This is a genomic window from Pseudomonas sp. URMO17WK12:I12, assembly GCF_000514395.1.
GTDB classification, from domain to species: Bacteria; Pseudomonadota; Gammaproteobacteria; order Pseudomonadales; family Pseudomonadaceae; genus Aquipseudomonas; species Aquipseudomonas mucoides.
Window position 1 is genome coordinate 1 of record NZ_AZVV01000013.1, and the last position, 56389, is coordinate 56389.

Below are 56389 nucleotides of genomic sequence, written 5' to 3' on the forward strand. Positions count from 1 at the left end.
CCATAGGCAGGGCGATTTTTCGCAATCCATCACCAAACGAACATTCACGATCTGGAGGACTCTACGGTTTTTTCCCTCCGTCAGCTTTGGGTCGATTGTTGCCTATCGTGAAGGACCGCAATCGACCCCGATCTGACGTTGAAGCCCTCGTGAATGCCTTGAACCGTTTGTCAGGCGTACAAGTCATATCCTGCCGCGATGATCAGCGGTGAAACCAGCAACGTTGCCCAGAATCCCGACTTTGGAACAGCAATGACGCAAATGATCGAAATCATAAGCACATAGATGCCAACAATTTTAAGTAGCGCGAGATCGCCAACGGCTACGGCGTGAATCGCTGTCTGCCCTGCGAGCATAAAAAGCGGCCCCAACATGGTAAACCAGAGGGCAGTACGCCGATCTTCGTGCGCTTTGAATTGGTCAACGAAGCCAGAGTCTACAGCGGCGGCAAATGCTGTTTTGAACTTGATGATACCGAATGGAATATGGAGAACGCCCAAGGCGAACAGGGTCCATGCGACGATGTTTGACATGTCTTATATGCTCCGTAACGGTAAGGTTGGAAGGTGCGTAGCGTTTACACGGTCCCAGAGTGCGAGCGAGTGGTTTGCGTTTCTTGTCGCGATGGCGTGTCGTATAACATTCCTTGTCATCCCGTAAGTCCCTGTCTGGCTTAGAAGTGGTGACGGCAAGGACTGCTGCCTCCTAATGAAGCTATCTATTTGCCATCACCGTGTCCACCGTCCACTTTTGGCCGAAAGCACACGGTCAATGCAAAGACAACGATCCAGCCCTACCCCACCCCGCCATGCAGCAACACCCCGTACGATTGCAAAAACTCCACCGTGCCATGAAAGATCAGACCAACCCCCATGGCAGAGACGAAGAACCCGACAATGCGCGTGGCGGCATCGATGCCTTGCGGGCCAATCGTTTTGAGGATGACTTGAGCGTAAGCCAGTGACAAATAGGTGGTGAACATCGTGGCGCAGATGGCCAGCGCCACGACGGCGAAAGACAGCACCGCATGACTGGCGTCTTTGATGGTGCTGGTCAGGCCGATCACGGTGGCAATCGCACCGGGGCCAAACATGATGGGCATGGCCAGGGGGATGAAAGAGACGTCCTGGTCGGCGTCGTGACCAGTGGGAATCAGGCTGCTGTTGGGCGTGGGGGCGAACAGCTCGAAACCGATCCGCATCAGAATCACCCCACCGACCACCCGGATCATGCTCAGGGGAACGTCGAACAGTCGCAGGAGCAGGTTGCCGAAAATCAGGAAAAAGAACATCAGCAATAACGCAAAGAAACAGGCTCTGCGGGCTACCCGACGGAGCTCGGCAGTGTCCTTGCCTTGCAACATGCCAAGGAACACGGGAATCGCCTCTAGCGGGTTGATGATGGCCAGTAACGTGGTAAACATGCCGACAAACAGCGTTACATAGGTGTTCATGGCGCACCTTCGAGGAGAGACCGCGTTACATCACCTTAGCGGATGATGGGCGATGAGCCCGTTTAGAGCTCAATCTGGCGCTGCGGCACAGGTGGCGCTGGTCCAGGAAAGGTCAGTCGATGGCTCACAACAACCTCGGCTCTGGTCCTACACTTATCTCGGAATCCCTCACCTTGCCCGTCGTTCCGATGAAGCTTATAGTCCGCCCCGTCGCCCACAATGGCGATTCAGGTTTGGCGACCTGATCACAGAGAATGCGAGGGCTATCCGCTTTATTGCAGGGGTTCACGCACCCGCAAAGCCGCCTTTATGGCGGCTGTGCGCGGGAGACCTTCGGGTCTGCCGGTTTTCTCTGTGCCGGTTCGCCAACCTGCGCACAGCTGCCACCCAATCGTTTGGCGACGACTGAGTGACGGCATTGAGCCAATCAAACAGAGATCTTCAAATGAATAGATACATGCCCCTCACCGGAATCGACCTGATCCCGGCCTCCCTGCTCATCGACACCCAAGCCCCGCTCGACGTCCTGCAAGCCATGGCCGACTACCGCATCCGCACTGTCACTCAAGTGCTGGAAAACATCGCCTTCCGCGCCGAGCTCGGTTGCGACACGGTGGTGCTGTCGGACTTTTCCAAACTGCTGGCCATTCCGTTGCGCGATGGCTGTGACTTGATGGACGTGATCGGTCGACGTTTGCGAGCCCAGGTGGCGGAGTAAATAAAGACGGGCGCCCTATCAGGCGCCCGCTTTGTTTTACCGCATAACCTCTGTCACCCAGCAGCTAAACTTTATGAGGAAGCTGAACGAGCGAAACCCTGCCCCGTCAGGAGGCTGACCATGAGCAAACAACCTCAACCACGAAGCCGCTCCAACCCTCAACCCAGATCCCGCCCGGTCGTGCCTAACCTGCCGAGCAAAACGGGCAACAAGTCCGGGGGAATGCGCGGCAACTACCCGCCAAAACAGTCCTGAGGACTTCAGGGGTATCCAGCGACTGCTCATCGAACTCACTCGCTGGATTGAAGTTCGCTGCTTGCCATAAACATATGGATAAACGTATATTCGAATAACCATATGTATCGAGCCGTGTCCATGCTGACCCCTGCCGCCGTATTCAAATGCCTGTCCGACGAAACCCGTGCGCGGGCCACGTTGCTCATCACCCGCGAGGGTGAGCTGTGCGTGTGCGAACTGGTCTGCGCCCTGAACGACAGTCAACCGAAAATCTCCCGCCATCTGGCGCAGCTTCGCGCATGTGGCCTGTTGCTCGATCGACGTCAGGGTCAGTGGGTCTACTACCGGCTCAATCCTGATTTGCCGGGTTGGGTGCGCACCATTCTTGAGACCACGCTAGCAGCCAACACCGCCTGGCTTGAGGAAAACAGCGCTCGACTCGACGCGATGGGCGACCGCCCTCTCAACACCACCGCCTGCTGCTGACCCCATCGCCTGCCGAGTCTTTTATGTTCATTGCATTCGCTATTTTTCTGGTCACCATCGTATTGGTCATCTGGCAGCCCAAGGGACTGGGTGTCGGCTGGAGCGCCACTTTCGGGGCGGTTCTGGCATTAATCACGGGCGTCGTGACGCTGAACGATATTCCACTGGTATGGGGCATTGTCTGGAACGCTACCGCCACGTTTGTGGCGGTCATCATCATTAGCCTGCTGCTCGACGAAGCCGGCTTTTTTCAGTGGGCCGCACTGCACGTGGCGCGCTGGGCCAAGGGTGATGGCCGACGCCTGTTCGCCTTCACGGTTTTGTTGGGGGCCGCTGTATCCGCGCTGTTTGCCAATGACGGTGCGGCACTGATTTTGACCCCGATCGTGATTTCGATCTTGCTTGCCCTGCGCTTCTCCCCTGCGTCGACTCTGGCGTTTGTCATGGCGGCAGGCTTTATTGCCGACACTGCCAGCTTGCCGTTGGTGGTGTCGAACCTCGTCAACATCGTTTCAGCCGACTACTTCGGTCTGGGCTTCAGCGAGTACGCCTCCGTCATGGTGCCGGTCAACTTCGTTGCCGTAGGCACTACGCTCACCGTGCTGTACTGGTTTTTCCGCCGTGACATACCCGAGCGCTACTCACTGGATGACCTGCAAGACCCGCGGCATGCCGTGCGGGATCCGCTGACCTTTCGCGTCGGCTGGATGGTTTTGGGTTTGTTGCTGATCGGGTTGTTTGCGCTGGAACCGCTGGGCATTCCAATCAGTGTCATTGCAGCAGCCTGCGCCGCGATGCTGTTCGCCGTTGCGGCGCGTGGGCATGTGATTTCAACCCGGCGTGTGCTGCGCGAAGCACCCTGGCAGGTCGTGACGTTTTCGCTGGGCATGTACCTGGTGGTGTATGGGCTGAAGAACGCTGGCCTCACCGGCTATCTGACGACGGCCCTGAATCACCTGGCCGAATATGGTGTCTGGGGTGCCGCGCTGGGGACGGGCTTGCTCACCGCATTGCTGTCGTCCGCCATGAACAACATGCCGACGGTGTTGGTGGGCGCGCTGTCGATCCAGGCCAGCGAGGCCACCGGCGTCGTACGTGAAGCGATGATCTACGCCAATGTCATCGGCTCTGACCTGGGGCCCAAAATCACCCCCATCGGTAGCCTCGCAACCTTGCTCTGGCTGCACGTCCTGGAGCGCAAGGGCATTCGTATTACGTGGGGATACTACTTCAAGGTGGGCGTCATTCTGACGCTGCCGATTCTGTTCATTACCTTGTCTGCCCTGGCCTTACGCCTGAGCGTTTAGCACCTGTGCGTCTTCAAAGAGGAATCACCATGCGCGTCCTGTTTATGTGTACCGCCAATAGTTGCCGCAGCATCCTGTCCGAAGCGATGTTCAATCATCTGGCGCCGGACGGTTTCGAGGCTGTCAGCGCCGGCAGCTTCCCCAAAGGACAAGTGCTGCCGCGCAGCCTGACCACGTTGCAAGAGGCCGGAATATCGATCGACGGGTTGAGCAGCAAAGGCAACGACGCCTTCGAGGCCAACCCGCCGGACATTGTGATCACCGTCTGCGACAAGGCTGCCGGAGAGACGTGCCCGGTGTACTTCGGTCCGGCGTTGAAAGCCCATTGGGGGTTGGAGGATCCCTCCGAGGTGAAGGGCGATGAGGCGGCCGTCTCCGCAGCCTTCCACTCGACCCTGGCGCGTATCGAAACGCGCTGCCGGGCCTTCCTCTCCCTGCCCTTCGCCGAGCTTGATCGCGATGCATTGAAGCGCGAACTCGACCGCATCAGCACCCTGTAACCGGAGCCCCCATGAGCCACCCTCTGCCTAATCTCGATGCGTCTTTGATTGAGCCCATCGCCAACGATCACGACGGCCAGCACAAGCCACGAATCCTGTTGCTGTACGGGTCGACCCGCGCACGGTCGTTCAGTCGGCTGCTGGTCGAAGAAGCCGCCCGTCTGCTCGAACACTTCGGTGCAGAGACGCGCATCTTCAATCCCTCGGGACTGCCACTGCCGGACGATGCGCCGAACGATCACCCGAAAGTCCAGGAGCTGCTTGAGCTGATGCAGTGGTCTGAAGGACAGGTCTGGTGTTCACCCGAGCGCCACGGTTCCATGTCGGCCGTGTTCAAGGCACAGATTGACTGGGTGCCGCTGGCGTTGGGCGCCGTGCGCCCGACCCAGGGAAAAACGCTGGCGGTGATGCAGGTCTGCGGTGGCTCCCAATCGTTTAACGTGGTCAACCAGTTGCGCGTGCTGGGGCGTTGGATGCGCATGTTCACGATCCCCAACCAGTCTTCCGTGCCGAAAGCCTTTCTGGAATTTGACGAAGGGAATCGCATGAAACCCTCCGCGCTGTACGACCGGGTCGTCGACGTCATGGAAGAGCTGGTGAAGTTCACGTTGCTGCTACGGGATCGCCCGGATCTGGTTGACCGTTATTCGGAGCGCAAGGAGACGGCGCAGGAGTTGAGTCAGCGGGTGAATCAGCGGTCGATTTGAAAGCCTGAATCGTTCATCAATCCCTTGGTTTTTATCAAGATGCTGGTGACAAACACTGCACGACTCAAACAAGACGCGTATTTTGGCGCCCTCTTAATGGGGCGCACCCTGAATGGCTTGCGCCCACATAGTCTTCGGGGTTGAGTTGTTTATTGCCACATATTCTATGTGTTGTTGAAGTGCTTGTTAGCGCATGGTCTATGGTTGTTCCAGTCAGCGCGCAGGTCGCTGAAACCCATTCACAATCTTGTCACTCGCTAAGCCTTTGCCTAGCGTGCGGCCTAACTCATTTATTCAAGTGGTGCCTTCGCCTCGCTTGTATAAAGTGTTAGCACTCTGGCGCCACGAACTTTTAACAGAACCCAATCTGGAGATTTGTATGCCTGGAGATTTCCCTGACAAAAATGGATGCACTCTAATAGTGGTCGATAAAAAAGACTTCAATCGCATTGTACTGAGTGCAACCGCCGCGACCTTTCATTGGCGCAGCGTCCCGGAGTATCGAGCCCCGGCCCAGGTCCACCTCGCCGACCTGGTTGAAAAGCTTCAATTGACAGCGGTTGATGGCTCAAGTCCAAGCCACGGCACAATGCATCTTGACGAAGAAGACGCCTCAACACCTGAATTGCATATGCATGTTGTAGGAGACATCGACGATCAAATTTTTAAAGAAAAAATACTTTCCTTGATTGAAAGCCTGGCCGCCCAGGGTCATTTAACTGAAGACGAACTGGCCTACATCAAGCGCGGCATAAAGGCACACAACGAATGGTAGCTAATGCTTATATAGCCGCACAATAAAACCCTTCTCACATCACGAACAATCCAATCAAAAGGAGGTGATTAGCGCACGACAAACAGACACTTTACGGCCACTCGATATATCAACGAATCCGCATGAAAAAAACTTTTCTATGGAGATAACGTCATGGCTGCAATAACGAAAGCATTGTTGGGTCAGGATTTGTCAGAAGAAATGAAAAATGAGTGTTCAGCGCATCTTGATACGCTGATGGCGCTGGGTCTGGCGAAATCCCAGTACTACGCGCAACTGATCAATACAGCGCTGTTGGGTGCAGGTCAGGGAACGGATAAAACATTCCCCATCTCAACCATTCAATCCTTCACCTATCAGACAAAAGCCTACACATCAGATAATGCCAAAAACATCACCAATGTCGTCAACGACTCCGTGAAAGGCTTCGTTGCGGGAGACAACGTATCCGCCGTGGGTACGATCGTCTCGGGCTTTGTCGACATGCTGTTTGGCTCATCGCAAGGTTCGGAAAGCGAGGTCAGAAGGTATTGCGCGATTCTTGAGGGCGCGTCGATGATTCGCCTTGATTTTGCGGGTTGGTCGCGCTCGGTCACCTCCACATCGTTGAAAAGTAAATGCGACCAGGTCAGTGCATTTGTGCTCTATCGATCGATCGTGAATATGAAAGAGGTGTCGCTGAATGATTTCATCGCCGTGTATCAAATCACGGCGAAGATAGAGAACCCGACGCTGGACACCGCTGGCATCGTGAAAAAATGCCAGGAGCTGTACCTGTTGTTCAACCCGGAAAAGCGCAACGACGGTTTGCTCAGAGCCGCCCACACACCTCTCGAAGGGGTGAATTTTCAACCAACGACAGGCCACCAATCGTTGGACGTCTTCAATAAGCACCTCACAACGCTGTAACACTCACCGCTGACGGCAGGCACGTCACAGGATTCAAAAGCGCCGCTTTGTTGTGGTTTTGGCTCCTGCCGTTTGAGTGCCTGCCTGACCCGCTACGGTTAGAAGGGGATAAAGCCGAACGAACCGAAGTCGGCATCGCAAATCAACTAACCACTGGTCGACGCCCTATTGATCTGCAGATTCAATATATATAGTTTTGAGTCTGCGGATCAATTGAGGCTTAGCACATGGCAGTCCCCCTTCAGGAACCAGCATTCACCAAGAGCCAGTGCGTCACGGGCTTGCGGGCAGCCGTGGGCATTCTCGAAAAATGGTCTGCGTCCAGCGAGCAGGCCTGTCGCATCCTGCGCATTTCCCGCAGCACCTACACCCGCGCCCGGCAGCAAGACCCCGAATGGGCGGTGGCGCTGGACGCTGACCAGATGCAGCGCATCAGCTTTGTCCTCAACATCCACGCAACCTTGCGCCTGGTTTTCGACAACCCGGAAAACGTCTACGGCTTTGTATCGATGGCCAACGACAACGAGTTTTTCAACGGGCGTACCCCGCTCGAGATCATGGCCCAGGGCGATATGATTTCGCTGTATGAAACCTTTCGGCGCATTGACGTACTGCGGGGCGCGCAATGGTGAAGGTGAGCGAACTGGCAGAATGTGCCGGCGAGCGGTTAAAAGCCTACCGACTGGTCAATTCGAAGTACCCACCCATCGCGCTGTTTGATGACGTGGCGGACGCGGACGAATTTGACGTGCTGTATCAGATACAGGCACTGACCAATCCCCGGCTGCACAATGAAGTCGGTCGTCTTGAGTTGATTGCCCGGGATCAGATCCCGTTCGGCATTCCTGGCTGCTCTTACGCGATTGCGCCGTTTACCCACGTTAACCCGGCGGGTTCGCGGTTCAGCGATGGCAGCTTTGGGGTGTTGTACCTGGCGGATACCATGGAAACGGCGCTGGCTGAAGTCCGGCATCACCAGAGTCTGTATTGGTCGAATGTCCGCAACCTGAACTATGAGCGCTTTGTGTTCCGCGGGCTGTCCTGTTCTTTTATCGACGCGGCGATGAAAGATGCGACGTCCATTGCGCTGACGGACCCGATCTACGCGCCCGACGATTACACCCATTCCCGTCAACTGGGCAGCTTGATCAAAAAAGCGCGATGCCCCGGTATTCGTTACCACTCGGTGCGTCTGCCAGGCAGTGACTGCTGGGCGCTGATGACGCCGCGACCGGTCGCATCGATTGTTCAGACGGCTCATTACGAGATGGTCTGGAATGGGCAAATCACCAGTGTCAGCAAGATCAGTGAAGCGTGAAGGCCTCTAAAACGGGGGCAGATGCATCCATTACCGGCATCGATAGTCACCATTGACCCAATGAAGTTCTCTTAAAAAACCCTCGGCGTAACATCCGCTCCATACCAACCCATAAACACCCCGGAGCACACCATCATGAAACGCCAAACTATCCTCGCTATCGCTTTCTCGGTCTTTGCAGTTAACGCTTTTGCCGCAACCTCTGCTCAACCTGTGGTCGCTGAAGGCGGCTCGGATCGCCTGATTGAAAGCCGAGTGGCTGAAGGGGGTTCGGATCGTTTGATCGAGAATCGTGTGGCTGCTGATGGTTCGGACCATCTGATGGAAAACCGCGTAGCCGCTGATGGTTCGGATCGTCTGATGGAAAACCGCGTAGCCGCTGATGGTTCGGATCGTCTGATGGAAAACCGCGTAGCCGCTGATGGCTCCGACCATCTGATGGAAAACCGCGTAGCCGCTGATGGTTCCGACCATCTGATGGAAAACCGCGTAGCCGCTGATGGTTCCGATCGCCTGATGCAGAACCGCGTTGCCGAAGGTGGTTCCGACCGTCTGATCGAAAGCCGCGCTGCATAAATGCAGGGCTTTACCGCAGTACTCAATGAAAAGCCCGGCCTTATCAGCCGGGCTTTTTCGTGAGCTATTTTTAGTGCACTCGCTACGCGGGCGTTGTACATGTATCGCTGATAACCATTAGGTCAACTCGGCACGCCGCATGAACCACACTGAAACGCTCGCCAAAATCCTGCTCGGCCCCTTGCTGCTCATGCAGGGCATTTACACCCGGAAGGTAACGCCCAGGCTGCCGGAAGCCGAGGGCGCACGCCAAGGCATGGCCGGCAGCGGCGTAGCCCTGCGGTTGTTGATTGTGGGCGACAGCGCCGCCGCTGGCGTTGGGGTGTCGACTCAAGACGAAGCACTCAGCGGCCAATTGGTCAGCCAGTTGGCCAATGATTACCACGTGTCCTGGACACTCTGGGCCAGGTCCGGGCTTGATTCGCAAGCGCTGCTGGGGTTGCTCGAAGACAGCGTTCCAGAGGCCTTCGATGTGGCGCTGGTGTCTATCGGCGTCAACGATGTCACCAGCACATTGGCGGCTGACGAGTGGGTCGCCCGACAACATCGATTGATTGGCTTGCTGCGCGAGAGGTACGCGGTAAAGCAGATCGTGCTGTCCCCGCTGCCACCCATGCACCTGTTTCCCGCGCTGCCGCAACCGCTGCGTTGGTACCTGGGACTTAGGGCTAGCGCTTTCAACACGTGCCTTGCCGAACTGGCTGAGCGTATTGATCACTGCACGCTGCTGGCGACCCGGTTGGCCCCCATAAATGGCTCGATGGCACGGGATGGCTTCCATCCGGGTCCTGCGATATACAGTCAGTGGGCGGACGATGCAGCGGCGGTCATCGGCCAACGTTTTCGCCAAAACACGCGCCTCGACATTGCACAACCCACAATAAAAATACAGGAGTAGAAAATGTCTGAACTGAACCTGCACCCCAACGCCGCGGCCTCCTTGCAGCAATGGCACGAGATGATCCGCACGGCGGACTTGAGCGCCCTGCCCGGTTTGCTCGACCCGCACGCCGTGTTCCGCTCGCCGATGGCGCACACGCCTTATCCGGGCGCGGCCGTGGTGTCGATGATTCTCAACACTGTCGTCAAAGTCTTCGAGGACTTCGCCTACCACCGCGAACTGGCGACAGCAGACGGCTTGAACGTGGTTCTGGAATTCAGCGCCAATGTCGGTGGGAAACAGTTGAAGGGCATCGACATGATCCGCTTCAACGAAGCCGGGAAAATCGTCGAGTTTGAGGTGATGGTCCGTCCGTTGAGCGGCTTGCAAGCCTTGGGCGAGCAAATGGGACAACGCCTTGGGGCTTATCTGGCGGCCAGTAAAGCCTGATTCCAAACGCCTGAAACTCACCTCCCGCGCGGTGATATCACCGCGCGCGATCATCCATTGCCGACATCGATAGTCACCATCAACTCAATGAAGTTCTCATAAAAAATCCGCGGCGTAACATCAGCTCCATACCAACCCATAAGCACCCCGGAGCACACCATCATGAAACGCCAAACCCTTCTCGCTATCGCTTTCTCGGTTTTCGCAGTGAACGCTTTTGCCGCGACTTCGGCTCAACCTGTAGTCGCTGAAGGCGGCTCGGATCGCCTGATTGAAAGCCGTGTGGCTGAAGGGGGTTCGGATCGTCTGATCGAAAGACGCGTCGCTGAAGGTGGCTCTGATCGTCTGATCGAAAAACGCGTCGCTGAAGGTGGCTCGGATCGTCTGAACGAAAAACGCGTCGCCGAAGGTGGCTCTGATCGTCTGATCGAAAAACGCGTCGCTGAAGGTGGCTCGGATCGTCTGATCGAAAACCGTGTAGCCGCTGATGGCTCCGACCGCCTGATGCAGAACCGCGTCGCCGAAGGTGGCTCCGACCGCCTGATCAAGTATCGCGCTGCATGAATGAATAGCCTTCCCGCAGCATTCGACAAAAAGCCCGGCCTGACCCGCCGGGCTTTTTCATGCACAAAATAAATCAGCCCCCACTTAAAGCCGCTGCCGCACCTGTGGTACATAAGACCTGATTGTGAATTCTGCGCTCAATGAGGTTTGCCCATGTTCCGTTCGCCACGCCTGCCACAACTGCTGACCTGCGCCCTGTTCGGTGTATTCGCGTGCGGCGCCCAGGCCGGTACGCCCTCCCCGGCACCCGCCAGCTTGTTGCCGTTGCTGGTGACGATAAACGAGCGCTTGAGCATTGCTGATCTGGTGGCGTTGACCAAGTGGGACAGTGGCAAACCGATTCAGGATACGGCCCGGGAAACGCAGGTCATCGACAACGCCAGGAAGATGGCCGCGAGCCGGAAACTGGACCCGGAAGCGGTTGCCGAGCTGACGGCCGCACAGATCGAAGCCAACAAACTGGTGCAGTACGGCCTGCTCGCTCAATGGCGCGCAGCGTCCAAAGCGCCGGACACTCCACGGCCAGACCTCGTCAATCAAATCAGGCCACGCCTGGATGAGCTGCAAAATCGCTTGCTGCAGCAATACGCCGAATTCGCGCCCTATCGCAATGACCCCAATTGCCCGAACTGGCTGGGGACCGAGCGAGCCAACCTGATCAAGGATCAACTGCACGGCCAGGCCCTGATACGCGCTACCGGGGAGCTGTGTATCGCGGCGCAATGAGATTGAAGGCCGTGTGGCCGAAGGGGGGGCCGACCGTCTGATCGAAAGCCGCACTGCATCAATGCGCGGTTTTACCGCGCAACTCAATGAAAAGCCCGGCCTTATCCGCCGGGCTTTTTTACGCACGCCATTCAACGCGTCTTATGCAGTCAACCCGATCCAGCCATGAATGCCAACGTACAGGCCCACCGCGATAATCAACACCCCGGACAGATAAGGTGCCCGACGCGCCACTGCCCCCAGCCACGGCCAGCGGTTGCTGGCTTGCCGCGCGCCAATGGCTGCGGCCACACCGACCGATACCAGCGTCATCGCCAATCCAATACTGAAGCACAGGACGAGCATGCCGCCTAACGCCACTTCCTTGACCTGAAGGCAGAGCAGCAAAACGGTGATCGCCGCCGGACAAGGAATCAACCCTCCCGTCAAACCGAACACGATGATCTGGCCAGTGGTCACTTCACGGTTGGTGAAACGCTTGCGGATGTCATTGGCGTGGGCACGTTCATGCGCATCCTGATAACCGTCAATCGACAACTCCAGCCCCTGCAGTTCCGCGTGCGAATGCCCGTGGTCATGCTCCGAGTATTCCAGGTCGTAGTCATGCGAGTGCCCGGCATGCCCAAGACTCAGGCGAACGCTGAATTCGTGGGGTTCGGGAATGGCGGCCGTCGATTGCAGAAAACCGTCCTGCTCGACAAATGAGAACGCCTGGGTGCTGCCGTCTGCACGCGTGGTCAACACGCGGACATCCCCGGCACCCCAGGCATGCCCGCTCAACGCTTTCAGGCGCCAGTGCGGCGGCATGCCGGTTTCGAAAATCGACAGTTCGACGCGGCCATGACCGGTATCGATTCGCTGGGTTTCGTCGTGGTGAGCGTGATCCTGTTCGCCGTGGTGATGGTCTTCACCTTGCTCGAACTTGAACATCTGCTCGCCGCGCCAGGTGCGCCACAGCATCCAGAGTGCAATCAAGATAATCAGCGCAGCGGAGGCAAGTTGAAAATACGGCTCAGTGGTTTGTGCATCCATCCCCTTGCCCAGGTACATGCCACCTATCGCGACCAGCCACACCACCGCCGTATGCGACAGCGTTGCCGCCAGGCCCAATAGCACCGCCTGTTTGACCGAACCACGAACGGCCACGATGAACGCCGCCATCATGGTTTTTGAATGCCCGGGCTCAAGCCCGTGCAAGGCCCCCAGCAGTATCGCGCTCGGAAAATAGAGCCACGCGTGGGCGCCACCCTGTTGCAGCAGTTCTGCGAAATTGGGCATCACGGGACCTATTTGGAGTAGCGGCGGATGGCTTCGAGCAGTTCATCGACACCTTTGGCCCGCTCCTCATCGCTCAACGCCGGGTTGGCGACGTGGGCGTGAGCGTGAGCCTCGATGATTTCATCCATCAAACCGTTCATGGCGCCGCGAGTGGCCGCGGCGAGGTGCAGGGTCTTGGCGCAATCGGCCTCTGATTCCAGCGCGCGCTCTATCGCCTGAACCTGCCCGGCAATGCGTCTTACCCGTTTTAACAGGTCGTCTTTTTGCTCATGAGTGTGCGACATACCATACCCCCCCTACCTATACAGACGAGCATGATGACCTGCCGTTGGGAGATAAGCAATCCCCCAAGTGCAGGCAGTCATGTCAGGTAGAAAGAAACGGGGGAGCAGCGGTCGCTAGTCGTAGAACGGCTCAACCGACACCCGACTGCCGACAAAAAAACTATCGGCCACCAATCGCAGCGGCTGGAGGTCCAGGTCGCTGGCGTTGTCGCCAATCAGCTGCTGGAAATGCCGATAAACCGCCGCGTATTCGCCCTCCTCCGATACGGCCTGGCGCACGCCGTCAATGCTCAACAGAGCACCACCATTGTCCAGTCGCAGCACGCCTTCGGCGCAGCGGATCTCGATGCTCCAGAGTTCGTCGTGACCGTGGTCGAAATCGAATTCCGCGCGGACATCGAGGTGCCGTGCATCAGACATTTTGATCGACGCGGCAATCGGCGATTGGCAGTTGTCGGGGACGCGCAGTTCGGCTGACTCGACAAACAGCGGCAGCGCCAGCAGATGGGTGACGATCGACAAGGCATTGATGCCGGGATCGAATACGCCCAGGCCACCGGGCTGCCAGATCCAGGCCTGGCCGGGGTGCCACTTGCGCACGTCTTCCTTCCAGTCGATCTGAACGCTTTGCAGGGTGCGGGTGGCCAGCCAGTCACGGGCGGCTTCGATGCCCGGCGCGTAGCGTGAATGCCAGGCGAACAAGCCGCTGACACCTTGCTCTGCGGCCTGATTCACCAACGCCATCGCTTCACCCAACGTAGCGCACGGCGGTTTTTCTACCAGCACGTGTTTGCCAGCGGCCAACGCGTGTTGCACCAGTGCGAATCGACCTTGCGGCGGTGTGCAAAACGCAATCGCATCGACGTGCGGGCCACTTTCGAGCAGCTCGCTCAAGGACTGAAAATTCTCTACCCCAGCGCAGGGTTGCCCTTGGGTGGCGACAGACACCAACTGGAACGCGGGGTTGGCGTTAATAGCGGGAACGTGTTGATCCTGGGCAATCTTGCCGTAGCCCACCAGGCCGAGACGAATCGGTTGCATCAATGACTCCTGTTTTTTTTTCTTGTCATGGAACGCGAGCCGGCAAGATTACGTTTGTATGGCGTGGAAGTCATTGACGACATGCTGATGCCCGCTCCGCCCACACCTTCACAATCCTGTCATCCCCGCCTGCCAAGGTGCTGGTCTCGGCAGCCTGGGCAGCGGCGACAGACAGGCTCAAAACGGACAGCGAACACAAAAGACGTTGAAACACGGTGCAGCCTTATTCATAAGCATTGGGCTGCCCACTCTCTGTATTGAAGGAATACTGAATATGACGGATTGGCCACCAATGAAAATCCGCGCGCGATCGGTCCGTATGGCGCGTTTTTGGACTGTATTTCCCAACCTTTAAACGTTGCTGGCGCTGACTGCACTGCCTTTGACGCCGACCAACGCATTAAACGTATTCACATCAAGTGGCCGGCTCAGGAAATAGCCTTGGCCTTCATCGCACGCCACCGCTTTCAACAAGCTCATCTGCTCTGCACTTTCAATGCCCTCGGCCGTCACCGTGAGCGCCAACGCGCGCCCCAAGCCCACGATCGCCTGGATAATGGCCCGGTCATCCTCGCTTTCATCCAGCCTGTTCAAGAAACTGCGGTCTATTTTCAGGCCATCGAATGGAAACGCGCGCAGGTAACTCAACGATGAATATCCGGTTCCAAAGTCATCCATGGAGATCCGCACGCCAAGGCGTTTGAGTGTGCGCATTATCTCAAGTGCACCCGTGGCATCTTCGAGCATCACGCTTTCGGTAATTTCCAGCTCGACCCGGGCAGGGTCGATTCCGGTGTCGTGCAGTGTTTTCTGAATGCGCTCGACCAGATTGCCGCGCTTGAATTCGGTCGATGACAGGTTGACGGAGACGAACAAATTCTCCGGCCATTTTGCGGCGCAACGGCATGCGGTCTGGATCACCCAGTTGCTCAGGAAAAGGATCAGCCCGGACTCCTCGGCGATAGGGATAAACGTATCGGGGGGGATTAATCCGCGCTCGGGATGCTGCCACCGGACCAGCGCTTCGGCACCGACCATCTGACCGTCCGAGATACGATAGCGTGGCTGAAAATGCAGGCGCAGCTCACCGTGCTTGATGGCGAAACGCAGGTCGTTTTCCAGACGACGGCGCTCAATGATTCTGGCGTTCATATCGCCTGCATAAAAGCGCCAGGTGTTACGGCCGCCCGACTTTGCCTCGTACAACGCGATGTCCGCATAGCGCAGCAACTCGGTCGCTTCGCACGCATCATTGGGCGCCATCGCGATGCCGATACTGGCGCTGACAAACACTTCCTGCTGATCAATCTCTATGGGCCGCTCAACGGACTCGATCAGGCGATGACACAGGGTCTCGACTTCTTCCTGGGAACTCACGTCACTGAGGATCAGTACAAACTCATCCCCCCCGACCCGGGCGACAAGGTCGCCGTGGCGCACGCAGTCCGCCAGGCGACTCGACACTTCATTGAGCACGCGGTCACCGGCGGCATGCCCGAGCAAGTCATTGACCGGCTTGAAGCGATCCAGGTCCAGGCAGAGCATGACCAGCGGTTGTTCCACCGTCGGCATTGCCTTGAGTTTACCGTCAAGAAACTCCTGAAGACGGGTCCGGTTGGGGAGCCCGGTGAGGGCATCATGCTGGGAAAGGAATTCGATGCGCCGACGGGCTTCGACTTCGTCCGTCACATCCGTTGCGGTGCCCCGGAACCCTGCGCCCGTCATGTCCCGGGCCGAGATACGCGTGATGCGCTCTCGCCCCTTGGCATCGATATAGCGGCACTGGATGCTGATGTCCGGACGACGGTTCGGAATGCTCAACCATTGGGTCAGCAAACCTAATTCGGTGGCCAGCAGATCATTGATCGACGCACCGATCCAGGCGTCCCGGGAGAGCCCGGTGACATTTTCAAATCGATCGGACAAATAGGTGAAACGCCCACCATCCCCTATTTCCCATACCCAGTCCGAGATGGCTTCAACGACGTCGCGAAAGCGCGCTTCGCTGATGCCGAGGGCGTCCTGACTGTTCTGAAGCGAGGTGTAGCTGGCGTCCAGCGCCACCGCACTGGCGGTGGTGCGCCGCAAAATAACCCAGATCATCAGGCACACCAACAACGCGGCAATGGCGATCAATGGCAGCCCTACTCCCAGTAACCGCAGACCTGGGCTGGACGGACTCCAAGACAGATTGCCGGCAGCACCGTTCTCTCCCAGTGGAAAGAAAGACGTCGCGTCAAGATCATCAGCCGTGGCGACATGCAGGCCCTCGACCCCGAAATCATTACCTAATAGCTCAAGCTTGGCGCTGTCGAGAATGTCGACGAAAATCAACACCGACGGTAGCCGGGCATCAGACACCACGGTCGGGTCGGTTCCCGGTGTAATAGCGGCTGCCGCGACCAGCGCGGGTTCGCCTCCAATATTGATAAAGGCGGTTGTCGGTGTTTCTGAATCCGCGCCTGCACGTGCCTTTTCCAGCATCGGCGCAATGGCTTCCCCCAGCCACTCTGACGCGGCAACGGATTTCAGTTCGCCCTTGATCACCGAGTAAACCGTGCGATTGACGTCGTTGACGACAAACAGCCCCTGAAATCCAAAGTCGGTGTAAAGCGTTGGCCCGGCGTTTTGCCGTACATAGGCCCAATCCGGGTCTACTTGAGCATGCAAGTGCTTGTAGGCATCACCCCAAAATGCGTAGTCCTTGACGACTGAGCGCAGCGACTTTTCCAGCGATTGCACCGCCTTCTTTGTGTAAAACGCACTTTCGACTTCCTCTGTCCGGTCTAAATCGTTTGCAAGATAAACCAGTGAAAAGCTGGCCAGTAAAAACACACCGGCTAACAGACCGACAAACTTGAACAGTGAAGTCCGTGCCAGCGACACACTTGAACGATGAGAGAGGGAGTGGACGATAGAGGCGAGGCTATTCGGCATAAATTCCCGCTGGTCGTTGATGCAAGAGGGGTGTACGCCACGTTATCGGCTGAATTAGCGAACTAATGAATGACCTGATTTTGCGCGTGGCCGTTCACAATGCTCTCGCAGAGGGTAGACGAGGAATCTGTCCACTACTCGGAACACGTCAGAAATTTATGCTGGATATGGGTGATCAGCGATAACGCTGAGGGGGTATTAATGGTTGCCGAGTGCGGCGCCTGAAGAACGGATTTAAACAGGCGCCGAGTCCGAGGTACGGCAGATCAATGCAGCTTGGGCGATACCGACGTCCCGACTTTGCTCAACCCTTTGGTGTTGTGATCGCCTGGCGTCGTAGTCGCCACAGCCCGGGCTTTAGCTACGCCGCGAGTGTCTTTGGAGTGAGCGATGCCTGAAGTCGTTGAGCCATGACCGCGGTCACCATTGCGATCACTGCCGTAGTGGTTACCACTTTCACCATGATCGCGAACAGCTTTGCCGGCATGGTCACTGCTGAGCCCGTCGCCGCGCCCGTTACTGCTAATGCCGCCGGCGTGATCTGATCCGCTGTGGCCGCCGGCTGTACCGCCACCATGGCCACCGCCAACACCACCGCCAACACCACCGCCACCTCCGTGACCGCCGCCATTACCGCCGCCACCACCACCACCACCACCACCACCACCACCACCACCACCACCACCACCACCGTCCTTCGCATAAGCGGAGTTCATGATGGATAGGTCAGCAGGCAGTAATGGGGCGGCTGCAAGCATCATGGCGCATGACAATACAGCAACGAGACTCTTGTTTTTTAAAAGCATGATTGCTTCCATAGGGTTGATATCACGTGTTTTAAGACGCGTCAGACCCCAGTCAGTTCAAGTCCCGCGATAGACGGAATGCCTTTACTGCGCGATTGAAAACGAGACTCAAATACTAATCAAAAGCACCGTTGAGCACTTCGTAAATCAGCCCGGTGGCGAGTGCGACCAATATCAAGTCCGTGCCAGCTTGTTGCCATTCATATCCATCGTAATGAGGCAGTCTGCCGACTAACCGACCGTCCAGTTTTTTGGCAATACCCGGTGGTAACGGTTTGCCTCGCGCAAGGTTCTTTTGAATGCCCGGTGGCAATGCAGGCCCAGAGTTCCAGTAGCCCGGATACCCGCCAATAATTCCCAGGACACTGCCGCGATCAATGCTTGGGCCGTTGTCCCAATCGCCGCCCTTGCCTTGGTTTCCATGGGCCTGATTGTTGTGCGGGTTTCCCTTGCCGTTACCCTGACCCTTTCCGTTACCAGGGTCGGCTAATGCCGTTGTTGAGCCGACGATCAACGCAAGGCACGTAACGGCTGAAATCAATAAGCGAGATCTGATCATGGTGTCGTTCCTTCTTCGTGGCAGGACGCTGTACTGAAATTTAGTACTGCAATCCAACAAGTGTGCACAATTTCGTGCGCAAAACATCAGAAATACCATTAATGAGCTATACCGGCTAATCACCCCCGCAGTTCTTCGACGCAGGAGTTTGGCCATGAAGTTCAAACATTCACTGGCAGTGCTACTGGTCAGCGCAACCCTTTTCGGTTGCGCCACATCATCAAACCCCAGTGTGACCGTGCCGTTAGTTGCCACGCGGCAGAACGCCGGCCAGATCGGCGATGTAACGTTGACTAGCTTTGACAATAAAACCGGACTCAGTTTCTTCATCAGCGGTGCGCCAAGCGGTGTCACCCTGCCCCTGCGCCTCTACACCTTCATCTATAAAGGCAGTTGCGAAAAACCCGGGGCGGTGGCGTACGCCATGAATGATCAGGTCAATACCGAACGCCAGCCAATACGCGGCTGGACGTTATCCAGAACCGTGCCTGTTGCCATGTCGGTGTTACTGGCGGGTGGGTATTCCATCGTCGTGCGAACGGCATCGACGGATGGCAATGTCGATATTTTCTGCGGGGATATCAAGCAAGGCAGCACGGCGAAGTAGCCACCTCTTTACTGGCATCAGGGTGTGCTTTAATTCGGGTTCTTCTATAAAGAGTGAGTGTCCCCGGAATGGAACCCAACATCGCACACCTGTCCAGCTTTCACGTGGCGGGTCTGACCGTACGTACGAACAACCGCGATGAATCAACGCAGGACCGCGCAAAAATCCCTGGTTTGTGGGATCGCTTTTTTTCCGACAATGTTGCCGAGAAGATCCCGCAACGGTTGACCGAGGCGCCGATTGTCGGCGTGTATTCGGACTACGATTCTGATGCGAGCGGTGCTTACGACGTGACGGCGGGTGTCTCGGTCAGTACGCCGAACCGCGACTTCGATAACGTCGGGATTCAGGCAGGCAAGTACATGGTCTTCGAGGCCCGCGGCGCCATGCCGGCTGCCGTTATCCAGGCCTGGGGGACTATTTGGGCCTACTTTGAAGCGCTTCCACAGGTGCAACGCTGTTATGCCACGGACTTTGAATCGTATGGCGGTCCAGACGAAGTTCAGATTCATATCGGCATCGTGTCGTAGGCGTTCCGAAAAACTTTTTCATTTCGACAACACGTTTTTCACGAAACGCTTACAGAACAGAGCGCAGATTGAAGTGACAAATGGATTTGACCCCAAACAGAGAGCCCGCCGAAGCGGGCTTTTTGTCGTTTATCGCCGCAACCCTACTCCTCCGCGCGCCCCGTGCCTTCCCGATCGTGTTCATAGTGTCTGGTGAGCGGGAACGCCGGCAACCAGGACTCGCGACGCACGATCCAGCTTTCGTATGTGGGCTTCAGTTGGTCAGGGGCATCCAACGACCCCAGGTTCACTTCGATTTCATCGCCCGAGCGGGCAAAAACCGACGAACCGCAACGCGGACAGAAAAACCGCCCGGCGTAATCGCCGGTCTCGCCCTCGATCGTCACTGCCTCCTGAGGGAATATCGCCGAGGCGTGGAACAGCGCCCCATGGTGCTTGCGGCAATCGAGACAGTGGCAAAGGCCGACCCGGTAAGGACGGCCCGAGGCCACAATCCTGATATTGCCGCACAGACAGCCGCCCGTGAATCGATCCATGCTGTACCTCCTCTGGAATCACGCATTCGCAAGGTGATTAAGAAGATAGCAGCACGGGGCGCACGCCATTCTTTCACTCACGTGGTTGTTCAATTTCAGACAAAAAAAAACCCCGTCACCGAAAATGCGGTGCGGGGCAAGAAAATTGGTTGGTTGCGGCCAACCAAAGGAGCTCTGTAAAAAACGCGTTCAATCCGAGGTCAAATGCAATCCTGTGCGGCGCGTTCAAAACTCGACGGCAAGAAGCTTGAGGCCAGCAGATGTCGCTCGTAGATGAACACCTTGCCGCCGTCCCCGGACTTGTAGGCTTCCAGCACGTTGTCCGTGGAGACTTTGCTCGGCACCACGATCCGGTAGCTGCGCGAGGTCTGCGAAACGGTCGGGCTCAACGCACTGCCCTGCAATTTCGGGACGACGCAGTCGGCGTATTGGGCCGGGGTCTTGCGGGTCTGCAAGGTCAGGGTCGGGTCGTTCGGCGCGGAGGCACAACCGGCGAGCAACACTGAGGCAACTGCCGTGGCAGCTACGAATAAAGGACGCATCGGTCTCTTCCTGAAAACAAAATGTTCGGTTCATCACGCGGTTTTTTTTCAGCCGCGTGTTCGATGGGGGCGATTTTCCGACTATTGTCGACAAAGAAGAACTTGTGTTTGGTAATGGTCACTATTACGTCTAGCAATAGTTGCGCGCCACGCCGATGGATGCACACTCAAACACCCCCCACAAAAAGATTGATGAGGATCACGCCTTGAGAACCTTTGACCTGATCCGCGATGCGGTTTTGCCGGATTTTCGTGACCGGGTGGCCGAGTACCTGGTCCAGTACGAAACCGTGCTGATGAGCAAAAACCCGCCCGAGCCGGAGCTCTCGCGAGCCACGGCCAATCAGTTGCGCGGTTATTTGCGTGGGTTGAACACCACGCGGGTGCTGGGCATGGCGGAATGGGAGGAGCTGGATCGGCGGGTGGTGAATACGTGGCTTTAGCGCTGCGATCCCGGCGTTTCACACCTTTTCAGCGTTTTTCATCAAACCGATTCGATTGAATCAGCTGTTTTCACAGCACCACTGAAGGCGTAACGGTTTACTGCACTCCCAAGCTTACGGCGCATGACCGAGGCTGTTGTCGCAGGAGACCCCATGAGCCTGGAACGTCTGAGCAAACTCATCTCGATAGGATTTGGTATGGCGCTGGTGGCCTGCCTGACGACCGTCGCTCTGGATGAGTACTTTGGCAAACAGGCCGAGCAAGCCACTGATCGTCGCCATCAGACGATTATCGGCGTTGCCAGAATGTCGACCCTCAACCGCGAACTGACTCAACTGGCGAGGCTCTATGTCGGCACCGGCGATGAGTTGTTTCTCTCCCAATACAATCAAAAATGGCAAGACGGCCAGGCATTCCACGCCGCAGCGATGGATTTTCGAGTGATTGGACTGACGGACACAGAGACACGATTGCTGGCCACGGTCGAGGACATGGACCTCAAGCAGACGGGCATGGAGCGCGTGGCAATGAAGGAGAGTTTCCACAGAGGTGGGTCGTCACTACTTGCAACGACCACCTACATCAACTCCGAGTGGAATTTTGCCGCCGCGCTCAATCAGCTGACACTCTCGACCACCCAACGTTTTAATAGCGACTTCGAGGCGGCCCGGCACAATGCCGAGCTGGCTAGCCACATTAATGTCCTGACGCAACTGATCACGCTGAGCGTGGGACTTTTGGCCTTTCTGGTCATCTTGCGTCGCCAATTGGTGATGCCGTTATTGAGTCTTTCCGAGCGCATACGCCGCCTGCATGCGGGCGAAGCCCTCGGGGAGTCGCCGCACCGTCGGGGGCTTGCTGAAGTCGCGACCCTGGCCGAGGCATTCGATGCCTATGTCGAGGTCAATGAAGAACAGCGTCGCCAGCACTGGGTCAAGGGCCACCTCGGCGAGCTGGTGCAAGCCTTGCAGTTATGTGCCAGCCGGGAGGCTTTTGCGGCAACGTTGCAGCAAAAACTGGGCGAATCCCTGGGCTGCAAGGCGGTGTTGCTATTCGACGCAGTGCCCTTCACCCTCCGTACTGGCCAGGTGCATTTCAGCTTGCCGCTGCTGCAAGAAGGGCAACAGTTGGCCAGCCTGGAGCTCAATTTCGCTCATCGCCCGGACCCCGCCCAGCTGACGTTACTCGACAACTTGCCCAACCGGCTGGGCACCTTGCTGAGTTTGCTGCAGCAGCGAATGCACAATCTGCAGTTGTTGCAGCAGGCTCACCGGCAGACGCGGCAGCTGGAAATACAGGCGTTAAAACTGCAACAGCGCCAACAGTCCCTTGAAGCCACCGAAAGCTGGTACCGCGGCATCGTCGAGTTTGCCCCCAAAGCGCTGCTGGTGTTCGACGAACACGGCGTGATACTCGCCAACCAGGAAAGCGAAGCAACTTTTGGTTATGCCTCCGGCAGCTTGCTGGGCCAGAGTTACCGCACGCTGGTGCCCGACAACCAGCTTGAGGCGATTGATCACTTGCTCGAGCGGGTGCGCATCAACAAAGTGCTCGACACCGTCGAGCTGGTTGCCCGTCGTGCCGATGGTGGCGAGTTTCCTGCCGAGATGCGCCTGTGCCTGCTGCCCGCGCGCGAGGATCGAGGGCAATGCCTATGCGTTGCGATTCGCGATCTCAGCCAGCGCAAAGCCGAAGAACGCAGCCTGCGTGATGCGCACGAACTGCAGCAGGCCATTGTGAGCTCGGCGCCCTATGGCATTGCACTGGTGCAGGGCGGGTTGATCACACAGGCCAATTCGCGGCTGGATGAATTATTGGGATACGGCCCGGGCGAGCAGTTGCAGCGCTCCCCGTTGATCTGGCTGGATCAGGTCATGTCGACGCAAACCTTGATGACGCTGGAAGCGCAGGTCCGCGAGGCGCTGGAACGCGGCGACATTTATCAGCAGCACATTCAACTGCGTCGAAAGGACGCCCAATGCTTCTGGGCCAGCGTCAGTGCCCGAGCCATCGCGTCTGGAAACCAGTCGCGCGGGTCGATCTGGATCATCGAAGACATTTCCGTCCAACAAGCGGCTGCAGACGAGATGCAACAGGCGCGGCAACTGGCCGAGGACAGTGCACGCATCAAGGCCGAATTCCTCGCCAACATGAGCCACGAGATTCGCACGCCGATGAACGCCATCATCGGTATGACTCACCTGACGTTGAAGACAGAACTGAATGAACGTCAGCGCGACTACTTGAGAAAAGTCCAAAGTTCCAGCCGGCATTTGCTGGGGGTCATTGACGACATTCTGGATTTCTCCAAGATCGAGGCCGGCAAGCTTCAGCTGGAAGTCCGTGACTTCAGCCTGGTCCAATTGCTGGAAGAAGCGCTCGATCAGGTACGTCCGCGCATTGCCGATAAAGGCCTGGATGTGCGCCTTAACATTGGGGCCGACGTGCCCGAATGCTTGCGTGGCGATGCGCTTCGACTGCGGCAAATACTGCTCAACTACTTGAGCAATGCGGTGAAATTCACCGAACGCGGACAGATCCGGGTTGAGGTGAGCTTGCGTCAGGCAGGTGCGGATGACGCTTTGCTTCATTTCAGCGTGACCGACAGCGGCATCGGGATCTCGTCCGAACAGCTAAAGCACATGTTCCAGAGCTTCCAGCAGGCTGACGCCTCCACCACACGACGCTTTGGTGGTACGGGCCTGGGGCTGGCCATTGCCAAACAACTGGCCGGGTTGATGAATGGTCAAGTCGGCGTTCAGAGCGTGCCGGGCGAAGGCAGTCACTTCTGGCTTGAGCTGCGCCTGCAGTTGGCACGTAGCCCTGTCATTGATGGCTTGACCGACGGGAAGCCTTTCAGCAATTGGAGAGCGGCCGAAGGGACCCGTGTCTTGCTAGTGGATGACAATGAACTGAACCAGCAGGTGGCCGCCGAATTGCTGCGGGCGGTGGGGTGTGGGGTTGATATCGCGGCGGATGGCCATCAGGCGCTGAACCGGTTGTCGGAAGTGCGCTATGACCTGGTGTTCATGGACATGCAGATGCCGGTGATCGATGGTCTGGACGCTACCCGTCTGCTGCGCCGGTTGCCGGGGCTGAGCACGCTGCCGGTGATCGCAATGACCGCCAACGCCAGCCAGCGTGATCATGACGCCTGTCTGGCCGCTGGCATGAATGACTTTCTCAGCAAGCCTTTCGAACCGCAGACGCTCTACGCCATTTTGCGACGCTGGCTGACGGAAACGCCGCTCCACCCGCAACGCGCAGTCACAGCAGGGAGTGACGCTGACGAGGGTTTGAAACTCGATGACGTAGATACGGTTGCCGGACTTCGACGGGTACTCGGCCGGCACAGCCTGTATGCGGACCTGTTGCACCGCTACCTGGACCACCAGAGCCCGTTGTTGGAACGATTAAGTGCAGCGCTGGCGGCGGGCGAACTGGTTAAAGCCGAGTTGTTGGTCCATAGCTGCAAAGGCGCCTCCGCGACCATCGGTGCCGACGCCGTCGCTCAAGCGGCCAGCGCATTGGAGCTCGCACTGCGCGCAAAGCGCCCGATCGATGAGCTGCAACTCGGTTCGCAGGCGTTGTCCGTCCCCTTGCAGGCACTGCTGGGGCAACTGCGGCAGAAGCTGCCTTGCGACGTCGAGACGGCGCCGGCAGCGGTCGACGTTGTCGAGTTGCAGCGGATCTGCCGAGACCTCGATGTGCTGCTGGATGAGTTTGATGCGCAGGCAGTGCCCTACTTTTCCGCCCATGCAAGCGTGTTGCGCGGCGCGTTTTCCTATCGCTTTGCGCCACTGGAAGGCGCGGTCAAACGATTCGATTTCGGGCAGGCCCAGGTCTGCCTGAGAGAGGCCCTGCGGGCTGTGCAACCGGCGCAGTGAACGTATGCAAATACGAGGATAGAAGCCGTTGAAAACGCGCTGATCAGAAATTTTCAGCGTTTTTCAGCGGCCGGCGGCGACCGTTCAGGCCATTTCAGAGCAGTTGTGTGGGAGGCATGCGTTACTGCAGTCACTTGGCAGAAGCGACGGACCTGCGTCCCGTCGCGCTTTCGGGTTTGCTCCCGGCTGCTTGACCACCCCATCCGGTGACCCCGTCACGAGGACGTCCATTTGAACAGCTCCCCCCCTCGACCCTCCGTGCTGGTGGTCGACGATATGCCGGCCAATCTGCAGCTGATCAGTGAGCTGTTGTTTGATCTCTATCATGTGCGCGTTGCTAACAGCGGTGCTCAGGCGTTGCAGATCGTCGAGCGAGCGATACCCGATCTGATTCTGCTGGATGTAATGATGCCCGACATGGATGGGTATGAGGTCTGCCGTCGTCTCAAGGCGGATCCTAAGTCACGTGATGTGCCGGTCCTGTTTCTGAGCGCGCGGAATCAGAACGAAGATGAGTGCCTGGGGTTCGAACTTGGCGCGACCGACTATCTGTTCAAGCCGATCAACCCGCCCACGCTGCTGGCACGGGTGCAGACCCAATTGCGCCTCAAGGCGACAGCTGATCTGTTGCGTTCGCAGAATACTTACCTCGATCAGGAGGTCCTGGCGCGGACCCGTGAGCTGCAAGCCACCCATGACGTGACCATCCTGGCCTTGGCGTCGCTGGCCGAGACCCGCGACAACGAGACGGGCAACCACCTGCGACGCACACAGCACTATGTTCGGTTGCTGGCGGAAAAATTGCGCGATCACCCACGATTCAGCGCCCATCTGGATGATCAAAGCATTGAGCTGATGTTCAAGTCGGCGCCCCTGCACGATATCGGCAAGGTCGGTATTGCCGACCATATCCTGCTCAAGCCGGGACGCTTTGAGCCCGCCGAATTCGAAATCATGAAGACCCATGCCTGGCTCGGTTATCAAGCGCTGGTACATGCTGAGGACATGCTGGGGGCGCAAGTGCCCTTCCTGCGCATCGCCAAGGAAATTGCGCTGTGCCACCACGAAAAATGGGATGGCAGCGGTTATCCCAATGGTCTGGCCGGTGAGGCCATTCCGGTCAGCGCCCGCCTGATGGCGGTTGCCGATGTCTACGACGCGGTCATAAGCCGACGGGTCTACAAGTCGCAAATGTGCCACGAAACAGCGGCAACGATCATCCGCGACGGCGCCGGCCGGCATTTCGATCCGGATGTGGCGGCCGCCTTCATCGCTATTGAAAAAGAGTTTGAACAGATCGCCGAACGCTATGCCGACCCGGTTACCGAGGTACGGCAGTGAAGATACAAACGGTGCCGGTTGGCACATCGGAGTAAAGATCATGAGCTGGGTCGTGAGGCACGCGCAGGCTATCAAGCGCAGTTGCTGGATAACAGTGGCCGTTTTGTCGATGCTTATCGTGGTTGCCGTGGTCGATCGCTATCAGCGCCAATACCTCATGCTGCTGGAGAGTCAGCAAGCACTGCTGGCGCAACGCAGTGCCTGGGGTTATTCCAGCCTGTTGAACAACCTGCAAACCCATAAATTGCAGCAGTCGATGCTGATGGCCAATCCGCCGCCCACGGGCTGCCTGTCAGACGAGTTCATTGCCGGGCAACAGCGCGCGACGGCGACGCAATCTGCGGATGTCGAAGGACTTTCACAGTACACATTGCGGGTGCCGATTCACCAGTTGGCACCGCTGCCCAAGCCGCAGGCGCCGCGCATCCGCCTCAAGGACGGCGGTATCCACATGACCAGCCGGCAACAGCTGGGCTATACCTGCGACGGGCGTTACGCCGTGATCCAGGAAACGCAAACCCGGTTGGAGCCGCAGCCGCTGCTGCCCCCGCAGGCGATGGGGTCTGCGATTGCCCAGGGGCTTGTCGTGCATGTCGCCCTGTCCCAGGGTCAGGGGCCCACCTTGTATTTCGACATCCACTTCACTGCTGGCAAGGCAACGTACCTGCCCGCTACGAAGGCGGCCTGGTCGACTTCGTTGCCTTTTCAAGTGCAAGGCGAAGAGCGTTTCTTTCGCAATTTTTCAAACCTGCACCACGGGCTGCAAATGCGGATCTACAGTGAGCCGGTGGCCCCGGACTTTCTGTCGCAGTTCCTGAGCCTGAACGGCCTCGGATTGTTGTTGGCCATTGCAGTACTCGCATGTCTGCTGCTGATCAGTGGGCTGGTGGCGTACCTGATGGACGCCAGCGTGGAGCAACATCGGGCGGCCACTCGCGACTTTCTCACCGGCCTGTACAATCGCCGAGCCGCGATGTTGCGGGCTGAAATGGAACTGGCGCGCGCCACGCGCAAACCGGGTTCGGTCTGCGTATTGATGCTGGATATCGACCACTTCAAGCAGATCAATGACACCCACGGCCATGACGGCGGCGATCAGGTGCTGAAGTTTCTTGCGCAGTTGCTGACACGGACCGTACGGCAACAGGATCTGGTGGCCCGCATCGGCGGTGAGGAGTTCCTCATCATGCTGCCGGACACCGATCTGCCGGGCGCACAACAGATGGCCAACCGGCTGCTGCAAGCGCTGCGCACCTCGCCCGTCGAGTACGGCAGCAAGCGAATTGGCGTCACCTGCAGCTTGGGTGTCAGCGCCTGGAATGGCCCCGGTGAAAGCGTTCAGAACTTGCTGATCCGTGCGGACCGGCTGCTGTATCACGCCAAGCAGCAAGGACGCGACCGCTTTGCCAGTGAGATCCTGTCCGATTCTGCGCTGGCCTGAATTCAGTCCTTTGGCGGTGATTTCGCCACCTGTTGCGCACAGAGGTTGGCCAAAGCAAGAAATGGCCGCTTAACTCTAGAGGTCGAGGACGCATATCCGACTTGCCGTCCTGCCACGCACGGAAGCTCGCCATGGGCCAATTGCTGATTGATGAACACCTGGTGTTCGACGAGAACAACTTCCTGTTGTTTCGTGCCGACGCCGATGAGGAGCCTTTGCGCATCGGTGCAATCGCCAGCCGTTGCCTGGCCATGTTGCTCCGGTCGGACGGTGCCGTGGTGCGCAAGCGCGAGCTGATGGCCGGCGCCTGGGGGCAATATGGGCTGGAAGTGACCGACAACAGCCTGGCCCAGGTAGTCCGGCAATTGCGCCTGGCCCTGGAGAAACTGCAGCCCGATCGCGAATTCATCCAGACCTTGCCACGCATTGGTTACAAGCTCGTCGATGGGGTGAAAGTCGAGGAGTTGTCAGCCGTTGCGAAAACGGCGCCTGCCCCGAGCGAGACGGTGGCTGACAACGAGGCGCCCGCTCCTGCTGCATTTCCTGAATCGAACAGGGCGGATGCAGAGGACGAACCGCCATTGCCTGCATCAGCCAGACCCGATTCGGCTCCCATGCCCGTGCTCCCGATCACATCACCAAAGCGTTGGGGCCTGGGGCTCGCACTGCCGCTGTGGGGCGTACTTGCTTTCCTGTCGGGGAAAACCTGGTTGGCCCCCTCCCCTGAGGCGCCGCAGCCCGCGTTCGCCGCGCCCGTCACGATGGATGACGTGCGCGTGCATCTGTCGGCTCAGGACGTACAACCTTCAGCGACATCACACCTGCAACTGATGGTTCAGAACAGTCGCAAACTGGCAGGGCTTCTAGGCCTCTCGGCGCAAAACATCCACCTGTACCTGTTACCGTCGCGTCGTGGGGCTGATCAGATTCTCTGCGATGGCGAACTGGAAACGGCCAGCAGTCGCTGCATTGGCGTCCAACAACATGACTAGACGCGCCGCAAACACAATCTGGTGCCTGGCCTTCGTCGTCGTTGGCCTGTCGGGGTTGGCGCTGGGGCGCCTGGCGGGCGAACACAAAACTAAACCGGACCTCTGGTGCACGGGAGAAAGCGCGCACCAAGTGCCGTCCGAAGTACGTCCTGCGTGGCTGATGACACGTTTCAGACTGGACTTGCGGCCCACCGGGCTCAGCCACATGCGCATGGTGGCCCGATTGATCGATGCCGACTCGGGAGCTGAAATCGGCGCTCTGCGTCGCAACAGTGCCTTTGGGGTGCAACGACAGGACCAGCGATTGCAGCTCACTGTCGAGCGCTCCGCCAAGGGCGAAGCGGACAGTCCGATTCCTGAACTGTCGGGCGCGCTGGGGATGTTTATTTTCCGCTCGGACAACAGCGTGAGCTACTGGATGCGTTCAGTGTCCGAAACGCGCTACCTGTTCGATGACGGCAGTGACATGTTCATTCTGTGCAGTCAGCGTCCATCATCGAACAGCAAGGGTTAATGGCCCGGTGCAATCGATCAAGTGCGCCCTACAGAACCGGTGACCGGCAAGTTACCGAGCAACTTCAACCCCGTGGTTTTCACGAACGTCTCGTAATCCATCGGCCTCTCGATACGGGTTTCTGCGTTGGGCAGCACGTACGCCCAGGCGCGCTTCGACGAGGCGTCGTAAACCAGCTTGAACAGGCGCGTCGGCACCCAGACCTTGTTGTCGCCAATGGTGCTATGGCCCGAATCAAAGATCGGGCCGGTAAAGACAAAGACGTTGCCATCGGCGCGCTTGGCAAACTTCCTGACATCCGACTCGACCTTGCTCCAGATCTTGCGATTGTTGGTCGGGTCCTGCGGCACCATGTTCGACAACGCAAAGGATTGGGCCATGGCATTGGGGTTCGGCGCATCGGCGGCCGGGGATTGATGACCACGGTCCACGGCCGGGTGTTGGCTGCGGTAGTCACTCAACTCTGCCCGCCCACTCTTGGGAATGCGTGGATCCGGGTAGAACTGGTTGGTGCGCTCCTCCCCTTTGGCGTCCTGTAGCTGGGCGGCATTCAGTCGCTCAACCACCACCAATGGCGTCTTGCTGGTTTGCGAGTACAGCACCGCGAAGTTATCGGAGCACAACGCCAACGGGTTCATGGTGGCCGGCACCGTGGCGATGTTGATCGGCCGGGCTGCCGGAAACAGATCGGCGCAGCCGTCGAACGAGGCCTGTTTCTGTTTGTTTGAATAGAGGTCCAGCGCCGCGCCCTGGCTGATCGAACCCGAGCGGGACACTTGTTCCTGATGCTGAGTGGGCGGCTTGAGGAGATCCAGCAGGCTGCGGGCTTGCGCCCCGGTCGAGAGCAAAACAAGGGCCGACAGCCCAACTGCAATTTTGCGTAGGTACATGCGTTAGATCTTCGATGTGAGGTGAGGAATAAACGAATGGCGAGTCCCGATTCGCGGGACTCGGTGGAGGCGGTTGCGGATTATAGTGCGGTGAGCATGCGTTCACAGTCCTTGATCAAAATACCGATGCGGTTGCGGGCAGTCCGACCGCTGCGAGTCGTGCGGGGGTTATTGACCACCATAAATCCCTTTAGTGCGAGCGGGTCAGCTTCTCTATGGGTGGCCGGGCCGTCAATCGAGCGCGCGTCCTGACTTGCCTGCAAATATCTGCATGCGAGTTTTGATCCGCTTTAATACTTCTTCCGTGGCAGTCGACAATGGACGCCCTTGCTTAACTAAAAGTCGGGCATTGACGTTCTGGCACACTGGATGATCAATTTCCAATGCCACCAGCTCACCGGACTCGAATTCGTCAAGCGCCGACAAACTAGCGGTCAAGGTGGCCCCCTTTCCGCGTAGAACATATCGCCGAAGTACGGCCAATGAGTTGGTCACCAAGGTGGGTTTTACTTCAACATTCTCGGAATGCACTAACAGCTCAAACACATGACCCAAACCGAATTCGGGTGGCATGACGGCCAGTGGATAGCTGAGCAATTGCCTGACACTGATGGGATGTTTGAATTGCGCCAGAGGATGGCCGGCACTGACCAGCAGCTTTACGGGTTGATGCGAAGAAGCTTTGTACTCGATATCAGCATGGGCCAAGGGGTTGTAGGCGAGCCCTATGTGCGCCCTGCTTTCGGCAACTTCCGTCAGCACATCTTTATTGGGTAAAACGTCCATGTGCACGTTCAACCCGGGGTATTCGCCACAAAAATCGGCCAGGACATCGTCCATCAAACGATCGATGAATCCCTCGCTGCAAACGATTCGCACCTCCCCTCTCTGCAACCCCTGCAGCTCTCCCAGTCGGTCCTCCAGTTGTTCTTGCTGGGATTGGCAGCCTCTCCAGAATTCCAGCAGGTATTTCGCCGACTCGGTTGGCTCTACGCCTCGGGCTTGCCGATTGAACAACTGCACCCCCACCTCCTCTTCGAGCAGCTTTACCTGTCGGGTGATCACCGACGGTGCAGTGTTAAGACTTTCTGCTGCGGCTCTGATGGAACCGTGGGACAACACGGCAAAGAAGTAGCGCATTCGGCGCTGGTTTATCTCTCTCATGGTCGAGTAAACATCCCTGGCTCCGTTGCTCTAAAAGCAACACTATGGGTTAAAAGCTGCCGTTGCAACAAACCCCTTTGTTACCCACCATGACGCGGTCTTCCTGATCCAGACAACCCATAAGTTCTCGGAGGTCGGAATTGAACCGGTTGAATATGAATAAAAACAAGAACGAATCAACGGCGGCGCTTTATCGAAAGATAAGCTGGCGCCTCCTGCCCTTCCTGCTGATCTGCTACATCTTTGCCTACCTGGATCGCGTCAACATTGGTTTCGCCAAACTGCAGATGCAAAGCGACCTGGGCTTCTCGGACACGGTCTATGGCCTGGGAGCGGGCATCTTTTTCATCGGTTATGCATTGTTCGAAATCCCCAGCAATTTACTGCTCCCCAAAATCGGCGCGAGGAAGACATTCAGCCGCATTCTGATCCTTTGGGGGTTAACCTCCGCCTGCATGTTTTTCGTCAAAAGCGAAACTCAGTTTTACGTCTTGCGCTTCTTTCTAGGTGTGTTTGAAGCCGGTTTCGCGCCGGGCATGATCTTCTATCTCACCTATTGGTATGGACAAGATCGCATGGCACGCGTCATGGCCACGGTCATGCTCGCAGCCCCACTTGCCGGCATTTTCGGTGGTCCTCTTTCCGCCTGGATCATGAGTTCATTTCACACCACGGCGTCCCTGTCTGGCTGGCAATGGATGTTCCTGATCGAAGGCGCGCCTTGCGTGCTGCTGGGCGTCATGGCGCTGTGGTTCCTTCCTGATCGTCCATCAGATGCAAAGTGGCTGACGCGCGAAGAAAAACAACTGATTACGGCGTCGCTGGCGCCTGAGCAAACCCACCATCATTCATTCCGGCAAGTGGCGAAAGATCCGCGGGTTTACCTGATGGCGGCGGCCTATTTCTGCCTCATTTGCGGCATCTATACCCTCGGGTTCTGGCTACCCACGATCATTCGCGAAACCGGCGTCACCGACTTGCTGCAGATAGGCTTTTATTGCGCGATACCTTACATTTTCACCGCTATCGCCATGCAGGTCTTCAGTCGTCGCTCTGACCGACTCAATGAGCGTCGCTGGCACACCGCAATCCCCGCATTGATCTGCGCTGTGTGTTTGGTCGCCTCGACCCTGTTCAGCGGACAACTGATTATTTCCATGATCTGTCTGACCGTTGCCACTTCATCGGTCTGGGTTGCCTATACGATCTTCTGGACCCTCCCCTCCCAACACCTCAAGGGCGATTCGGCAGCCGGAGGTATCGCACTGATCAACACCATTGGATTGATGGGCGGCTTCTTCAGCCCGACGATCATGGGCTACGCCAATACAGTAACCGGCAACACACAAGCAGGATTACTCGTCATGGCTGCCCTGCTGTTGCTCGGTTCGATATTGCTGGCGGCCAACCACTTGCCTGTTCGCAAGCTGAACCCCATCCCGGCACATACAACGACAACGAAGGAACAGGTCTTATGACAGGTCGAATTTTGATCGCTGGTTTCCAGCACGAAACCAATACGTTCGCGCCCTCAAAAGCCCACTACAGCAACTTCGAGCGCGGCGAAGGGTTTCCACAAATGGCACGAGGGGTGGACGTTCTTGCCATGCGGGACATTAACCTCCCCATCGGCGGTTTTATCCTTGAAGCAGAAAAACTCGCCTACGAACTCATACCCGTCATTTGGGCAGGCGCAAGTCCGTCGTCGCATGTCACGGAGGATGCATTCGAACGCATCAGTGAGGAAATCCTCGCCGCTGCACGTCGCGAGCGGTTCGATGCCGTGTACCTGGACCTGCACGGCGCCATGGTTGCAGAACATGTCGACGATGGCGAAGGTACGCTATTGAAGCGGCTGAGAGACGCCGTCGGCCCCCACGTACCCATCATTGCGTCCCTTGACCTGCACGCCAACATGACGGAACTCATGTTTGCCAACAGCGATGCCTTAGTGGCCTTCCGAACCTACCCTCATGTCGATATGGCTGCCACCGGCGCCAAAGCGGCTGGACTTCTTTCCTGGCTGCTCGACAACAGACGCGAATTGAAGCGGGTCTCGAAGCGACTGCCTTTTCTGATTCCGATCAACTCGATGTGCACCCTGCTTGAACCTGCCCTCGGCGTGTATGAGCAGTTGGAAGTGCTGGAAAACGCTGAGATCCTCTCCTTGTCGTTTGCGCCAGGGTTTCCTGCGGCGGACTTCCCGGAATGCGGTCCTGTGGTGTGGGGATATGGGCGTGACGAGGCAGCGGTTGAGCGCGCCGTTCAACAGCTGTATCAAAAAATTGTCGACGAGGAATCACGTTGGAAAGTTGAGTTTCTGTCGCCAGACGATTCGGTCATCGAGGCGATGCGTTTAGCGGCATCTGCCGATCGCCCGGTGGTCATCGCAGACACCCAGGATAATCCCGGCGCAGGTGGGGATTCCAACACCATGGGTATGCTGCGGGCGTTACTGAAACAGGGTGCAACGCAAGCAGCAATAGGGCTGATCTTCGATCCGGCCGCTGCGCAGATGGCCCATCGTGCAGGCATTGGCGCCTCTTTAGTCATGGAACTGGGCGGGCAATCGATGACCCCAGGCGATGCACCATTGGCCGGACGTTTTGAGGTCATCTTCCTGTCCGACGGATGTTGCCAGTTCGACGGCCCGATGATGAACGGCATGCGAGTGGATGTTGGCCCCGCGGCATGCCTGAAAATCGAGGGTGTTCTGGTGGGGGTGAGCTCCGGAAAAACCCAGATGCTGGATAGAAACCTGTACCGGATGGTGGGCATTGAACCGGAAAAAATGAAAATCCTGGTCAACAAAAGCTCTGTCCATTTCCGCGCCGACTTTCAAGCGATGGCACATGCCGTGCTCGTCGCGAAGGCACCTGGACCGATGATTGCGGACCCGGCGGATTTACCCTGGAAAAACCTTGCACCCGGCCTTCGTACCAGTCCCTTGGGTCAATCATTCGACAAACCAGCTTGATTGGCTTGTGTCCTTGTTCCTGCCAAACACGCTTCGTGGCGGCGTCGTTGCTCAAAAAGCAACGGAGCCACCCGCAAGTTACTGTTGAAACTCGCCTTTTTGTTCCCCACCATGAGGCAACCCTTTTAATCCACCCTTAAATAACGCTTGATGCACGATGTAATTTCTGAGTATCAAAAAACAAAATAGCCATAAGTTAGTCAGGTATGCATGCCGCTGCACATATAGAACAAGGAAAGTTGCATGAGCCTACTCACTGAAAACCCAAGGTTCGCCATCGTTCTCGCTATTTTTGGCTCCCTCGCAATAGTACTGGCCGCGAGAATTGTGCATCTGTCGATTTTTTCTCATGAATTCTTGAATAACGAAGGGCGTAAACGTTCAACGCGAATGATTGAAACAATACCCGTGCGCGGCACTGTTTTTGATCGCTTCAGTAACCCCCTGGCGGTCTCTACCCCCGTCAGCACCTTGTGGGTGAATCCCAGGCAGTTTGCGCCAACTGATCAGCAGGTAAGCCTGTTGAGTGAACACCTTGCCGTGGAGGCTGCACGGATCAGACAATTGACATTGAACACTCAGGGCAAATCGTTCGCTTATTTAGTCAGAAGGATTGATCCAGCAATCGCAAACAAAGTAGTAAAACTATCTATTCCCGGCGTATATGAACGCCAGGAGTACAAGCGATTCTATCCACAAATTTCGATGATGGCTCAGACACTGGGCTTCACCAACATTGACCAGAAAGGCATTGAAGGCATCGAGCTAATGTATGACCGCGAATTATCAGGAACGCCGGGGCTGCAAGAGCTTACTTTAAATCGGCTCAAACACATCACCCGTGAGATTGTCGTGCGCAAGCCCGTCATTCCTGGAGACGACTTACATTTAACAATTGATTCGGTCCTTCAACACCACGTTGAAAAAGCACTCTGGAAAGCGCTTAAAGATAATGCAGCCCAGTCGGTAAGCGCCATTCTCATACACGCCAAGACAGGAGAGATACTGGCACTCTCCACCGTCCCTTCATTCAATCCAAATGCGCGTAAAGGTTTTCGCCCGGCGGTTATTCGAAATCGTGTATTTACCGATGTCTACGAACCGGGCTCAGTGATAAAGCCCTTGAGCATGGCCGCCGTCTTGACGGCAGGTGTCGTTGCCAAAGATGCCATTATCCAGATCGCACCAGGCTTCGTTAAGATTAATGGTCATACGATTCGGGACGTGGGAAGGGACAATCAGTTGGATTTACCCGGAATCCTTCGTCGCTCTTCAAATGTCGGAATGAGCAAGATCGCCATATCAACCGGTGGTGCCGTCATTTCACAAATGCTGCGGGATGCAGGATTCGGGAGTGACACCTCTGTGCTCTTTCCAGGGGAAAGTGTCGGGTTTGTTCCAACCAGGAGAATATGGTCGGATATCGCCACGGCAAGCCTTTCATACGGATACAGCCTGTCGGTCAATCTGGCTCAGTTAGTTCAGGCCTATACCGTTTTTGCAAATGATGGAAACCTGGTTCCCTTATCGATCATTAAAGGCCAGCCTCAGACACCGCGCAAAGTCATGAGCCCGGAGGTCGCCAACAGCATCCTCGATATGCTGGTGCACGCAGTGGATGGACCTGGCGCAGGCGGAAAGCGAGCAGCCATCGAGGGTTATGCCATCGCGGGCAAAAGCGGAACATCACGCAAGGCCTCCAGTGGCGGGTATCAAAACAATGCATACCGGGCGATGTTCGTCGGTATCGCACCGGCCAATGCACCGGAGTTCATCATGGCTGTTCTAGTGGACGAGCCTACGGCCAAGGGTTACTTCGGTGGAGCGATTGCAGCACCGATTTTCAAGGAGGTACTCGAAGACGTCCTTCGCCTCAGAAATGTACCGAGTGATCAAAGTCCAAGCCTACCGGCAATACAGGGCTGATTTGCAGGAAAACAGTACGTATCCACCTTCTAGATAATTACTTACCAAAGGATAGATAAAATGAGAAAAAACCTATGGATGGTCGTTGCAGCGACGTCCCTTGCCATCGGTACAGCGTTTGCTCAAGCACCTGCAAAAACTGAAGTGACCAGCGACGCTCCCGTTGGAGCATTGAACGAATGCTACGACACCCTTGGTGATCAACCTCGGACCGCCTTGCAGCCTTGTCTTGAGCGCAAGACCAGTGAAGCCTTGGCACAAATGCATATCGCCTACAAAAAACTGGAAGCCGGGACAAAGGAAGTCGATTCGAGTTCGACGCCCAAAGCACTGGCCTCGCTGCTCGCTTCTCAGCAGGCTTTCGAGGCGTTCAAAGATGCGCAGTGCCAGTGGACGGGAGACGCCATGATGGGGGGCTCGGGCTCTGGAGATGTTGTAAGTGCTTGCAAAGTCGATTTGATCCGTTGGAGAACAACGCAACTTTCCGATTGAATAGTCAGCCCCAGGCGACTGGCAATACCCGAGTTTGGTAAGCCAAAGGATCAGGGCAGGTTTTCAAGTAGCTCCAGTGCCCGATCGAAATCGAAGCTTTCGGCTTGCTGGACCACCCGATGCAACTGCTCAGCCATCCGCGAACCGGACGTCAGCGTCTGGAGCTTGTGCAAAGCCGTCAGCGCCTGGGTGTCACTCTCGGCCAGCAGATACCGGACGTGGGCCAATTGCGTATGCCATTCGCTGTCGAGTGGCACCGTAGGCTCTTCGGCCAGTGTCGGTTCGGTAAGCAGCGATAGCCCCTCCAGCATAGGTGTCAGGCAGCGTTCGACCTCGGCCAGTCGATCCGCCACGTCCTGCTCCTCGCCTGCGCTCAGGCACACCTGCTCCAATTGGCTGGCGGCGTTTGCCACGCCAACGGCACCGATGTTGCCCGCCGTACCTCGCAAGGTATGCGCCAGCCTGATTGTCACCGAAGGATCGCCCTGCCCTCGGGCATCCAGAAACTCGGCGCAAAAAGCCTGTTGGCTGACGTGAAATTTGCGCAGCAGGCGCAGGTAAAGCTCGACCTTGCCCATGCAGGTGCGGAGGCCCGCGTTCAAATCAATGCCAGGAAGACTGGCTGGCAGGCCCGCCGTCAACGGGGTGACCGGTGAAACATCGACCGACGGCGCGCCACGGCCAGGTCCGGGGTGTATCCACTTGGCCAATGTGGCGAACATGTCCTCGACGTTCAACGGTTTTGAAATGTGATCGTTCATGCCGCAGTCAAGCGCCCGTTCACGGTCCCCCGCCATCGCGTCGGCCGTCATGGCGATCACCGGCAGATTCGCCCAACGTGGCTGCTCGCGGATCTTGCGGGTCGCGGTGTAACCGTCCATCACCGGCATCTGGCAGTCCATCAACACACCGTCGAAGTCGTCATCACGCGCCAGCTGTTCGAGTGCTTCTTCGCCGTGAATGGCCAGACGCAGCTCGATCCCGGCACTCTCCAGCAGTTCACACGCCAGCTCACGGTTCAGCTCATTGTCCTCGACCAGCAGCAGGCGCGCGCCACGTAGGCTGGCCATGGCACTGGCGCTCTGGCCGAGTCGCACGCAAGCCCGGCGATCGGTCTGAGGACGGTTGCCCAGCACGCTGCCCAGCGCCTCAAGCAACGTCGAAGGCGTCACCGGTTTGGTCAGCACCACCGGCAATTGGATGCCGTACCGGATGGCCTCTTCACGGGCCTCCTCGCGCCCGAACGCGGTGACCATAATCACCGAGGGCGTTTGCGCCAGTTTCGCTGCGTGCATCTGCCGCACCGTCGCCACGCCGTCCATGCCAGGCATGCGCCAATCCATCAGGACCAGGTCATAGGGCAGCGTTTTGGCTTCGGCCTCCACCAGCAAGTCCAGTGCGGCCCGGCCACTGTGCGCGACGTCCACTTCCACGCCGAAACTGCGCGTCATGTCAGACAAAATCTCGCGTGCGCTGGCGTTGTCGTCGACCACCAACACGCGTTTGCCCACCAGTTCGGCGGCGGTCACCATGCGCCGCAACGGGACCTCGCGCTGCACGCCCAGGCTCACCTCGAAATGGAACGTGGAGCCTTGGCCCGGCTCGCTCTCCAGCCAGATTTTCCCACCCATCAGCTCCACCAGATGCCGGGAGATGGCCAGCCCCAACCCGGTGCCTCCGTATTTACGGGTCGTGGAGCTATCGGCCTGACTGAATGGCTGGAACAGGCGCGAGCATTGCTCGGCGCTCATGCCAATTCCGCTGTCACGCACCCAGAAATGCAGTTGCGCCTGCTCTCCTGCGGCGCCGCGCAGCTCTACACCAAGCACGATCTCGCCCTGCTCGGTGAATTTCGTCGCGTTGTTGCCCAGGTTGACCAGCACCTGCCCCAGACGCAACGGATCGCCAATCAACGCGGTCGGCAGTTCGGGAGCAATGTTGAAGAGCAATTCCAGGCCTTTGTCCTCGGCTTTCAGGCCAATCATGTTGGCAAAGCCGTCGAGTACGTTTTCAAGGTAGAAGGGAATGTGCTCGAGGTGCATTTTGCCGGCCTCGATTCTGGAGAAATCGAGGATGTCGTTGATGATCACCAACAGGTACTCCGCCGAGCGATGGACCTTTTCAATGTAATTGCGCTGGCGCGGATCGAGCTCGGTGCGCAAGGCCAGGTGACTCATGCCGATGATGGCGTTCATCGGCGTGCGGATCTCGTGGCTCATCGTCGCCAGAAAGTTGCTCTTGGCCCGGGTCGCCTCTTCTGCGGCCTCGCGGGCCCGCTGCACCTCGGCTTCGGCGATCTTGCGATCGGTGATATCGAAGTACCAGTTGGCCCCCATGCCCCGTTCTCCCAGCGTCAGCGTGATGGCCGACACCAGTACGTCGAAGTGTTCGCCCCCGGCACGCTGCAGACGGGCCTCGAAGTTCAGCACCGCACCTTGCGACGCCGCTTCGAGAAAGCGCTGGTGTGCCCCAGGATCAACCCAGAACTGCGCCGGGTCCGCGCCCTCGAGTTCATCGAGGCGGGTCCCGAACAAGCTGTCGAACTGCGGATTGCAGTAGGTCGGGCGGCCATCGACATCTCTGATCACCATGGCCACCGGGCTGCTATCGAGTACGGCGCGCAACTGTGCCTCACTGGCCTTCAGCGCCGCCTGCAACTGACGACGCTCACTGACGTCGCGCACCGAAGCGCACACGCAGATTTCGCCTCCTTCCAGACTTGGTAAATGCGACAGACTGATCTCTGCCGAGAAAAAGCTACCGTCCTTGCGCACGCCTTGCAGGTCGTCCAGGTTGGCCCCCATCTGGCGAGTGTCACCATGCGCGGTGAATCCCTGTCGCAGCGCCACATGACGCCCGCGACTGGCCACTGGCACCAGGCGTTCGATGGCCTCGCCGATCAACTCACCGGCGTTGTAGCCGAACAACTGGTCCAGTTGGCGATTGGTTCGCAGGATATGCCCCTCGGCATCCACCACCAGCATGCCGTCCGGCGCCGCTTCGATAATCCCGCGATACCAGGCCTCGGTCGCGCGCAACGCCACTTGCTGGGACTCGAGCACCTGCGCCTGCTGCTCCAGTTGCAGCGCTTGTTCCGCCACTTCACTCGCCTGGCGACGGGTTTCTGCCAATAGGGTCTTGACCGCCTGATTACGCTCCAGGATCGCCATGGCCGCCGCCAGACGCGGGATGGCTTCCTGCAACAGCAGCATCTCGCGCTCGCCTAACGGCGCCAGCCCGGCCAGCTCGAGCACGCCCAGCAATCGCTCGCCACGCATGATGGGTTGCAACAACAGGCATCTGGCCGGGGTTTCGCCAAGCGGCGAGTGCAAACGCCAGTAATGCTCGGGCAGCGGGTGAAGCTGACGTGGCTGGCGATCCGCCGCGCACTGCCCCAACAGGCCATCGCCGAACAGGACTTCCTCCTCCGGTGGCCGCTCGGCATCGGTGGCATAGCGCCCCATCAGCAGCAGCTTGCCGGCTTCCTCGTGTGCGCTGTAAAGCACCCCTTGGCAGATGCCTTGCGGGCTGGCCATGTGTTGCAGGAATACCTGCGCCAGCTCGGCGGGCGTTTCTGCCTGCTGCAAATCGACCTGCAATTGGGCGGTCTGCGCCTTGATCCAGCGCTGACGTTCCAGTTGTCGAGACTGCGTCTGCAGCGTGGCAATGGCCCGCGCCAGATCGCCCGTTTCGTTGTTCATGTCGGTGTGGGGAATCGGCTGATCGAGCTCGCCGGCGGCCAACTCGTCCACCGCCACCCGCACCCGGTTAAGCGGATTGCGAATCGACTGGCTGACCAGCCAGGACAGCAGCAGCGCCAGCGACAAGCCACCCAACAACAGCACGTAAGTCAGCTTGGTGCTGCGCTCGGCATAATCGGCAATGTCCTTGGCCGTTTCGCGAATCGTGTCGCCCTTGATCTGCGCAACCGTGTTCAACAACGCGTCGGCCTGCTGGTCAAGTTGCTGGAACTCATTGCTGTTGAGCAGCAACAACGCCTGCCCCTGCCGCCCCTGATCAATCATGACAAAGGCTTGTTCTCTATTGCGCTGCAATTGTTGCAGCAGCACATCCAGCTCGGCCAGGCGCGCGAGGTTTTCCGGACGCCTGAGGGTCAATTTGGCTTGAGCCAGTGCCTGTTGCAGACGACCCTGGGTCTCACGCATTTGCTGCAGGGATTCAACACGGATCTGCGCGCTGTCGGTGCCTACCGCACGCTGCAAGGCCTGCAGCATATGAGGCAGTTGCACCCGTGCCTCATACAAGTGCTCCATGCCGACCAGTTCCTGAAGATAGAGGTTTTGCATGTCGTGCTTGAGCGACTGCTGGGTACGCAGGCTTTGCACGCCGAGTACCAACACCAACAGCAGCAGCGCGGCGAACCCCAGGATCAGTTTGTGCAGCAGCGCAAGACGCTCAAGCAGGGGGCGCAATCCAGTCATAACTATCCTCGTGAACCTGATGAAAACACTGGCAATGGGGCATGCAGTCGCAGGTTCATGGTGTCTGGCCGATGCGCTCCAGGGCAGCCCGCTGGCCGGCCATGTCCAGATCGGTATCGGCGAAACGCTCGGCAACGGCCTGGAACTGTTCAACGCAACTCAGAAAGGCATCGCAGATGTCCGGGTCGAAGTGCGTGCCTCGCCCCTGCCGAATAATCTCGACGGCCTGTGCGTGGGGCATCCCCGATTTATAGACCCGTCGGCTGATCAGCGCGTCATAGACGTCGGCCACTGCCATCATCCGTGCGCTGATGGGGATGTCGTCGCCAGCCAGTCCCTGCGGATACCCGCTGCCGTCCCATTTTTCCTGGTGACTGTAGGCAATCTCCTTGGCCAGACTGAGGAAGTCGGCGCGAATGCCCAGCGCATCCTCGGCATGCTGGATCGCGTCACGTCCTAACGTTGTATGGGTCTTCATGATCTCGAACTCTTCCTCGGTGAAGCGTCCCGGCTTGAGGAGGATGTGGTCGGGAATGCCGATCTTGCCGATGTCGTGCAGGGGCGCCGACTTGAACAGCAACAGGATGGTCTCCTCGCTGAGGAAGTGACTGAATCGCGGATGATCCCGTAGATGCTCTGCCAGCACCTTGACGTAATGCTGGGTCCGCCGGATGTGGTTGCCCGTTTCGTTATCGCGGGTTTCCGCCAGTGACGCCATGGCCTGGATGGCCACGTCCTGGATCGCAATCACCTCGCGAGTCCGGCGCACCACTTCCTGCTCAAGGTAGTCGTTGTGATCGCGCAGGAAGTCTGCCGCCGCCTTGATCTTGAGCTGGGTATCCACCCGCGCCAAAACCAGCGCCGGCCGGATCGGTTTGGTAATGTAGTCGACGGCGCCCAGTTCCAGTCCATGGATCTCGTCCTCGGTCCCGGCCATGGCCGTCAGGAAGATGATCGGAATGTCGCGGATGCGCGGGTCGCGTTTGATCTGATCCGCCACTTCATGGCCGGACAGCCCGGGCATCATCACATCCAGCAGGATCAAGTCCGGCAGTGTGTCGCCCTGCAGAATTCGCAACGCTTTCTCACCGCTATGAGCGGCCTTGACCCGATAACGATCCTTGAGCAGATCCGTCATCAGCATCAGGTTATCGGGTGTGTCATCGACCACCAGGATGGTAGGCGGACTGAAGCGACGCTGTTCGACACTCATGGGGGCGGCTCCCTTGCCATGCATTGGCATCCCAAGGCGACATTTACGCCCCGGCGCAAGGAAGCTTAGCTGCTGTTCTTGAAGACCGGCTTCGATCTAAAGCATTTTCTCCAGGCCGATCTTGTCGCTGAGCCAGGCCTTGAAGCTGCGCCAATGCCCGCCCGGCTCCGTTCGCAACGTATGCAGGCGACCGTCGTCCTCCGTGAGCCAGACGACTTCGCCCTTTTCCAGGCGAGCCTGGTAGCTCACGGCGGGCGCCATGCCCTCAAGCGCCAGTTCGCGCATGTAGCCGGCCAGCTCAGGGCTGTCGACCAGCACGCCGACTTCGGTATTCCACAGCACTGAGCGCGGGTCGAAATTGAAGGAGCCGATGAATACTTTCTGCTGGTCCAGGATCATGGCCTTGGTGTGCAAGCTCGAGTCCGAGCCGCCACTGAAACCACGGGAAGAACCGCCACTGGGATCGTCCGGCTGGAGCCGCAGTTCATAAAGTTTCACGCCATGTTCGAGCAGGGTCTTGCGGTAAGGCGCATAACCGCCATGCACTGCAGGAACGTCGGTGGCTTCCAGTGAGTTGGTCAACAAACGCACATCAACGCCGGCATCGGCACGCCCGATAAGGTAGCGCATCCCCGACTTTTGCGGGACAAAATAGGCGGAGATCAGGATCAGGTCCTGATTGACCTTATCAAGCTCAGGCCGCAGTTGTGTGGCCATCAACAGCGCTCGGGCCGGTTCATCGTCGGCCAGCACTTTGCTCGGTGCATCCCACATCGCCTTGCTGTGCGCCCAGATCAGCTGCTTGCGCCAGGTCTCGAGCTGCGGTTGAGTCCGGTAGGTCATGAGGTGATCGTACAAAGCGCTGTTCTCGACGCGGGTGCTTTGCAGCGATTTCTCGAGGCGTTGCCGACTGTTCAGCAAGTCTTCGGCGGTTGGCTTGTTGGACACCAGGGCACTGATAGGCTGGCTCAGGGCGCTGTTCCAGTATTGATCGAAACTGCGGCCCAACTGTGCGGCGACCGGGCCGACGCACAGCAGGTCCATGTCGGTGAAGTTGCGATCGAGCTTGGCGTCGAAATACTCATCCCCCAGATTGCGTCCGCCGACGATGGCCGCGCTGTTGTCGGCCAGCCATAGCTTGTTGTGCATGCGACGGTGCTGTTGGGACAGATTCAGCAGGCGGCCCATGGTTCGGGTGACCATCGTGCTGCGCCCCAAATGCAAAGGGTTGAAGACTCGGATATAGATATTCGGGTGCGCGGCCAGTGTCGCGATGACTTCTTCCTGTCCGTCGCTGGCGGTGTCGTCGAGCAACATGCGCACCCGTACGCCGCGATCGGCGGCCAGCAACAATTCATGCACCAGTGCCCGGGTGCTGAGACCGTTGTGCACGATGTAGTACTGCAGATCGACGCTTTTCTGCGCATTGCGAATCAACTCGGCACGCGCCCGGAACGCCTCGCTGCTGTTAGGCAGCAAGCGAAAACCCGAGCGCCCTTCATGCGGGGCTGCCTGGTTCTGGAGGGAGCGCCCGAACGCCGATTCGCTGGCGGGTATTGCCTCGCTGAATTCGTGGGGCAAGCGCGTGGTGGAACAGCTGACGACCAGCAGCGCGAGAAACAGTGCGGGGAAGAACCAGGGCATGAACAAGGCGCTCGTCCTCAACCTCGACGGGGGGCGTCCCGGCCTCGGGAGCCCGTCTATAGCCGCCGGTTGCCCCCACAAGGGTTCGCCGACGGCAACAAGGATTCCCTCAGGCTGGGTGCCGGATGCAGAGACCATCGAGCCCACGGCAATCTGCACAACTTTTTTTTAGTAAAGCCCGGTTCAAGCGGCCTGTCGAAAATTAACCGCAGGACTGTTCCTGTGCTGCACCGTCTAATCTGAGTAGGGCAAGCCCCTAAACACGCCTCTCGATCAGGGGAAACAGGATGACCAAAAAAACTGCGCGCCACGGCTGTTCAAGGTTTCTGCTCTCCCTGCTCGTCCTCAGCCTGGCGCTGACAACAGGATGTTCAAAAAAAGTGCACAGGGATCCCTATGCGCTTTCAAGCTTTGGCTCAAATTGCTATGCGAAAGCGCTACCCACTACCGGCGAGGGTGGTCTGGCCTGGGGCGACACCTTGAACATGGCGCGCAAGAAATCCATGGACAATTGCATACGCTATGCCGGTCGCTCCGGTGGCACGCCGAAGACCTGCCAGGTGGTGGTCGCGGAGTGCAAAAATCAATAGCGGCCCAAGACGGCGGACCAGAGCTTAACCCTGCCGCACAATGTCGACCGAGATCTCCACCGCCGTTACCGTTCCTCTGTTCTCCAGCCAGTGTGTAGTGTTCCTGTCTTCCGGCCAGCCCACTCCCGGGCCATAGTCCGTGGCAACACCGTTGCGGTGATCGGTGATCGTTCCTTGCAGGATGTAGACGGTGCCGGGTCGGTCTACATGGTTGTGAATCGGCCCGAAGACGCCTCCAGGCTCGATGGTCACCCTGCGCATTCTGAGTTGGCGCCCTGCCATGCCCTCGATCTCAGGACCCAGGTCAATCGTTGCCAGTAACTGCACCGCAACGCCTTTTGTCTCGGGTGCCGCCTGCTCATTACTCATCACCTATTCCTCTCTGTACAGACCGGGCCTGACTGTTAGTAAACACCCTTAAAGCGTGTGTGCACTCGAGAGGCGACAAAGGATCGATCAGCGGTTCAGACGTGTCATGAAATGAAAAGAAGGTGTCGTCGAATGAATGGTCGGCCACAAAAAAATACGCGTAAAACACGTCACTAACCGTAGTGGCGCTGCGCCTCTTTCGTACCTCCAAAACATAATAATAATCCGAAGAAGGATCGCGTTTTATGCGTGTGAATTTGCCCGTAACCGAGCATGAAAGACTCTTCCCCGCCGAACAACGGTTGATCTCCACAACCGACCTTGATAGCCGAATCACTTACTGCAATGAAGCGTTTGTGGCCATCAGCGGTTTCACCCATGACGAATTGATCGGCCAGCCGCATAACCTGGTCCGACACCCTGATATGCCGCCCGGGGTCTTCATTCATATGTGGCACACCATCAAGCAAGGCAAACCCTGGATGGGGATTGTGAAAAACCGCGCGAAAAATGGTGATTTCTATTGGGTCAGTACCTACGTCACACCCATCTTTGAAAACGGACGCATGAGTGGCTACGAATCGGTTCGTTCGGTGCCCACTCGCGACCAGGTCCGCCGGTCCTCGGCACTCTATGCGAGGATGCGGGCCGGCAAGCCGATCGTTTCGCTGAGTGCACGGATTTTCCGGCCGATGCAACACGGCTGGCCATTATTGATGGCAGGTGTGGTTTCACTTCTGGCTGATCAGTGGCTCCCAAAAGTGGCAGCCCAAGGGGTTCTGTTGGCGAGCCTGGGTATCGCCTGGTACTTGATCGAGTCCCGACATCGCCGAGCCATCGAGCGCACCCTGGCCGAGCATCCGAAAGCCTTTTCCGATCCGTTGGTCGCGCTCACCTTCAGCGACAACCACGGCCCCCAGGGTCGGCTGGACATGGCCATGCTCAGTGAGGAAGCACGCTTGCAGACAGCCCTGTCCCGACTGGTCGATGCCGGGATCAATGTGAAGGCCAAGGCCGCACAGTCCTCCGAACTCTCGGGTGCGCAAGCGCAGTCACTGGATCGCCAGCGCAGTGAAACGGATCAGTCCGCCGCCGCCATTTCGCAGATGGCGGCAACGAACCAGGAAGTGACGCAAAACGTCATGAACACCGCGCATGCCGCGTCCGAAGCCGACCAGTTGACTCGCGAAGGCAGTGAGCTGGCGGTGCAAAGCCTGAGCGCCATGCAGGCCATGAACGATGCCGTCAACGAAATCGGCCAGGCGGTCAACGCATTGGCGATCGAGACGCAAGCCATCGGCAGTGTCGTGGACGTCATTACGTCCATCGCCGAACAGACCAACCTGCTGGCGCTGAATGCGGCGATCGAGGCGGCCCGGGCAGGTGAACAAGGGCGCGGCTTTGCCGTGGTGGCCGACGAGGTGCGCTCCCTGGCACAACGCACCCGCACCTCCACCGAGCAGATCCACGGCATCATCGCGTCACTGAACATGGGCGCCGATCGCGCCGTCTCAACGGCCAGCCGGGGTGAGCAGATTTCCCGCGACAGCATGCAGCGTGTCGAGGCGGTACAGTCGGCGCTGGTCGGCATCAGTGAAGCCGTCAGCCGAATCACCGGCATGAGCCAGCAGATGGCGTCGGCATCGGAAGAACAAAGTCACGTGACTGAAGACATCAATCAGCAGATTACACGGATCGCTCAGCTGTGCGATCACAGTGCCGGGCAGGCCAAGCAAGGTGCTGCGATCAGTCGGGATCTGGAGGGAATGGCTGAGTATCTGCACGGATTGGCAGAGCGTTTTAACCGATAGGTATTAGTGACGGTTGACCTACAGGGTGCTGAATCAGCACCCTGCGGTCATCACGGGCAGCACTTCCGTAAACAGAAGTCCCCCATCAGCAGGACAACGTCGCCAGATAATACGCAGTCGACCTTCCAAAATATCTAGGATCGACGACCCGGTTGGAACCCATGACGTCTCGCACTCAACACGGCCAGTAGGCTCAAAACTGCAAGAACCAATAGCGTCCATGGGAAAGAGCCAGGACCGGCGTATTGAAGTAACACTCCCCCCAGCAGCCCACCGCCGGCGACAGCAAGATTGAATACGGTTACCAACATTGACTGCGCGACATCTGTCCCTTCCCCCGCGTTATCCGCGATGGCTGTCTGCAACAGCGTTGGCGCCCCACCGAAGGTCAGCCCCCACAAGGCAATACCAGCCAGCGTAACCATTGAGCTGCCATTGGCGAAGCCAATGATTAATGCAGCCGCGGCAAACAGAGCGAGGCTGAGAATCGTCAGCATCCTGAGAGAGCGATCTACAAACACCCCCGTTATCCAGATTCCGAGGACGGAAGAGGCACCAAACAAAAACAACACAACATCCACATATTCGGCAAGTCCCACTGACGCCAGATAAGGTGCGATATAGGTGTAGAGGATGTTGTGAGCCAAGATCCAGGCAAAGATCACAAAGAGGACTGACCGGATACCCGGGGTAAGGAAAATTTCGCGAATGGATTGACGCTTTGAAGACGATTGACCGGGGTAATCAGGAATACAGGATCGGACCCAAATCAACAGTGCAAATGAAAGCCCCGACATTATCCAAAATACGCCTCTCCAATCCGAAAGACCGCCCAGCCAGGTGCCCAATGGAACACCAATAGACAGAGCGATGGGTTGGCCAACCCCGACAATTGCCAAGGCGCGTCCTTGAAGATGGTTAGGGACCATGCGTCTGGCGTAGCCAGCCAGCAGCCCCCAAATAAGACCCGCCGCCATACCTGCAATAAATCGCGAGACAAGTATCACTACGAAATTAGAAGAAAGCGCGGTAATTGAGTTGAAAACCAGCAAACCAAGAATAGCCAGAAGAAACAGAGGTCTCCTCCGCCAACTGCGTGTGGCTGCAACGATTGGAATCGCGGCTAAAACCGAACCCAACGCATAGAGAGTTACCAACTGACCGGCGAAAGCCTCTGAAACGCCAAGGCTTGATCCAATCTGTGGCAACAGTCCCGCCGGCATGGTTTCAGTCATGATGGCAATGAAACCCGCCAGGGTAAACGCCAGTAACTTCCAAATAGGAATACGTTCGCTATAGCCGATATCGGAAATAGGCTGATTGGAAAAACTGCTGTCCTGAGCTGTCATAATACGTTCACCGCTTTAATAATTTGGGACTTTGCAAAGTAGATGCGCACGCTGGAGAATCTCGTATTCATAAACGTCCGCGTGCCATCCAAGGGGGTCAACAGGCTCGAGTGCTATTGATATTTTTACGATACTTTCAACAGCACTAACTCAAGGCTCGGGTACCGCGTCACCTCAAACGCGATAGATCCACGTTAACTTGCTTTGTTTTATCAATCAGTACAGCCAAGACGCGTTCGTACTGAGGGTGTTCAGCGCAGGTTTTACATCGCATTAACACGATCATCTAAAACAGCCAGACTTCTGGAATGATCAGTACAATACCAGGCAAAAAAATTTAACTGAGCTTGGTTATTCTAAAAAAAAGGGCCTCAAAGAGCACTTATTGCGACGTCAACAATGTCTCCCAGCCTTTCCGCACGCTCTTCTTGTGCACTTCCTTTGCCAAGCACCCTGATACCCTGAATTGTGCTGACAAAGAATCTCGCGAGTGCGCCGGGATTTTTTTCTACGGATATTTCGCCGCTCTCCTGGCCTCGCTTTATCAGCCCCTTAAGGGCCCGCTCCATGCGCGAAAAGTTTTGGGCGACCAAACTTGCTATTTCCTGATCATGCCTTGCCAACTCTAACGAGGCATTGGCGACCATGCACCCCAGACTCTCTTTATCGTTGAGTTCTTCCGAAACAATTTTCATCAGCAGTTTGCGCACAATATCTCGCACCAAACCTTCCTCTGATAAAATCGAGATATTTGGCGCAGTGAGTTGGTAATAACGGCGAAGAGCAAATTCATAGAGACCTCGTTTGCTGCCGAACGCGTTATAGAGACTTCCGCGTCCTAACCCCGTTCCGTCTACAAGATGTTGAATACTTGCTCCGCTATACCCTCGCAACCAGAAAACATGCATAGCCGCTTCGGCTATGGCATCTGAGTCAAACTCCTTGGGTCTCATAGGGTGTGCGCTCTGGAATGATCGTTCCAAACAATCTAAAGCGTCCATGCCCGATAGTCAACACACGATTGAGCGCTCTGAAACGGGTCTCTTGGCCTTTACCGTAAACAGGGCAATACTAAAAAATGATCTTCAGCACACAAAAAATCCTGTAATTGCCGAAAATCGGCTCCATCCCCGGGCTTACTTCGAAAGCTCTTGCAACAAAGTTTGAAATCGTGCTGCAGCAATCCACCTGTGGATTCAATCGGCCAGAAGCAACCATCCGCAAACGTATAATTCAACGCTGATGATTGGAGCCGTATTGGTCAAAAGGAGATCGGGAGGGGGCATTACGCAGGTTCGCCCCCCACTACTAATCCACAATAAACAACTTCGCCCCGGTGGTGGTGAAGGACCGATGTCCCTCAGCATTATTACCCACCTGATAACTCATGCCCGGCGTCATTGTGAACTGACGACCATCTTCCAGTTCTGTATGCAACTGCCCCTCCAGGCACAAAAGGATGTGCCCCCTCCAGCACCAGTGATCGGCCAGATACCCAGGGCTGTACTCGACCATCCGCACACGCGCTGAACCAAACTGGCAGGTCCGCCAATAGGCTGTGCCTGTCTGACCGGCATGCGCCACCGGCTCTATCGTTGACCAATCGGTGGTACCGAAAGGAATGGCAGTGAGATCCATGGTTGCCTCATCGAATTACAATAAATGCGGACCGTAACAATCTGGCGATGGTGCCGATAGACACAGACAGCCCGGATTTAGGGGATACAGGCGCTGCAAACCCGCAACAGGCTGGCGAGCCATCTCACTGTTGTTTCTGGCTTACCGTACTAGCGATGGTTGCGATAGCGTTCGGTCAACGACTGCACGAGGGTGACGTAGGATTGCGTCTCGGCGTAGGGAGGCACCCCGTTGTACTCGACCACGGACGCTTCGCCAGCGTTATAGCCTGCCAACGCCAGCACCTGGTTTCCGTTGAAGCGCTTGAGCAACCAGGCCAGGTAGCGCACGCCGCCACGGATGTTTTGTCGTGCGTCGAACGGATTGTCCACGGCGAAGCGCTCGGCGGTGGCGGGCATCAACTGCATCAGCCCTTGGGCGCCAGCCTCGGAAATGGCGTTGGGGCGAAACGCCGATTCGGCATGAATCACTGCGCGGACCAGCGCCCTGTCGACACCGTAATGCCCCGCAGCGGCTTCGATCTCCCGCCGATAGGAATCAGTGTCCAGGCGCAGTGAGGCGACCTTGAAATCCTTCGGCACCCTGCACAGATAGCAGCCCTTGATGACATAGAGCTCAAGGACATCGACCCGTGCGGAGATGCCGACGGGACGTCGGCTCACATATTGACGAATACCCTTGTGCTTGAAGGTGAACACCCGAACCCGCACCGCGCCTGAATCGTCGTCCTGCGCAAGCTGGGGCGGGTCAATTGTCTTAGTGCCGACACCGGCGCCCGCCGTGCCATTCAGGCGAGTGCAGCGGGCGTTGGAACTGGCTTGGCTGGTGTAGCTGATGGCTCCGTCACTGGCTTGGCACTTGAACGTGGCGCTCGCGCACAGTGGAGCGGCCAGCAAGGCCAGCTCGATGCAGCCAAGAAGGCTCTTGCAAGCCCATCGCCATGCTCTGGAACTCATCACATCGCTCCGTGCCCGGGCGCAGCCTTTGGAGGCCTGTACTGGTGATCGCCTTTGTTCTGATAGTTATACCCCTTGTAACCGGTCAAGGAACTTGCATTGACGTACGGGCTGCCGGCGCTCCACGGCGAGGCCCAGACTTGATTGCTCGCACGACGCGACTTCCCAACTGTTGCCTGGACGAAAGCTGAGTGCTTTGGCATTCCTGCCAGGAATGCAATGCATAAAATTAATGAATTTTTATTATCGCCGCTTATGACCTAAGTTGATTCCAAGGACATGGAGAACCGCCTTGAAATCACCACTTAACCCCGCTGAAAAGTTTGATAACACTCGGGCCAATGAGTACGGACGACAGAGCCGTATCGCACTGGCAGGTTATGACGCCTGTCAGGACTTGGTGGCGTGCATGCTCGCGGCAAGCCTTGGAAATAGGGACTCGGCAAAAATACTGGTCGTTGGCGCTGGCGGTACGGCGCAGGAGATCATCGCGATGGCCAGGCTTGAGCCAGTCTGGCGCTTCACCGCCGTTGATCCGTCTGAGCCGATGCTGGAAACCGCGAAACAGCAGTTAGCCGTAAACAACGTGCTTGAAAGAACGGACGTGCATCTCGGGCACGTTGAAGACTTGGCCGCAGATGAGTCCTACGACGCAGCCACTTTGATCGGTGTACTCCACCATCTCGATGGGGATGATGCCAAGGGAGAAATTTTACGGTCCATTCGGGCTCGTCTGAAACCGGGGGCTCCACTGATTGTCGCCGGCAATCACTATGCCTACGCCAGCCAGCCGTTACTCCTGGCAGCCTGGGGGCAACGTTGGCGGCAGCACGGAGCCAGTCCGGATGAAGTGAAAGTCAAACTTGGGAAAATTCTTCAAGGCGCTGACCCTCCACATTCTGAGGCGGCTGTTCAGAAGCTTTTGCATGATGCGGGTTTTGGGGACGCTACCCGTTTTTTCAGCAGCCTGTTTTGGGGTGCCTGGTTAACGTGTAAAACAGTCTGAACGGCGATCTGACATGCACGGAGCTAGACTCCGCCGTCATCCCCTTTAGTTGGCGTAACAGCCGAACCTGCCAGCAGGCCGCCGTCAATGTTGAATTCACTGCCGGTGATGTATGTCGCTTCATCCGAGGCCAGTAACAGCGCCACGGCCGCCACTTCTTCGGGCATGCCAAACCGTCTGAGCGGCGTATCCCGGACCAGTGCGGCCATTCGTTCTTCACGCCCCTCGTCGGTGCCTAACATCGGCTCCCACATGGGCGTGAGGATCGCCGCCGGATGAATTGAGTTGCACCGAACCTTGAGGCCTTGCTCAGCGCAGTAAAGCGCCACCGTTTTCGTGTGATTACGAACCGCGCCCTTGGACGATGCGTACGCTGCCGCGCCCGGAATACCGACCAAACCTGAGCGGGAGGAGATGTTGATAATCGAGCCCGATCCTGGATTCCGCATGGCGCGAATGGCGTACTTGCACCCCAGGAATACACCGTCAAGATTGGTCTGATGCACGGCGAGCCAGTCTTCCAGTCGCGCATGTTCCGGGTCGTGCCGCACGGCGCCTTGTTCAAACCCGGTAATGCCGGCGTTGTTCACCAGGATGTCCAGCCTGTCGCGCTCTTTCAAAATGTGCGCCGTCACTCGCTGCCAATCGTCCTCCCGCCGCACATCCAGGCGCAGATAACGGGCACGATCACCGAGTGAGTTTGCTAGCGCTCTGCCGAGCTCATCGTTTATATCGGTGACGTAAACGAAGCACCCCTCCTGCACGTAGAGTCGTGCAATCGCGGCGCCAATTCCTTGGGCTGCCCCTGTAATGATCGCAGTCTTGGCGGTAAGTTTATTGTCCATAAATGATCCTGAGACGCCCTTGGTTTGATGGATGCAAAGCGTTAACCAACCCGAAGTCGAGTTCACACGCAAAAGCAGACACTAGCACCCCGAACATAAAGCACCTGTTCTATCCTCTCATCCAACCAACAACTCCGGACATCAACATGCCCGCTCCCGAATCCACCCTCCTCCAAAGCTGGCACCATAATGCCCGATCCTGGATCGAAGCCATCCGCACCGGCGCTATCGAAAGCCGCCGGCAAGTCACCGACCAGGCCATCTTGTTGGCGGTAATGGGCCGGCAGCCTGAGCGCGTGCTCGACCTGGGGTGTGGTGAGGGCTGGTTGTTGCGTGCGTTGGCTGACCGGGGCATAGAGGCGGTCGGGGTGGACGGTGATGCGACGCTGATCGAGGCGGCACGGGCAGCGGGCTCTTCGACAGTACAGGTGGCGAGTTATGAAGAATTGGTGGAGGCGAAGGTCAACGTAGGCAGTGACTTCGATCTGATCTGCGCCAACTTCGCACTATTGCACCAGGACATCATCCCGCTGCTCACGGCCATGAACGCCCTGCTCGTTCCTGGCGGCACGCTGGTGATCCAGACGCTGCATCCGTGGACCGTAGCGGCCGGCAACTATCAGGATGGTTGGCGGGAAGAGACCTTCGCCGGGTTCGGGGGTCAGTGGCAACCCATGCCCTGGTATTTCCGCACCTTGTCCAGTTGGCTCAATGCGCTGGACATGGCTGGTTTTCGGCTGGTCGCCTTGCAGGAGCCGCAGCACCCGCAAAGTCCTGTGCCGGAGTCATTGTTGTTGATGGCGGAGCGGCGGGAGTCATAGCAATCGCGAATGTCACTGCGGCTGAAAGGTTTGCAGGTAGGCCAGCAGGTTTTCGATCTTTTCCGGATCGCTGAGTCCCCAGAAAATCATCCGGGTGCCGGGGACCACTTGTTTCGGCGCTTCGAGGTACGCGGTCAGTGTCTCGCGGGTCCAGACGATACCGGCGGCTTTCATCGCGTCGGAGTATTGGTAATCCGTGGTGCTGCCGGAGTGCCGGCCAAAGATGCCATTGAGCTGCGGACCGAATGAACCCCGCGCCGACTCCCCGACCTGATGGCAGCCCCCGCAAATTCGCTTGAACAGTGTCGCACCCGCTTCAGCATCGCCGGCCGCGTGTGCCTGAAGGCTGAATACACCTGCAGTGAACAACAAGGTAAACGTGAGTGCAGCGGCTTTGTACATGTTCATTTCCCAGTCGTGTTTCGTCAGGCGCGAAAGATGGGCGCCCGCTTGCGGGGGCGAAAGTCTACGCAAAGAATGGCTGTCTTCATAACCCACGGTGTCATCAGGGGTTATTCACTGACAGCTTCAAGCGCAGTCTCTATCCTGTGCGGGCGTATTGGCGTTTGACGAACATTCTATTGGAGACACCTGTGCTACCCCTGACCGCCCGCGAGGTTTACCAGACATTGCGCGAGGCCGCCCTGGGCATCCACCCTTTGCGGCGCCTCGATGAACACGCCGGGCCCGGCCAGATTCAGGTCGATATCGAAGGCTGGCGCCTGACCCTCGACGTCGACGGCGTCCATGTGCGCCACTGTCAACGCTGCCACAGCCCCGATGGCCGCGTGGGTGAACTCGACGACTGGCAACGTTTTGGCACTGACCCGGTCAGTTTTCTCAGCGCATGGGAACTGGCCCAGATCGAGCGGCTGCTGACCAAGTGCCAAGGCGCACCCGCCAAACGCCAGTCATGAAAAAGCCCGGATAAACCGGTCTTTTTTCGTTGTTCGTCCCGCAGCCCAGGCCATTGCCCTCCTCCACGTGCCTCACGCCAGATGCATTCACAAAGAAGCAGAAAGTAGTCGCGAGACTGCGTAATAATCGGGTCCAATCGATAAATACTGAGGAGTGAGTTTTATGACCACGCAATCCGAAACCGCCATTCTGGCCGGCGGCTGCTTCTGGGGTATGCAGGATTTGATCAGGCGAATGCCCGGCGTGCTGTCTACCCGGGTCGGTTACTCGGGCGGCGATGTGCCCAACGCCACGTACCGCAATCATGGCACCCATGCGGAAGCCATCGAGATTGTGTTCAATCCGGCGGTGATCAGCTATCGCCAGATCCTCGAATTTTTCTTCCAGATTCATGACCCTTCGACGGCCAATCGTCAGGGCAACGACATCGGCCTCAGCTACCGTTCGGCGATCTTCTATCTCAACGAAGAACAACGCGATGTCGCCGAGGACACCGTGGCTGATGTCGATGCGTCCGGCCTGTGGCCTGGCAAGGCCGTGACGGAAATAGCCCCCGCCGGCCCGTTCTGGCAGGCCGAGCCGGAGCATCAGGACTACCTCGAAAAAGTACCCAATGGCTACACCTGCCATTTCATTCGGCCGAACTGGAAACTGCCAAAACGCGCACTCTGAAGCAATGACTCGAGTCGCGAGCAGGCTCGCTCCCACAGTGTTATGGGGTGGGTTCAAGGTTGTGCTTGAACCACCCCACGCTCTTCCAGCAAGCGCACAAACATGGTCAAACTCTGGGACACCGTTCCTCGGCGCCACACCAGCCACGTGCGCAAATACCGGAACGATTCGGACAACGGCCAGATACTCACCGTGGTGCACCCCGGCATGCTTTCCAGCATGCTGCGCGGCATCAACGCCAGGCCGGCACCGGCGCTGACGCAGGCCAGCATGCCGTGATAGGACTCCATTTCGAAGATCTTGCCCGGCACCGCCGCGTCCTTGCTGAACCAGCTCTCAAAGTGGTGCCGGTACGAGCAATTGGAGCGGAAGGCGTAGATATTTTCGCCGTTCACATCCTGCGCCCGGTGGATCGGCGAATGGTTGAGCGGCGCGATCAGCACCATCTCTTCCTCGAACGCCGGCACGCCTTCCAGTGCCGGGTGCAGCACCGGCCCGTCGACAAACGCGGCAGCCAACCGCCCCGACAACACCCCATCAATCATCGTCCCCGAAGGGCCGGTCGACAGGTCCAGTTCAACCTTGGCGTGTTTCTGGTTGTAGGCCGCCAGCAGCCCGGGAATGCGCACCGCCGCCGTGCTTTCCAGCGACCCCAGGGGAAACGAGCCTTGCGGTTCTTCCCCTGCCACAGTGGCGCGGGCTTCCTGCACCAGGTCGAGGATGCGCCGGGCATAGTCGAGAAAACTCCACCCGGCCGGCGACAGGCGCAGGCGGCTTTTCTCGCGGATAAACAGGTCCACGCCCAAGTCCTGCTCCAACTGCTTGATCCGCGTGGTCAAGTTGGAAGGCACGCGGTGGATGTGCTGTGCGGCGACGCTGATGCTGCCGTGCTCGGCAACGGCCTTGAAGATTTCCAGCTGAACCAGATCCAAGTCATTCTCCAAACGTGAACGATATGCTCAGCATTATTCAGTTTCCGAAAAACAAACGCCACCGTAACCTGAGCGCATTCCCACCTAGCAGGACGGTGCCATGACCCGCGTTTCCAGCCTTACCCACGCCATTTCGATCAACCCGACCACCGGCGAGCAGATCGGCCACTACCCTTTCGAGTCCGACTCGGCACTGCAAGCCGCCCTGTCGCGGGCCGCAGGCGGCTTCCGTGTCTGGCGCAAAACCGCCGTGGCGCAACGCTCGCAATTGCTGATCGTCCTGGCTCAGGCCCTGCGCAACAGTGCCGACACAATGGCCACCATGATCACCCTGGAGATGGGCAAGCCCATCTCCCAGGCCCGTGGCGAAATCGAAAAGTGCGCGCAGC

General features: G+C 57.7%; 55 protein-coding genes and 2 pseudogenes (1 of these 57 cut by a window edge). 34 read left to right on the top strand and 23 right to left on the bottom strand.

The annotated features are described in order from the left end of the window. Positions 1 to 170: 170 nt before the first annotated feature. Positions 171 to 533 carry a DUF6463 family protein gene (locus D882_RS0118540; protein WP_027924606.1) on the bottom strand — a complete coding sequence of 121 codons (363 nt, stop codon included), beginning with the start codon at positions 531 to 533 and terminating at the stop codon, positions 171 to 173. Positions 534 to 793: 260 nt separating this feature from the next. Continuing rightward, on the bottom strand, positions 794 to 1453 hold the full coding sequence (locus tag D882_RS0118545) for a MarC family protein (RefSeq protein WP_027924607.1): 660 nt from the start codon (positions 1451 to 1453) through the stop codon (positions 794 to 796). Between the two features lie 445 nt (positions 1454 to 1898). Between D882_RS0118545 and D882_RS0118550 the strand changes: the two genes are divergently transcribed. The 14 genes from D882_RS0118550 (at position 1899) to D882_RS0118620 (ending at position 11606) form a co-directional block, all read left to right on the top strand. After that, a complete protein-coding gene (locus D882_RS0118550; RefSeq protein ID WP_027924608.1) occupies positions 1899 to 2171 on the top strand; it encodes a hypothetical protein in 273 nt (90 codons plus the stop codon). A 375-nt stretch (positions 2172 to 2546) separates the two neighbouring features. Further along, complete coding sequence (locus D882_RS0118555; protein WP_027924609.1) at positions 2547 to 2894, top strand: metalloregulator ArsR/SmtB family transcription factor; 348 nt, start codon at positions 2547 to 2549, stop codon at positions 2892 to 2894. Positions 2895 to 2917: 23 nt separating this feature from the next. Beyond that, entirely contained in the window at positions 2918 to 4201 is a 1284-nt protein-coding gene (locus D882_RS0118560) for an arsenic transporter (RefSeq protein ID WP_027924610.1), read from the top strand. A 29-nt stretch (positions 4202 to 4230) separates the two neighbouring features. Beyond that, positions 4231 to 4701, top strand: a complete 471-nt coding sequence (locus tag D882_RS0118565) for an arsenate reductase ArsC (protein ID WP_027924611.1) — start codon at positions 4231 to 4233, stop codon at positions 4699 to 4701. A gap of 11 nt (positions 4702 to 4712) precedes the next feature. Then, complete coding sequence (arsH, locus tag D882_RS0118570; RefSeq protein ID WP_027924612.1) at positions 4713 to 5408, top strand: arsenical resistance protein ArsH; 696 nt, start codon at positions 4713 to 4715, stop codon at positions 5406 to 5408. 379 nt (positions 5409 to 5787) lie between these two features. Continuing rightward, complete coding sequence (locus D882_RS0118575) at positions 5788 to 6183, top strand: hypothetical protein (protein ID WP_027924613.1); 396 nt, start codon at positions 5788 to 5790, stop codon at positions 6181 to 6183. Between the two features lie 153 nt (positions 6184 to 6336). Then, positions 6337 to 7092, top strand: coding sequence for a hypothetical protein (locus tag D882_RS0118580; protein ID WP_027924614.1), 756 nt, complete (start codon positions 6337 to 6339; stop codon positions 7090 to 7092). 227 nt (positions 7093 to 7319) lie between these two features. Further along, positions 7320 to 7724, top strand: a complete 405-nt coding sequence (locus D882_RS0118585) for an antitoxin Xre-like helix-turn-helix domain-containing protein (RefSeq protein WP_027924615.1) — start codon at positions 7320 to 7322, stop codon at positions 7722 to 7724. Next, positions 7718 to 8410 carry an RES family NAD+ phosphorylase gene (locus tag D882_RS0118590; protein WP_027924616.1) on the top strand — a complete coding sequence of 231 codons (693 nt, stop codon included), beginning with the start codon at positions 7718 to 7720 and terminating at the stop codon, positions 8408 to 8410. Before D882_RS0118585 ends, D882_RS0118590 begins: the two co-directional genes overlap by 7 nt. Positions 8411 to 8545: 135 nt before the next feature. After that, positions 8546 to 8986, top strand: coding sequence for a hypothetical protein (locus D882_RS0118595; RefSeq protein ID WP_027924617.1), 441 nt, complete (start codon positions 8546 to 8548; stop codon positions 8984 to 8986). 139 nt (positions 8987 to 9125) lie between these two features. After that, entirely contained in the window at positions 9126 to 9884 is a 759-nt protein-coding gene (locus D882_RS0118600) for an SGNH/GDSL hydrolase family protein (protein ID WP_027924618.1), read from the top strand. 3 nt (positions 9885 to 9887) lie between these two features. After that, positions 9888 to 10316, top strand: a complete 429-nt coding sequence (locus D882_RS0118605) for a nuclear transport factor 2 family protein (protein WP_027924619.1) — start codon at positions 9888 to 9890, stop codon at positions 10314 to 10316. Between the two features lie 162 nt (positions 10317 to 10478). Further along, a complete protein-coding gene (locus D882_RS0118615) occupies positions 10479 to 10880 on the top strand; it encodes a hypothetical protein (RefSeq protein ID WP_027924620.1) in 402 nt (133 codons plus the stop codon). A 153-nt stretch (positions 10881 to 11033) separates the two neighbouring features. Then, positions 11034 to 11606 carry a chorismate mutase gene (locus D882_RS0118620; RefSeq protein ID WP_027924621.1) on the top strand — a complete coding sequence of 191 codons (573 nt, stop codon included), beginning with the start codon at positions 11034 to 11036 and terminating at the stop codon, positions 11604 to 11606. A gap of 141 nt (positions 11607 to 11747) precedes the next feature. Here the strand turns inward: D882_RS0118620 and D882_RS0118625 are convergent, their stop codons facing one another. The 6 genes from D882_RS0118625 to D882_RS0118650 form a co-directional block, all read right to left on the bottom strand. Next, positions 11748 to 12884 carry a nickel/cobalt efflux protein RcnA gene (locus tag D882_RS0118625; RefSeq protein ID WP_027924622.1) on the bottom strand — a complete coding sequence of 379 codons (1137 nt, stop codon included), beginning with the start codon at positions 12882 to 12884 and terminating at the stop codon, positions 11748 to 11750. Positions 12885 to 12892: 8 nt separating this feature from the next. After that, a complete protein-coding gene (locus D882_RS0118630) occupies positions 12893 to 13168 on the bottom strand; it encodes a metal/formaldehyde-sensitive transcriptional repressor (RefSeq protein ID WP_027924623.1) in 276 nt (91 codons plus the stop codon). Positions 13169 to 13282: 114 nt separating this feature from the next. Next, the gene (locus tag D882_RS0118635; RefSeq protein ID WP_027924624.1) at positions 13283 to 14209 is read right to left on the bottom strand and encodes a Gfo/Idh/MocA family protein; all 927 of its coding nucleotides are present in this window, start codon (positions 14207 to 14209) and stop codon (positions 13283 to 13285) included. Between the two features lie 351 nt (positions 14210 to 14560). Continuing rightward, a complete protein-coding gene (locus tag D882_RS0118640) occupies positions 14561 to 17146 on the bottom strand; it encodes an EAL domain-containing protein (RefSeq protein ID WP_027924625.1) in 2586 nt (861 codons plus the stop codon). A gap of 266 nt (positions 17147 to 17412) precedes the next feature. Further along, positions 17413 to 17952: a hypothetical protein gene (locus D882_RS1000000133200; protein WP_256218428.1), complete on the bottom strand. Its 540-nt coding sequence runs from the start codon at positions 17950 to 17952 to the stop codon at positions 17413 to 17415. A 115-nt stretch (positions 17953 to 18067) separates the two neighbouring features. Continuing rightward, positions 18068 to 18511: an anti-virulence regulator CigR family protein gene (locus D882_RS0118650; RefSeq protein WP_027924626.1), complete on the bottom strand. Its 444-nt coding sequence runs from the start codon at positions 18509 to 18511 to the stop codon at positions 18068 to 18070. 154 nt (positions 18512 to 18665) lie between these two features. Between D882_RS0118650 and D882_RS0118655 the strand changes: the two genes are divergently transcribed. Both D882_RS0118655 and D882_RS0118660 read left to right on the top strand, forming a co-directional pair. Beyond that, positions 18666 to 19118: a hypothetical protein gene (locus D882_RS0118655; protein WP_027924627.1), complete on the top strand. Its 453-nt coding sequence runs from the start codon at positions 18666 to 18668 to the stop codon at positions 19116 to 19118. 68 nt (positions 19119 to 19186) lie between these two features. Beyond that, on the top strand, positions 19187 to 19648 hold the full coding sequence (locus tag D882_RS0118660; protein ID WP_027924628.1) for a GyrI-like domain-containing protein: 462 nt from the start codon (positions 19187 to 19189) through the stop codon (positions 19646 to 19648). A 143-nt stretch (positions 19649 to 19791) separates the two neighbouring features. Here D882_RS0118660 and D882_RS1000000132130 read toward each other — a convergent pair whose 3' ends face one another. Beyond that, positions 19792 to 20184, bottom strand: coding sequence for a GFA family protein (locus D882_RS1000000132130; RefSeq protein ID WP_027924629.1), 393 nt, complete (start codon positions 20182 to 20184; stop codon positions 19792 to 19794). 200 nt (positions 20185 to 20384) lie between these two features. Beyond that, positions 20385 to 20726 carry a hypothetical protein gene (locus tag D882_RS0118670; protein WP_027924630.1) on the bottom strand — a complete coding sequence of 114 codons (342 nt, stop codon included), beginning with the start codon at positions 20724 to 20726 and terminating at the stop codon, positions 20385 to 20387. Positions 20727 to 20932: 206 nt separating this feature from the next. Here D882_RS0118670 and D882_RS0118675 point away from each other — a divergent pair, with 206 nt between their 5' ends. The 6 genes from D882_RS0118675 to D882_RS0118700 all read left to right on the top strand — a co-directional run bounded on the left by D882_RS0118675 (position 20933) and on the right by D882_RS0118700 (position 29345). Beyond that, the gene (locus D882_RS0118675) at positions 20933 to 21169 is read left to right on the top strand and encodes a hypothetical protein (protein WP_027924631.1); all 237 of its coding nucleotides are present in this window, start codon (positions 20933 to 20935) and stop codon (positions 21167 to 21169) included. Positions 21170 to 21322: 153 nt separating this feature from the next. After that, positions 21323 to 25057: a response regulator gene (locus D882_RS1000000131670; protein WP_050590211.1), complete on the top strand. Its 3735-nt coding sequence runs from the start codon at positions 21323 to 21325 to the stop codon at positions 25055 to 25057. Positions 25058 to 25288: 231 nt separating this feature from the next. Continuing rightward, positions 25289 to 26398 carry a two-component system response regulator gene (locus D882_RS0118685; protein WP_027924632.1) on the top strand — a complete coding sequence of 370 codons (1110 nt, stop codon included), beginning with the start codon at positions 25289 to 25291 and terminating at the stop codon, positions 26396 to 26398. 40 nt (positions 26399 to 26438) lie between these two features. Next, the gene (locus D882_RS1000000131675) at positions 26439 to 27839 is read left to right on the top strand and encodes a GGDEF domain-containing protein (protein ID WP_081743975.1); all 1401 of its coding nucleotides are present in this window, start codon (positions 26439 to 26441) and stop codon (positions 27837 to 27839) included. A gap of 131 nt (positions 27840 to 27970) precedes the next feature. Next, the gene (locus D882_RS0118695; protein ID WP_027924633.1) at positions 27971 to 28831 is read left to right on the top strand and encodes a transcriptional regulator; all 861 of its coding nucleotides are present in this window, start codon (positions 27971 to 27973) and stop codon (positions 28829 to 28831) included. Continuing rightward, complete coding sequence (locus tag D882_RS0118700; RefSeq protein ID WP_027924634.1) at positions 28824 to 29345, top strand: hypothetical protein; 522 nt, start codon at positions 28824 to 28826, stop codon at positions 29343 to 29345. The genes D882_RS0118695 and D882_RS0118700 overlap by 8 nt, the downstream gene beginning before the upstream one ends. A gap of 17 nt (positions 29346 to 29362) precedes the next feature. On the opposite strand, the gene D882_RS0118705 is transcribed toward D882_RS0118700, so the two are convergent. Together D882_RS0118705 and D882_RS0118710 are read right to left on the bottom strand one after the other, a co-directional pair. Beyond that, positions 29363 to 30235: a DNA/RNA non-specific endonuclease gene (locus tag D882_RS0118705; RefSeq protein ID WP_027924635.1), complete on the bottom strand. Its 873-nt coding sequence runs from the start codon at positions 30233 to 30235 to the stop codon at positions 29363 to 29365. Between the two features lie 231 nt (positions 30236 to 30466). Next, positions 30467 to 31375, bottom strand: a complete 909-nt coding sequence (locus D882_RS0118710) for a LysR family transcriptional regulator (RefSeq protein ID WP_256218429.1) — start codon at positions 31373 to 31375, stop codon at positions 30467 to 30469. Between the two features lie 164 nt (positions 31376 to 31539). Here D882_RS0118710 and D882_RS01000000131220 point away from each other — a divergent pair, with 164 nt between their 5' ends. From D882_RS01000000131220 to umoC, 4 genes are all read left to right on the top strand, one after another. Continuing rightward, positions 31540 to 32877 (top strand): MFS transporter, encoded by a 1338-nt coding sequence (locus tag D882_RS01000000131220; RefSeq protein WP_256218430.1) that lies wholly within the window; start codon positions 31540 to 31542, stop codon positions 32875 to 32877. Continuing rightward, positions 32874 to 34376 carry a M81 family metallopeptidase gene (locus tag D882_RS0118720; protein ID WP_027924637.1) on the top strand — a complete coding sequence of 501 codons (1503 nt, stop codon included), beginning with the start codon at positions 32874 to 32876 and terminating at the stop codon, positions 34374 to 34376. The genes D882_RS01000000131220 and D882_RS0118720 overlap by 4 nt, the downstream gene beginning before the upstream one ends. Positions 34377 to 34619: 243 nt before the next feature. Beyond that, positions 34620 to 36302 carry a penicillin-binding protein 2 gene (locus D882_RS0118725; protein WP_027924638.1) on the top strand — a complete coding sequence of 561 codons (1683 nt, stop codon included), beginning with the start codon at positions 34620 to 34622 and terminating at the stop codon, positions 36300 to 36302. Positions 36303 to 36362: 60 nt separating this feature from the next. Then, the gene (umoC, locus tag D882_RS0118730; RefSeq protein WP_027924639.1) at positions 36363 to 36794 is read left to right on the top strand and encodes a lysozyme inhibitor LprI family protein; all 432 of its coding nucleotides are present in this window, start codon (positions 36363 to 36365) and stop codon (positions 36792 to 36794) included. Positions 36795 to 36844: 50 nt separating this feature from the next. Here umoC and D882_RS0118735 read toward each other — a convergent pair whose 3' ends face one another. From D882_RS0118735 to D882_RS0118745, 3 genes are all read right to left on the bottom strand, one after another. Continuing rightward, positions 36845 to 41236, bottom strand: a complete 4392-nt coding sequence (locus D882_RS0118735) for a response regulator (protein WP_027924640.1) — start codon at positions 41234 to 41236, stop codon at positions 36845 to 36847. A gap of 55 nt (positions 41237 to 41291) precedes the next feature. Beyond that, on the bottom strand, positions 41292 to 42449 hold the full coding sequence (locus tag D882_RS0118740) for an HD-GYP domain-containing protein (RefSeq protein WP_027924641.1): 1158 nt from the start codon (positions 42447 to 42449) through the stop codon (positions 41292 to 41294). Positions 42450 to 42545: 96 nt separating this feature from the next. Further along, entirely contained in the window at positions 42546 to 44093 is a 1548-nt protein-coding gene (locus D882_RS0118745) for a phospholipase D family protein (protein ID WP_027924642.1), read from the bottom strand. Between the two features lie 287 nt (positions 44094 to 44380). Between D882_RS0118745 and D882_RS1000000132135 the strand changes: the two genes are divergently transcribed. After that, on the top strand, positions 44381 to 44683 hold the full coding sequence (locus tag D882_RS1000000132135) for a DUF4189 domain-containing protein (protein WP_081743976.1): 303 nt from the start codon (positions 44381 to 44383) through the stop codon (positions 44681 to 44683). A 24-nt stretch (positions 44684 to 44707) separates the two neighbouring features. On the opposite strand, the gene D882_RS0118750 is transcribed toward D882_RS1000000132135, so the two are convergent. Next, the gene (locus tag D882_RS0118750) at positions 44708 to 45052 is read right to left on the bottom strand and encodes a cupin domain-containing protein (RefSeq protein ID WP_027924643.1); all 345 of its coding nucleotides are present in this window, start codon (positions 45050 to 45052) and stop codon (positions 44708 to 44710) included. Between the two features lie 245 nt (positions 45053 to 45297). Here D882_RS0118750 and D882_RS1000000133590 point away from each other — a divergent pair. Together D882_RS1000000133590 and D882_RS1000000133595 are read left to right on the top strand one after the other, a co-directional pair. Then, positions 45298 to 45579: pseudogene (locus D882_RS1000000133590) on the top strand (PAS domain-containing protein); the annotation flags it as partial. Between the two features lie 306 nt (positions 45580 to 45885). Further along, positions 45886 to 46863: pseudogene (locus D882_RS1000000133595) on the top strand (methyl-accepting chemotaxis protein); the annotation flags it as partial. Between the two features lie 134 nt (positions 46864 to 46997). Here D882_RS1000000133595 and D882_RS0118760 read toward each other — a convergent pair. The 4 genes from D882_RS0118760 to D882_RS0118775 form a co-directional block, all read right to left on the bottom strand. After that, positions 46998 to 48212, bottom strand: a complete 1215-nt coding sequence (locus tag D882_RS0118760) for an MFS transporter (RefSeq protein ID WP_027924645.1) — start codon at positions 48210 to 48212, stop codon at positions 46998 to 47000. A gap of 371 nt (positions 48213 to 48583) precedes the next feature. Beyond that, complete coding sequence (locus D882_RS0118765) at positions 48584 to 49213, bottom strand: TetR/AcrR family transcriptional regulator (RefSeq protein WP_228758763.1); 630 nt, start codon at positions 49211 to 49213, stop codon at positions 48584 to 48586. A 307-nt stretch (positions 49214 to 49520) separates the two neighbouring features. Beyond that, positions 49521 to 49850 (bottom strand): DHCW motif cupin fold protein, encoded by a 330-nt coding sequence (locus D882_RS0118770; protein ID WP_027924647.1) that lies wholly within the window; start codon positions 49848 to 49850, stop codon positions 49521 to 49523. Between the two features lie 149 nt (positions 49851 to 49999). Beyond that, complete coding sequence (locus D882_RS0118775; protein ID WP_027924648.1) at positions 50000 to 50806, bottom strand: lytic transglycosylase domain-containing protein; 807 nt, start codon at positions 50804 to 50806, stop codon at positions 50000 to 50002. A 292-nt stretch (positions 50807 to 51098) separates the two neighbouring features. On the opposite strand from D882_RS0118775, the gene D882_RS0118780 reads away from it, so the two are divergent. Continuing rightward, positions 51099 to 51812 carry a class I SAM-dependent methyltransferase gene (locus D882_RS0118780; RefSeq protein ID WP_027924649.1) on the top strand — a complete coding sequence of 238 codons (714 nt, stop codon included), beginning with the start codon at positions 51099 to 51101 and terminating at the stop codon, positions 51810 to 51812. A gap of 23 nt (positions 51813 to 51835) precedes the next feature. Here the strand turns inward: D882_RS0118780 and D882_RS0118785 are convergent, their stop codons facing one another. Next, on the bottom strand, positions 51836 to 52657 hold the full coding sequence (locus tag D882_RS0118785; RefSeq protein ID WP_027924650.1) for an SDR family oxidoreductase: 822 nt from the start codon (positions 52655 to 52657) through the stop codon (positions 51836 to 51838). A 146-nt stretch (positions 52658 to 52803) separates the two neighbouring features. Here D882_RS0118785 and D882_RS0118790 point away from each other — a divergent pair, with 146 nt between their 5' ends. Next, complete coding sequence (locus tag D882_RS0118790; RefSeq protein WP_027924651.1) at positions 52804 to 53478, top strand: bifunctional 2-polyprenyl-6-hydroxyphenol methylase/3-demethylubiquinol 3-O-methyltransferase UbiG; 675 nt, start codon at positions 52804 to 52806, stop codon at positions 53476 to 53478. 12 nt (positions 53479 to 53490) lie between these two features. Here D882_RS0118790 and D882_RS0118795 read toward each other — a convergent pair whose 3' ends face one another. Continuing rightward, entirely contained in the window at positions 53491 to 53880 is a 390-nt protein-coding gene (locus D882_RS0118795) for a cytochrome c family protein (protein ID WP_027924652.1), read from the bottom strand. A gap of 191 nt (positions 53881 to 54071) precedes the next feature. Here D882_RS0118795 and D882_RS0118800 point away from each other — a divergent pair, with 191 nt between their 5' ends. Both D882_RS0118800 and msrA read left to right on the top strand, forming a co-directional pair. Continuing rightward, positions 54072 to 54395, top strand: coding sequence for a hypothetical protein (locus D882_RS0118800; protein ID WP_027924653.1), 324 nt, complete (start codon positions 54072 to 54074; stop codon positions 54393 to 54395). A gap of 163 nt (positions 54396 to 54558) precedes the next feature. After that, entirely contained in the window at positions 54559 to 55068 is a 510-nt protein-coding gene (msrA, locus tag D882_RS0118805) for a peptide-methionine (S)-S-oxide reductase MsrA (RefSeq protein ID WP_027924654.1), read from the top strand. A gap of 53 nt (positions 55069 to 55121) precedes the next feature. Here the strand turns inward: msrA and D882_RS0118810 are convergent, their stop codons facing one another. Continuing rightward, positions 55122 to 56000, bottom strand: coding sequence for a LysR family transcriptional regulator (locus tag D882_RS0118810; RefSeq protein ID WP_027924655.1), 879 nt, complete (start codon positions 55998 to 56000; stop codon positions 55122 to 55124). A gap of 100 nt (positions 56001 to 56100) precedes the next feature. Between D882_RS0118810 and D882_RS0118815 the strand changes: the two genes are divergently transcribed. Next, positions 56101 to 56389 carry the start of an aldehyde dehydrogenase family protein gene (locus D882_RS0118815; protein ID WP_027924656.1) on the top strand. Its footprint extends 1103 nt past the window's final position, so only the first 289 of its 1392 coding nucleotides appear in the window; its start codon is at positions 56101 to 56103; the stop codon falls past the right edge of the window.

What these genes read in the sequence shown, in the direction of transcription:
- D882_RS0118580 (WP_027924614.1), top strand. Translation starts at nt 6,337, where the DNA reads ATGGCTGCAATAACGAAAGCATTGTTGGGTCAGGATTTGTCAGAAGAA.
- D882_RS0118540 (WP_027924606.1), bottom strand. Translation starts at nt 533, where the DNA reads ATGTCAAACATCGTCGCATGGACCCTGTTCGCCTTGGGCGTTCTCCAT.
- D882_RS0118600 (WP_027924618.1), top strand. Translation starts at nt 9,126, where the DNA reads ATGAACCACACTGAAACGCTCGCCAAAATCCTGCTCGGCCCCTTGCTG.
- D882_RS0118735 (WP_027924640.1), bottom strand. Translation starts at nt 41,236, where the DNA reads ATGACTGGATTGCGCCCCCTGCTTGAGCGTCTTGCGCTGCTGCACAAA.
- D882_RS0118640 (WP_027924625.1), bottom strand. Translation starts at nt 17,146, where the DNA reads ATGCCGAATAGCCTCGCCTCTATCGTCCACTCCCTCTCTCATCGTTCA.
- msrA (WP_027924654.1), top strand. Translation starts at nt 54,559, where the DNA reads ATGACCACGCAATCCGAAACCGCCATTCTGGCCGGCGGCTGCTTCTGG.
- D882_RS0118705 (WP_027924635.1), bottom strand. Translation starts at nt 30,235, where the DNA reads ATGTACCTACGCAAAATTGCAGTTGGGCTGTCGGCCCTTGTTTTGCTC.
- D882_RS1000000132130 (WP_027924629.1), bottom strand. Translation starts at nt 20,184, where the DNA reads ATGGATCGATTCACGGGCGGCTGTCTGTGCGGCAATATCAGGATTGTG.
- arsH (WP_027924612.1), top strand. Translation starts at nt 4,713, where the DNA reads ATGAGCCACCCTCTGCCTAATCTCGATGCGTCTTTGATTGAGCCCATC.
- D882_RS0118795 (WP_027924652.1), bottom strand. Translation starts at nt 53,880, where the DNA reads ATGTACAAAGCCGCTGCACTCACGTTTACCTTGTTGTTCACTGCAGGT.
- D882_RS0118710 (WP_256218429.1), bottom strand. Translation starts at nt 31,375, where the DNA reads ATGCGCTACTTCTTTGCCGTGTTGTCCCACGGTTCCATCAGAGCCGCA.
- D882_RS1000000131675 (WP_081743975.1), top strand. Translation starts at nt 26,439, where the DNA reads ATGAGCTGGGTCGTGAGGCACGCGCAGGCTATCAAGCGCAGTTGCTGG.
- D882_RS0118720 (WP_027924637.1), top strand. Translation starts at nt 32,874, where the DNA reads ATGACAGGTCGAATTTTGATCGCTGGTTTCCAGCACGAAACCAATACG.
- D882_RS0118605 (WP_027924619.1), top strand. Translation starts at nt 9,888, where the DNA reads ATGTCTGAACTGAACCTGCACCCCAACGCCGCGGCCTCCTTGCAGCAA.
- D882_RS0118655 (WP_027924627.1), top strand. Translation starts at nt 18,666, where the DNA reads ATGAAGTTCAAACATTCACTGGCAGTGCTACTGGTCAGCGCAACCCTT.
- D882_RS0118625 (WP_027924622.1), bottom strand. Translation starts at nt 12,884, where the DNA reads ATGCCCAATTTCGCAGAACTGCTGCAACAGGGTGGCGCCCACGCGTGG.
- D882_RS0118770 (WP_027924647.1), bottom strand. Translation starts at nt 49,850, where the DNA reads ATGGATCTCACTGCCATTCCTTTCGGTACCACCGATTGGTCAACGATA.
- D882_RS0118790 (WP_027924651.1), top strand. Translation starts at nt 52,804, where the DNA reads ATGCCCGCTCCCGAATCCACCCTCCTCCAAAGCTGGCACCATAATGCC.
- D882_RS0118695 (WP_027924633.1), top strand. Translation starts at nt 27,971, where the DNA reads ATGGGCCAATTGCTGATTGATGAACACCTGGTGTTCGACGAGAACAAC.
- umoC (WP_027924639.1), top strand. Translation starts at nt 36,363, where the DNA reads ATGAGAAAAAACCTATGGATGGTCGTTGCAGCGACGTCCCTTGCCATC.
- D882_RS0118660 (WP_027924628.1), top strand. Translation starts at nt 19,187, where the DNA reads ATGGAACCCAACATCGCACACCTGTCCAGCTTTCACGTGGCGGGTCTG.
- D882_RS0118740 (WP_027924641.1), bottom strand. Translation starts at nt 42,449, where the DNA reads ATGAGTGTCGAACAGCGTCGCTTCAGTCCGCCTACCATCCTGGTGGTC.
- D882_RS0118630 (WP_027924623.1), bottom strand. Translation starts at nt 13,168, where the DNA reads ATGTCGCACACTCATGAGCAAAAAGACGACCTGTTAAAACGGGTAAGA.
- D882_RS0118785 (WP_027924650.1), bottom strand. Translation starts at nt 52,657, where the DNA reads ATGGACAATAAACTTACCGCCAAGACTGCGATCATTACAGGGGCAGCC.
- D882_RS0118595 (WP_027924617.1), top strand. Translation starts at nt 8,546, where the DNA reads ATGAAACGCCAAACTATCCTCGCTATCGCTTTCTCGGTCTTTGCAGTT.
- D882_RS0118750 (WP_027924643.1), bottom strand. Translation starts at nt 45,052, where the DNA reads ATGAGTAATGAGCAGGCGGCACCCGAGACAAAAGGCGTTGCGGTGCAG.
- D882_RS0118700 (WP_027924634.1), top strand. Translation starts at nt 28,824, where the DNA reads ATGACTAGACGCGCCGCAAACACAATCTGGTGCCTGGCCTTCGTCGTC.
- D882_RS0118745 (WP_027924642.1), bottom strand. Translation starts at nt 44,093, where the DNA reads ATGCCCTGGTTCTTCCCCGCACTGTTTCTCGCGCTGCTGGTCGTCAGC.
- D882_RS1000000132135 (WP_081743976.1), top strand. Translation starts at nt 44,381, where the DNA reads ATGACCAAAAAAACTGCGCGCCACGGCTGTTCAAGGTTTCTGCTCTCC.
- D882_RS0118615 (WP_027924620.1), top strand. Translation starts at nt 10,479, where the DNA reads ATGAAACGCCAAACCCTTCTCGCTATCGCTTTCTCGGTTTTCGCAGTG.
- D882_RS1000000131670 (WP_050590211.1), top strand. Translation starts at nt 21,323, where the DNA reads ATGAGCCTGGAACGTCTGAGCAAACTCATCTCGATAGGATTTGGTATG.
- D882_RS0118565 (WP_027924611.1), top strand. Translation starts at nt 4,231, where the DNA reads ATGCGCGTCCTGTTTATGTGTACCGCCAATAGTTGCCGCAGCATCCTG.
- D882_RS0118620 (WP_027924621.1), top strand. Translation starts at nt 11,034, where the DNA reads ATGTTCCGTTCGCCACGCCTGCCACAACTGCTGACCTGCGCCCTGTTC.
- D882_RS1000000133200 (WP_256218428.1), bottom strand. Translation starts at nt 17,952, where the DNA reads ATGCTTTTAAAAAACAAGAGTCTCGTTGCTGTATTGTCATGCGCCATG.
- D882_RS0118590 (WP_027924616.1), top strand. Translation starts at nt 7,718, where the DNA reads ATGGTGAAGGTGAGCGAACTGGCAGAATGTGCCGGCGAGCGGTTAAAA.
- D882_RS0118560 (WP_027924610.1), top strand. Translation starts at nt 2,918, where the DNA reads ATGTTCATTGCATTCGCTATTTTTCTGGTCACCATCGTATTGGTCATC.
- D882_RS0118545 (WP_027924607.1), bottom strand. Translation starts at nt 1,453, where the DNA reads ATGAACACCTATGTAACGCTGTTTGTCGGCATGTTTACCACGTTACTG.
- D882_RS0118670 (WP_027924630.1), bottom strand. Translation starts at nt 20,726, where the DNA reads ATGCGTCCTTTATTCGTAGCTGCCACGGCAGTTGCCTCAGTGTTGCTC.
- D882_RS0118635 (WP_027924624.1), bottom strand. Translation starts at nt 14,209, where the DNA reads ATGCAACCGATTCGTCTCGGCCTGGTGGGCTACGGCAAGATTGCCCAG.
- D882_RS0118650 (WP_027924626.1), bottom strand. Translation starts at nt 18,511, where the DNA reads ATGATCAGATCTCGCTTATTGATTTCAGCCGTTACGTGCCTTGCGTTG.
- D882_RS0118775 (WP_027924648.1), bottom strand. Translation starts at nt 50,806, where the DNA reads ATGAGTTCCAGAGCATGGCGATGGGCTTGCAAGAGCCTTCTTGGCTGC.
- D882_RS0118765 (WP_228758763.1), bottom strand. Translation starts at nt 49,213, where the DNA reads ATGGACGCTTTAGATTGTTTGGAACGATCATTCCAGAGCGCACACCCT.
- D882_RS0118760 (WP_027924645.1), bottom strand. Translation starts at nt 48,212, where the DNA reads ATGACAGCTCAGGACAGCAGTTTTTCCAATCAGCCTATTTCCGATATC.
- D882_RS0118550 (WP_027924608.1), top strand. Translation starts at nt 1,899, where the DNA reads ATGAATAGATACATGCCCCTCACCGGAATCGACCTGATCCCGGCCTCC.
- D882_RS0118725 (WP_027924638.1), top strand. Translation starts at nt 34,620, where the DNA reads ATGAGCCTACTCACTGAAAACCCAAGGTTCGCCATCGTTCTCGCTATT.
- D882_RS0118575 (WP_027924613.1), top strand. Translation starts at nt 5,788, where the DNA reads ATGCCTGGAGATTTCCCTGACAAAAATGGATGCACTCTAATAGTGGTC.
- D882_RS0118585 (WP_027924615.1), top strand. Translation starts at nt 7,320, where the DNA reads ATGGCAGTCCCCCTTCAGGAACCAGCATTCACCAAGAGCCAGTGCGTC.
- D882_RS0118555 (WP_027924609.1), top strand. Translation starts at nt 2,547, where the DNA reads ATGCTGACCCCTGCCGCCGTATTCAAATGCCTGTCCGACGAAACCCGT.